Origin of the sequence: Nitrospina sp. 32_T5, assembly GCF_052156635.1 — a bacterium.
In the GTDB taxonomy this organism is placed as follows: Bacteria; Nitrospinota; Nitrospinia; order Nitrospinales; family Nitrospinaceae; genus Nitrospina.
The window spans coordinates 287,123-344,793 of the sequence record NZ_JBQKUO010000004.1 but is presented as its reverse complement, the minus strand read 5'-3'; the positions used below and the strand labels follow the sequence as shown (position 1 = coordinate 344,793).

Here is a 57,671-nt window from a genome sequence, read left to right as displayed (position 1 = left end):
TCCACCACTGCACTTCCTCGAGAACGTCATCGGACGCGCCGTCGGGCGGAAACAGTTTCACCGCACCTTCGATGCCGACTTTGGCTTCGACGCCTTCCGGCAGGTGGATTTCAAACTCGCCCATCACGCTGACGGGATTGGCCACAAGCCTTTGCTTGAATTCTTCCTGCGTCACCGCCTGCGTGGCGACCTGTTTCCACTTGTCGTCCAGTTCTGTTTTGCGTTTGTGTTTCATGTTCGATCCCTCACCGCGTCACCGCGGTTGGCTGGGCGGATTTGTGTTTGCATTCGGTTTCGCCCTAAAGGGTATCCGACAGCGGCGGACATGGCAATGGGAAACTGCCTGTGGTGCGGGCGCTTATTTTTCGAGGAGACCCGGCACGGCGTTGAGTGCGTCGTCGAGTTTTTCCGGCTGGCTGCCCCCCGCCTGCGCCATGTCCGGCCGACCGCCGCCACTGCCGCCGACGATGCCCGCGATTTCCTTCAAAATGTTGCCGGCATGAAAGCGGTCGGTGAGGTCTTTCGTCACCCCGGCGGCCAGCATCACCTTGCCGTTGTCGCTGGACCCGGCCACCACGACGCCGGACTGGATCTGGTTCTTGGCGTTGTCGATGAACGAGCGCAGGGTCTTGGCATCCATGCCCTCCAGCTTTTTGACCAGCAGCGACACGCCGCTCACCTTCTTCACTTCGTCCATCAGGCTCGTGCCGCCGCCCTTGCCGCTGATGAGCTTGTCCTTGAGTGTGCTGACTTCTTTTTCCAGCTCGCGCTGGCGCTCCAGCATTTTCTTGATCTTGTTGACCTCTTCATTCGGCTGGGCCTTGAGCAGTTTGCGGATGCCGGAGAGCTGGCCGAACTCGTTCTGCAGCCACTCGTAGGCGCGCGAGCCCGTCACCGCCTCGATGCGCCGCACGCCGGAGGCGATGCCGCCTTCATGCGTGATCTTGAAGAAACCGATGGTGCCGGTGGCGGGCACGTGCGTGCCTCCGCACAGTTCCTTGCTGAAGCCGGGGACATTGACCACGCGCACGTGGTCGTCGTACTTCTCGCCGAACAGCGCCACCGCGCCTTCTTCCAGCGCGTCTTCCATCGACACGACCTTGGTCTCGACTTCATGATTGGCGCGGATCTGTTCGTTGACCAGCGCCTCGATGCGCTCGCGCTCCTCTTCCGTCAGCGGTGAAAAATGCGTGTAGTCGAATCGGAGCCGGTCTGCTTCCACCAGCGACCCCGCCTGCTTGACGTGCGGGCCCAGCACTTCCTTGAGCGCCGCGTGGAGCAGGTGCGTGGCGGAATGGTTGTTGGCGGTGTCGATGCGTTTGCGTGTATCCACCTGCAGATTGAGCGCGTCGCCTTTCGAAACCGTGCCCTGCGTCACCTTCGCCTTGTGCACGATGAGGTTGTTGAGCGGCTTCTGCGTGTCGGTGATCTCCAGCCGCGCCCTGTCGTGGAACGCCCAGCCGATGTCGCCCACCTGCCCGCCGGACTCGCCGTAAAACGGGGTCTCGTCGAGAACCAGCTCGATTTCATCGCCTTCGCCCGCCGACTCGACGGGTTTCTGATCTTTCAGCAGGGCCAGCACACGGCCTTCGCCTTCCGTCCCGCCGTAGCCGTCGAACAGCGTGCCGCCGTGCTCCTGCACGATCTTGGTGTAGATGGGCGCGATCTGTTTTTCCCCCGATCCCTTCCACGACGCCATGGCTTTTTCCCGCTGTTCCTTCATGGCGCGGTCGAAGCCGGACATGTCCAGCTCGAATCCCGTGTCCTTGGCGGTTTCTTCCACCAGATCGACGGGGAAGCCGAAGGTGTCGTACAGCTTGAACACTTCCTCTCCGGGGATGGTGGTTTTGTTTTCTTTTTGCAGGCGGTCGAGGATTTCGTTCAGCCGCTCGGTGCCGAAGGTGAGGGTGTTGTTGAAGCTGACCTCCTCGTTGGTCACCACCTTCTGGATGAAGTCGCGGTTGGTCTTGAGGTCGGCGTACACGTCCTGGAATTTTTCGATGACGTCTTCCGTGATGTGATGGAAGAACGGTTTTTCCTGGTCGAGCAGTTTGCCGTGGCGTAGGGCGCGGCGCATGATGCGACGCAATACGTAGCCGCGTCCCTCGTTGGAGGGAAGCACGCCGTCGTTGATGAGAAACGTCGCGGCGCGGGCGTGATCCGCAATGACGCGCAAAGACACGTCGTTTTCGTGGCTGGCGTTGTAGGCCTTGCCGGTGATCTTGCTGGCGTGCTCGATCAACCCCATCATGATGTCGGAGTCGTAGTTGCTGGGCTTGCCCTGCAAAACGGCGGCGAGGCGTTCCAGTCCCATCCCGGTGTCGATGCACGGGCTGGGCAGCGGCGTCATGGTGCCCGCATCATCCCGGTCGTACTGCATGAACACGAGGTTCCAGATTTCGAGGTAGCGGTCGCAGTCGCAGCCGACTTCGCACGTCGGCTTGCCGCAACCGAGGGCCTCGCCCTGGTCGATGTAGATTTCGGAGCAGGGACCGCACGGCCCGGTGCTGCCCATCGCCCAGAAGTTGTCTTCCTCACCCAGGCGGTAGATGCGGTCGTCGGCGAGACCGATGTCGTTTTTCCAAATCTGGAACGCGTCTTCGTCGTCCTTGTAGATGGAGATGTAGAGTTTTTCTTTCGGCAGTTTGACGATCTCGGTGAGGAATTCCCACGCGTAGGCGATGGCTTCCTTCTTGAAATAGTCGCCGAACGAGAAGTTGCCCAGCATCTCGAAGAACGTGTGGTGACGCGCCGTGCGCCCGACCATCTCCAGGTCGTTGTGCTTGCCGCCGGCGCGCACGCATTTCTGCGACGAGGCGGCGCGGGTGTAGTCCCGCTTCTCCTGGCCCAGGAACACGTTTTTGAACTGCACCATGCCCGCGTTGGTGAACAGCAGGCTGGGGTCGTTTTTCGGCACCAGCGCGTCGCTCGGCACCACGGTGTGGCCGCGGTCCTCAAAATATTTCAAAAACAGATGTCGTATCTCGTTGCCTGTCATGTCGATCCGTTCGGAGATTCTATTAATCCGGGGATTGTAACACTAGAATATCGTTTTTGTAGGCGGGATTCAAAGGATTGGCAGGAAAGGTTTTTTTATATGATCCCGGCCTTCAGCAGGTCGTGCAGGTGGATGATGCCGTCGATCGCTTTGCCGTCGTCGGAGACCACCACGCAGGTGATACTGTGCTCGTCCATGAACTGCACGGCCTTCGTCGCCATGTGGTCCTTGCCGACGCATTTCGGCGTGCGCGACATCAGGTCGCGGGCGCAGATGGACTGGAAATCCTTGCCGGATTCCATCAGCCGTCGAAGGTCGCCATCGGTGATGATGCCGGAAAGCAGGCCGCTTTGGTCCACCACCAGCGTGGTGCCGAGGCGTTTGCGGCTCATCTCGGTGATGATGGCGGGCAGGTTGGCGTCTTCCGCCACCTTGGGCACCTCGTCACCGGAGTGCATGAGGTCCTCGACGGTGGTGAGGAGCCTGCGGCCCAGACTGCCGCCGGGGTGGTGCTGGGCGAAATCTTCCGGCCGGAAGCCGCGTTTCTCCAGGAGCACCAGCGCCAGCGCGTCGCCCATGGCGAGGGTGGCGGTGGTGCTGGAGGTCGGTACCAGGTTCAGCGGACAGGCTTCTTCTTTCACGCCGACGTTGAGCACGAAATCGGCGCGTTTGGCGAGGGTGGAGTCGGGGCGCCCCGTCATCGCCACCAGCGTGCATTTGCGGCGGTTGATGATGGGCAGCAGGCGCACCAGTTCTTCCGTCTCGCCGCTGTTGGAGATGGCGAGCAGAATGTCTTCCTTGCCGATGATGCCGAGGTCGCCGTGGCTGGCTTCCGCCGCGTGCAGAAACAGCGCGGGCAGGCCGATGCTGGAAAAGGTGGCGGCGATCTTCTGGCCGATGAGGCCGGACTTGCCGATGCCCAGCACGACGACGTGGCCCTTGCAGGCGTCGAGGCGGTGGACGACTCCGACGAAGGTGGCGTCGATGCGCTCCTTGAGCGCGGCGATGGAGTCGCTTTCGTTCTGCAAGACGCGCCGGGCTTCCTCCATCATGCGAAGCGCTTCGTCCTTGCCGCCGGGATCTTTTTTCAACGGTTGCATTCTCTATTAAGCCTTAAAATTCAGTAACTTCAGTAATTCCTTGAGTCCCAAAATAGTAGCACAAAACGGGCTTGGGGCAAAGGTATTTGGGTTTCTTTGATAGGAATCACTATAAGTGTTTAAACAGAGAATCCTTTTTTGAGGATATTTGGTATATTGAAAAACTGTTGCAGGAATTTAGAAAGCTAAAATTAATTTTCAAACTAGGTGAGTTGAGGGTATGGGGCAGGATAGTCTCTTTAATGACCTTTGTAAGCCGGATGTTATGCGGATTGGGTGGTACCTTGCGCAAGGTGATAGCCGGGATGATTTTGTTTCTGATCCAATTGGACACGCAGATTTTGCCTTAAACCTTGATGAAAGGCTTCAACATTTAGTTGAACAAGTACAAACCTTTAGGTATCGACCTCATCACCTACTGGAAGTGGATGTACCTAAAACGGGCCTCAGTGTTAGACCAGGAAATGTTCTCCCAATTGAAGAGGCGTCGCTTCTTCATGCAATTGTATATCTGCTAGCCCCTTATTTGGATAAACGACTGGATGATTCAGTTTTCTCATATAGGCTTCATCCAAATTTTAAGCAAAGGCTCAGGAAGCGTAAATCTCTATTTCGAGAGGCAGAGATTGAGTTCCCATTTCTTAAAAAAGAAACATTAAGATCAATCAGTCCTTTCGATGCATGGTATGAGCTTTGGCCTGAGTTTGAGGCGAAGTCTATAAAGGCGTGCACAGAGGAAGGCTTTACCCACCTAACTAAAACGGATATAACCGCATATTTTGAAAATATAGATTTAAGGCTTCTTGAAAATCAAATAAGGTCTCTCCTTAAAAAGGAGGAAGATAAAATACTTCAAGTTCTTTTTAGAGTTTTAGAAGGGTGGACAAGGGTCACAAGCTCTGGAACGCCAATTGAGAGAGGTATTCCTCAAGGTAACGAAGTAAGTTCGTTTTTAGGGAATTTATATTTGATTCCCTTGGATCGAGCCTTGAATAAGTTTTGCACAAGAAATGATGCCAGATGGTTCAGGTATGTAGATGATGTGAAAGTGTTTACCAAATCCGAGCAACACGCTAGGGAAGTAGTATTTATAATAAACGAGACTTTAAGAACATTACACCTAAACCTTCAAGGAAGTAAGACTGAGATACTGTCTGAGGAAGACTTGAGGAATGAGATCGATAACTCTGAATTGCAATCAGTCGATGTTGCGATAGAAGTTGTGCGAAAACTAAACCCTAAGTTATCTTCAGATAGAAAGCTGATCACAAGAGAGTTGGTGCAGCTTAACCATATTAAATCGCAGTTTACAGCAGGGTTACCAAAAAATATTGAGTCCTTAAATGGAAAGAAAAATAGACTCTTTAGAAGGTTGATGACTTTGTTTAGTATCTGTTCTCGTCCTCAAATGCGTAATGCAGCGCTAATGGCCATTAGCCATTTGCCTGATATTCGAGTGCTTAATAAGTCTCTTTCTTATATTAGCTCACTTGAAATGAAACATCATGATTGGGCAGTAGATGAGCTATTTCAGATATTGGAGAAGGATCAACTTCCTTTTCCATATCAAGCAGCCATTGTTTTGGAGACGATTTCGCGATTAAATCCATCAAACCCGAATCAAATTTCTTCTAGAATTAGAAGGTTTGCCCTTGTGCAAAGGCGAGATTGGATTGTGGTTCAAAAGGGTTTGGAATGCATTATGGCCTATCCATATCGTGACGACCATTCCCTTTCCTTAGCAAATAAATTTTTAAGGCATGAGCATCCGATGGTTCGACGTGCAGCTTGCGTCCTTCTTTCTCGAAGTCCTAGGGAAAAACTTAAGGTAAGATTGAATGACTTGATTTACCATGCAGATCCTGGAACTAATCGTTTAGCATTGTTTTTTCTTAGGTTCACTCAAGATGAAAGTTTTGTTATTAAGGAGCTGGTGAAAATGCAAAAAGGAAATAAAAATGAGTTTGCTTTTCAGCGGTCTTTGCCAACGTTATACGCAATGGTTGCAAATAATAAAAGAGAAGTAGCCCTAAAGGTTAGGGAATATATTGAATCTATTCCCAAAACTAGAAGTGCAAAGATTAATTGGCAAATAAATAATTTGATGGAGAAGATATCATAAGAGTTGAAAATAAATCTCCCGTCCCCTTCATATGGCCAAGGCTTATATTTTAGTTTTAAGGTTGGGTTTGGTTGGGAGTTCGATTTGTAGTACATTGAGGCGTTTGTGACCAACCTTTTATAAGCGCACTCCATGGCCTCGAAGAAAAAGCTCTACCTGATCGACGGTTCGTCGTACATCTTCCGCGCGTTTTTCGGCATCCGCCACAACCTGTCCAACTCCAAGGGCCAGCCCACCAACGCGCTCTACGGTTTCACCACCATGCTGATGAAGGTGGTGCGCGAGGAGCAACCGGACTACCTCGCCGTCGTCTTCGACAGCAAGGAAAAAACCTTCCGCCACGAGATGTACGCCGATTACAAAGCCAATCGCGACGTGCCGCCGGAAGACCTCGCGGTCCAGTTCCCGTATTTCGAGCCACTGGTCGATGCGTTCAACATCAAAAGCCTGCGCAAACCGGGTTTCGAGGCGGACGACATCATCGGCACGCTGGCGCGCGAGGGTGAGAAGGCGGGGATGGACGTCACCATCGTCAGCGGCGACAAGGACATGATGCAGTTGATCACAGACAAGATCCACATGCTCGACACCATGAAGGAAAAACGCTTCGGCATCGACGACGTGAAGGAAAAATTCGGCGTCGAGCCGGACCGGGTGATCGAGGTGATGGGGCTGATGGGCGACTCCAGCGACCACATCCCCGGCGTCAAGGGCGTCGGACCCAAAACGGCGACCGACCTCATCCAGAAATACGGATCGATCCAGGGGTTGTACGAACACCTCGACGAAATCGACAAGGCCAAGCTGAAAGAAAAACTGGAGACGGACAAGGACAACGCCCTGCTCAGCCGCGAACTGGTGACGATCAAACTCGACACGCCCATCGACTGCAAGATTGAAGACCTGGAAGCGCGCGACCCGGACAACCAAAAACTGCGCGAGTTGTTCACCGATCTTGAATTCAAAACGCTGCTGGCGGCGTTACCGGAAGGGGAGGGCGGGGACGGTGCGACGGCCGAAACCGGGTCCGCAATCAAGCGCGACTACGACACCATCCTCGACGACAAGGCGCTGGACGACCTGATCAAAAAGCTCAAAAAAGCGAAAGCGTTCGCGCTCGACCTGGAGACCACGTCGAAGCGGCCGGTCAAGGCGAAGATGGTGGGCATTTCGTTTTCGTGGGCGGAGGGCGAGGCGTGTTACATCCCGGTGGCGCACCGCTACCTGGGCGTGCCGGAACAACTGGGCAAGCAGCACGTGCTCGACAAACTGAAGCCCCTGCTCGAAGACCCGAAGCTGGAGAAGTACGGGCACAACATCAAGTACGACCTCATCGTCCTGCACAACGAGGGCGTTCAGTTGCGGGGCATCGTGTTCGACTCCATGCTGGCGTCGTACGTGCTCGATCCGTCGCGGCGCAGTCACAGTCTCGACGACCTCGCGCTCGAGATGTTCCAGCACACCACCATCAAGTACAGCGATGTGGCGGGGTCGGCTTCCAAGCAGGTGGGATTCGATGAGGTGGAGATCGAACGCGCCTCCGAGTACGCGGCGGAGGACTCCGACATCACCTACCGCCTGACGCGTCACTTCGAGAAGCAGTTGAAGGGCGAGGACCTGGAGTTGTACGAGACCATCGAACTGCCTCTGCTCGAAGTGCTGGCGGAGATGGAGTTGGCCGGCGTCCTGCTCGATACCGAACATCTGAAAAAGCTGTCGAAGAAGCTGGAGAAGGACCTCAAGAAAATCGAGGACGAGATTTATGCGCTGGCGGGCGAGCCGTTCAACATCAATTCGCCGAAACAGCTTTCGACGATCCTGTTTGAAAAACTGAAGCTGCGCACGGTGAAGAAAACCAAGAGCGGGTACTCGACCGATGTCAGCGTGCTGGAGGAACTGGCGGCGGAGCACGACCTGCCGGACAAGATCCTCAACTACCGCCAGTTCGCGAAGATGAAATCGACTTATGTCGATGCCCTGCAGGGCGAAGTGTTCAAAGAGACCGGGCGCATCCACACCTCGTACAACCAGACCGTCGCCGCCACCGGGCGGCTGAGCAGCAGCGATCCCAACCTGCAGAACATCCCCATCCGCTCGGAGGTGGGACGCGAGATCCGCAAGGCGTTCCTTGCCGACAAGGGATGCTGGTTGCTGTCCGCCGACTACTCGCAGATCGAGTTGCGTCTTTTGGCGCATCTTTCCGGCGACCCGGCGCTCATCCGCGCTTTCAAGAATAATGAAGACATCCACAGTCGCACGGCCGCGGAGATTTTCGGTCAGCCCATCGACCAGGTCGATCCCGAAGGGCGGCGCATGGCGAAGGCGGTGAACTTCGGCATTGTGTACGGGTTGAGCGCATACGGCCTTTCGCGCCAGCTCAAGATCACGCCGAAAGATGCGAAGACCTTCATCGACCAGTATTTCGATCTGTACAAGAACGTGAAGACGTTCATGGATGAGACCATTGAAATGGCACGCAAAAACGGCTACACGAAAACGATGATGAACCGCAGGCGGTACATGCCGGACATCAACAGCAAGAACCGGCAGGTGCGGGAAGCCGCCGAGCGCACCGCCATCAACTCGCCCGTGCAGGGAAGCGCCGCCGATTTCATCAAGATGGCGATGCTCAACATCCACGACAAAATGTTGAAAGAGAAACTGGCGTCACGCATGATCCTGCAGGTACACGACGAGTTGATTTTCGAATGCCCGGAATCGGAGAAGAAGGCGATGGAACCGCTTGTCCGGAAGGCAATGGAGGGTGTGGCAAAGCTCAAGGTGCCGCTGACCGTCAACATGGACTGGGGCGAAAACTGGAGCGACGCCCACTGAATACGCATGAAATTCGGCGTTGTGGAGTGGAGCGGCATTCGACCGTTTCTTTTTTGTGGATTTACCGGGTGCCTGCTCGCGATAATAGAAGGAACGTTTGGGAGGCGCGCCGGTCTTGAGATTTCATTTCGATTTTTTTAAAAAACCGATTCCCCGCCGGTCTTTTTTGAAAGGCATGCTGGGCGTGTTTGCCGTGAGTGGTGCGGGTGTCGGTCACGGCTACGCCGGTACGTGGAGTTCCAACATCCGCCTGGAGCGGGTGGAAATCACCATCCGCAACCTGCCTCCCGCGTTCCGCGGATTCACCATCGGCCTGCTCAGCGACCTCCATTCCTCACCCATCGTTTCCAAAGACCATCTGCAAAGCGCCGCCGAATTGCTGATGACGACGAAGCCGGACATGATCGCCCTGACCGGTGATTTCATCGGCCACACCTTCCACTTTCCCGGAGAGCCGCCTCACGGGTTCGAACCGGAATATATAATGAACATAGTCGAGGCGTTTTCCGGATTGAAAGCGCCGTCGGGTATTTACGCCGTGCTGGGCAACCATGATTACTGGAGTGGGCCGGAGGCGACGTCGATGCTGGAGCGCGAGTTCGAGCAGGGATTCGGTGCGCAGTGGTTGCGCAACCGCAATGTGCGGGTCGAACGCGGCGGCGATTCCATCATCCTCGCCGGAGTGGACGATTACTGGCAGACGACCTGCTCGCCCGGTGAGGCGTTGAAGGACATACCGGAGGACATGGTACGTGTCCTGCTCAGCCACAACCCGGAAGTGAACGAAATCCTCTATCCCTCCCACAAGGTCGATCTGATCCTGTCCGGTCACACCCATGGCGGTCAGATCAAGCTTCCCTTCATCGGCGCGCCGTTTCAGGCGGGAGTGCGCCAACGAAAATACATGGAAGGACTCGCCCGGGATGGCCACCGGCAGACGTATGTGACGCGCGGGGTGGGCCACCTCGTCGTTCCCATCCGTCTGCTTTGCCCCCCGGAAGTGACGTTGATCACCCTGGTTTGAATCCACTCCCGTTTGATTCCGCTGCGGCCGTTTTCAGGCAAAAAAAATCCGGCGGAGCCTGCGACCAGGCCCCGCCGGATTAAGAGAGCGCCGAAATTACTTGGGAACGACTTTTGAGGCCTGCGGACCTTTTTTGCCCATGCTCCCTTCGAATTCCACCAATTGACCCTCTTGAAGGGTTTTGAATCCCTCAACCTGGATTTCCGAGAAATGGACAAAATAGTCTTTGCCATCATCGGCTTCGATAAAACCATAACCCTTGCTTTGATTGAACCACTTGACTCTGCCTTCAGACATACCGAATAAACTCCTACAAATTGGTGGGAACCCCCCGTCCTTGTGCCGAAAGTGCGTTCCCTGTTTTTACTGGGTTGGGTAATCCCGGGGTTTTATCGAACCGAGACGGGCAATCCAACCCTTGTGACCGCACCCATATAAAAACGCTTTATATGGTTCTGCGGAGGAGGACAGATTCTCCCGTCTGAAGCACCCACCTCCCCCTGTGGCGGCCGCTTTCCAACGACACAACCATAGCAGAATTGGTATCAATTTCCTAGTATTATCGGAATAATATTTACACGCAAAATGGGCATATCCAACTTTCTCTTATTAAGTGAAAATCAAATGTTTGCGCAAGATTTTCAGGAGGTGGCGGTGATGGAAAATGATTTCAAAACGGAATTGACTGTGCGCGCGGACGCCCCATCTTTGTTTCGTGCAGTGGGAACCCGCGACGGCATTCGCGGATGGTGGACGGTATTCACCGAGTTCGACGGGGAAGAAGGGTCGGTTGCCACCATGCGTTTTCCAAAAACAGGTTTCTTTGCGCGCATGCGGGTGGAAAAACTGGAGCCCAATCGGCTCGTTCATTGGAAATGCGTCGAGGCCGAACACCCGTCGGGTGTCTCCAGCGATCCCCGTGACTGGGTCGGGACCGAAGTCCTTTTCGGAATTAAATCGTTGGATGAAGGTGCGCGCCTCATCTTCACGCATGTTGGCCTGAGCCGACTGGAATGCAATGAGGTGTGCAGTGACGTGTGGGAATTTTTTATTCACACCAGCCTGAAAGCCTACGTCGAAACCGGAAAAGGCGTACCCACCCTGGAATAAGCAAATCTTCCTTCGATTTCCCAATACTATCGCTATGCCTTTTGGTATGTGGCATTTCTTCGGATAACTTTGGCTAAATTATGCCGGTTTTGAGCCGGGTTGCCTTGCCCCGATATGTAATGGAAGAATGTTTAGGACTACCTATTGCGGGTTGGACCGGATGGATAAATATTAATTGAGCATAAGAACGGGAAAATCAGAATTTTACCAATCGACTTGAAAGCGGCCCGGGAACGCCGCTTTTGGAGGGGCGGTCATGGTTCAAAATTCGTGTCCTGTCTCCATTCCGGAAAAAGATTATCTGGCCATTCTCGATACCATCACCCAGTTTCATGGGTGCGAGACGCGGGAAGCGCTTCGCGGTGTGTTCAGCAGTCACGTGCTCCCTTTGTTCGAAGCGGACTCCGCATTGTACGGCTGGATCAACATGGATTTCACCAGCAAATCGCTGGGGCAGGTAGGCCTGGTGGATTGCGTGGGCGTTCCGCAGGAAGACTTCAACCAGCTTTCCGATTCCATTCCTTACATCAAATCCATCCCAACCATGCTGGAACGGGTGGCCCGCCCAGTCGTGGCGGTGGATGTGGACATTCCCCGCGAAGTGTTTGTCAGGGAAAAGGACCAGTTTTTCGCGGAGAACCCGGAGTATGTCCGCGACTCCTGGCTGTACCTCAACCCGATCGCTAATTTCCTGGCGACGTTCGACCAGCCGGAAATCACCCATGGCCTGGGAATCCACCGGCACGCTCCCATCGAAATGGTGGATCAATACGATAAAAACTTCACCCTTCGCGACATCCGGGTTCTGGAGTTATTGCGTCCCCACCTGTTGCAGACCATCAAAACCATCATCCTGAATGACGAGCTGAAACGCTACCGTTCCCTGGTGGACGCTTTGGTGGAGGTGCCTACGGGCATTGCGCTGTTTCATTCCAACATGCGGGTTCTGTTCTGCAACCGCGTGTTCACCGAGGTGGTGGGCGTGAGCACCGGGCAGATGATTCCGCCGGAGTTGATGCGGATCCTCAGCCGGGAAATTTCCCGCTTCGAACCGCCTTTCGAAATCCAGAGTTCTCCCGTGGAACTGGTCTTTTACCAGTTACCGGAAGGCGTCTTTCGATTGAACCTGTGCATGCTGGAAAGAAAAAACTGGGGGCAGGACCCGTGCTGGCTGCTTCAGATGAAACCGGTGGAAGATCCGTATTCCCTGCGCAACCTGGCCATGCAGGAGGCGGGGCTCGACAAGGTGCAGATGGAAGTTTCCTGCCTGTTGCTGGATGGCATGGAACCGGTGGCCATTGCCGCGCGTTTGTTTATCAGCCCGGAGCGGGTCCAGGAAAACATTCAGCAAATTTTTGAAAAGCTGAACGTTCAAACCCGGGAGCAGTTTTTTTCGAAAATGAGTCTTCCTGATGAAGGACCTTGATCATGCGGATTTGCTCTTCTCCAGATAATCTCAAAGGAACCGGGCCGATGGGCGAATAGAAAAAAATTGAATTTAGCAAGCGAGGGAAACCGCAGCGAACTGGAGGAAAAGGTGTATGCAGATGAAACGGTTCATTTGCATGCTCGGTCCCATTATTGCCTCTCTAATATTGACGAATCTTTTTCGCGCACCCGTTGTTCAGGCCGAAGCATTCAGAATTCTGGATCAGGGAGCGGCCGCCACCGGTCAAGGGACGGCTTTCTCCGCCCAGGCGGACGATCCATCGGCCATTCATTTCAACCCCGCAGGCATTGCCCGGCTTTCCGGAATCCAGGTTTCCGGCGGGGTGATTCTGGTGGGCGGCAAAACTACATTCACTCGCCCCAATGGCAGTAAGACGAAAGGCACCCTGGACGGAACCGTTGCCTATCCCCCGCCTTCGCATTTTTATCTGACCTCGGACTTGAAAAGCCTCGGCATCGAATCTGTGGAAGGAATGGCGGTCGGCCTGGGCATCACTTCGCCCTTCGGTTTGATCAACAAGTACCCGGACCAGGGACCCTTCAACACCGTATCCACGCGCAACCAGCTTTCGCTGGTCGATTTCAAACCGACTGTGGCCTACGCGTTTCATGACCGGGTTTCCATCGGAGTGGGGTTGGACATTTACACGTTTTTCGATTTCATCGGTGAGGGGCACCTGGAACAGAAGCTGAATGCCGGACCGGAGTTTGGTCCGTTGGGCATCCCGCTGGGTACGCCTCTGGAGTTGAACGGAAAGGATTCCGGTGTCGGGTTCAATGTGGGCATTCTGTATACGGCAATATGGGATGAAGACCGCCAGCCCATCCTCAACCTGGCGTTTGTTTATCGCAGTCAGGTGACGCTGGACCTGGAAGGGGCGTTTCTTGTTGGGGGAAACAAATCCGCGGATGCCTTCGCCCAGCTTGAGTTGCCGCAGATTTTTACCGGAGCGGTGGCGTACTGGCCTCTTCGTGACCGGCGCCGCGAATGGAAACTGGAAGTCGACGTGGAGTATGCGGACTGGAGTTCGCTCAAGGATATCGATGTGACCCTGTCCAACGGCGCGACCCTGCCGTTCCCGCTGAACTGGAAGGGGGCGTGGGTCTGGATGGTGGGCACCGAATACAAATGGCGCTACTGGCTGGACCAGCCGGGCTGGACGGCCTCGGTGCGGGCGGGCTATGTCCGGTCGGAATCGCCGGTTCCGGAGTTCACCTTTTCGCCCGCGGTGCCGGACTCCGAGTACAACGCCTACTCCGTCGGCTTTGGCTGGATGTGTGAAAAGCAGGGAAGTTTCTTCGGCTGGTTCCGGTGCGGCGGTAAAAACAAAAAAGAGTTCGCTCTGGAAGGGGTGGGAGTGGATCTGGCGTACCAGGTGGTGGCTTACGACTCGCGAACCATCAGCCGCAACCGCCGGCCCCCGGTCATTGGCCGCTGGGACACGATCTTTCATGTCGGCGTGGTGAATTTTCGGTTGCTGTTCTGAGGCCGGGCTGGCAGGGAAGGTCCCTCGAAAAAGAGAAGGTGATGCCATGAAAGAGCTGGATCTTTTTAAAAGGCAGAAGTTGTCGCGGATCTCCGATTCGTTTCCGGAGGCAATATACATCACCGACCCGGACGGTGTGATCAGCCACGTCAACCCCGCGTTCGAACTGCTCACCGGATTTCGTGGAGACGATGTGGTCGGCAAAAGCGGGCGCATTTTAAAGAGCGGACATCATCCGGAGAGTTTTTACAACAGCATGTGGGATATGCTTATGTCCGGAAACATCTGGAGCGGGCAGATGGTGAATAAAAAACGGGACGGGACGGTCTTCCCTGCGGACGTCACCATCTTTCCCATCTCGGACCCCGCCGACCGGATTTCTCACTTCGTTGCCATTCTGCACGGCACGACCGCCCAGCTTCAGGCCCACGAGGAAACCCTGCGTCGCAACATGGAGTACACCGCTCTACACAATGTGTCCAAAATTCTGCAGACACAGGATCCGCTTCCCCAAATGCTGAGCCGCGCCGTGGAGGAGATCATAAGGTTGAGCGAGCTGAGAATCGAGTACAAGGCGGGAGTGTTCATTGCAGACCATGAGAAAAAAGTTCTGCGCCTGTACACCACGGTTGGTGATTTTCCGGAAGAATTTCACCGGCAGGATGCGGAGGTGCCTTTTGGCGAATGCCTGTGCGGGCGGGTGGCCATGAGCGGGGAGATGCTGGTCAGCAACAACTGCTTTTCGGATCCACGGCACGAGCGGAAGTACGAGGGCATGACCGCGCACGGGCATTACATCATTCCCCTCAAAAGCCGGGACAAGATGGTGGGCGTTTTGTTCCTGTACACCAATTCAAATCCGTCGTGGTACGAACGAAGCCCGGAGATTTTGAAGTCGATGGGGGGATTGATCGCCGACGCCATCGAACACCGCCGGGCGGAGGCCATCATCCAGGAACAGAACGAAACGTTGACCAAGATGAACGAGCTGAAGAACAAGTTTCTGGGCATTGCGGCGCACGACCTGCGCAACCCGGTGTACGTCATCCGCACGTTCAGCGAAGCGTTGCGGGATGAATGCACGCAGGGCGTGAGTGACAAGCACCGCAGGTTCTTCGATAAGATTTACAACGCCAGCGGCCACATGATCCATCTTCTGGAAAACCTGCTGGACATCTCCAAGATCGAGCAGGGGAAAATTGAGATCAACCGGATGATCCAGGACATCAATCCCATTATCGAGGAACAGGTGAGCCTCAATCAGATCGTGGCCAACAAAAAGGAAATCTGCATCAAGCAGGACCTGGCCAAGGTGCCGCCGTTTCCGTTCGATAAAGACGCGCTCATCCAGTCCATCAACAATTTTTTGAGCAACGCCATCAAGTTCTCCCCACCAGCCTCAACCGTTCTGGTTACCACCGAATTGCAGGGAGACAAAATCCAGTTTTCGGTGAAAGACCAGGGAGTCGGCCTTTCGGAGGAAGAGCAGAAGCTGTTGTTCGGGGAATTTCAGACCTTGAGCAGTAAGCCGACCGGGCAGGAAAAAGCGACGGGGTTGGGCCTCGCCATCGTGAAGAAGATCATCACCCTGCACGGCGGCGAGGTGGGCGTCGTCAGCCAACCCGGCCATGGCTCCACTTTTTACTTTTTACTTCCCGTAAAATAATTTCTATCGTGCCATAAAAACAAAAAGGGTTGGCTTTGAAAAGCCAACCCTTTCAATAAAACTGGTCGGGATGAGAGGATTTGAACCTCCGGCCCCCTCGTCCCGAACGAGGTGCGCTACCAGGCTGCGCTACATCCCGACCGTTTTCGGTATCGTCTTTAAATGTAAAACTTCAATGTGTCTGCCCGCCGGTCACTTGTCCCAGCGGTAGCGGTCGACGCTCTCGGACCAGTACGAGGTGTTGGTCACGAGCCGTTCGACGTCCTTCGACTTCTTGCACTTGGGGCAGGTCACTTCCTTGTTGCCCACCTCGGAGATGCGCATCTCCACTACGAAATTGTGTTTGCATTTTTTGCAGGTATGGTCGTACTGCGGCATGGCTCCATTCCTCAAAGTTGCTAAGGGTACACCAGTTTTTTTCCGTTTTCAACGGGACTTGCGCGGCTTCGCGCGTTTTTTACCGGGTGCCTTGGTTGATCCCGGTGCGCCGCCCCGAAGGGCCACGAATCCGCAAAAGTTGAACCACTTGAAAAACACGTCCACATCCTGAAACCCGGCTGTTTCCAGCATTGTAACATTTTCGGCGGGCCGGAGGGGCACCAGAACCTGCTCCAGGGCCTCCCGCTTGCGCGAAATCTCCATCCGCGAATACCCCATCTCCCGCTTGTACGCGTAATAACGCTCGACGAAGACCGGGGCCAGCGCTTCGGCCTCCGCCTTCACCTTCTCGATCAGGATCAGCGCCCCGCCGGGAAGCAGGCTTTTGTGGATGCGCTTCAACAGGGCCAGCCGTTTTGCCGGGGGGAGGAATTGCAGGGTGTAATTCATCACCACCACGCTCGCGTCCACCAGCTCCAGCGGGCCGTTGAGGTCGCCCGTAACCACTTCGCACCGGTCGCCGAATTCCTTCAGCTTGCGCCGGGCTTTTTTGAGCATGGCGTCGGAGTTGTCGATGCCGACGAACCGGACCTCCGAGGAGGCGGGCAGGGCGCGCGCCATCTCGCGGATCAGCGTGCCGGTGGAGCAACCGAGGTCGTAAACCCGCGTGCCCGGTTGCGAGTAGTTTTCGGCCAGCGCCACCACCATCTGCTGACATTCCTTATAAAAAGGAACGCTGCGTTCCAGCATGTTGTCGAACACGCGGGCGACGGATTCGTTGAACTCGAATTTCTCCGGCGCGTCGTCGCGGGCGAACAGGTTGTCGCGTTGTCTGGGTGCCATTCTATTCCGGTATCAGAAGATGCAAAAAGGAATCCCCATACCCGGCGGGGTGCCGCCCGGCATGGGGATTCGGTTCTGCATCGGTTTCAATACAACAGCCTGCCTGTCACGGACCCTGGATTTCGTTACCGTCCACGGGACCGCTCTTGCTTTTCAGCAGGAGTTTGTTGATGGCGTTGACGTAGGCGACGCCGCTGGCCTCGACGGTGTTGACGCCGGTGCCCTTGCCCAGCACCTCGCGGTTTTCGCTGAGCACACGGACCGACACCTCGCCCTGTGCGTCCTTGCCCTTGGTCTTTGACATCACCTGGTAGTCGAGCAGTTTGCAGGTGAGCCCGGTGATCTTGTCCATCGCGTTGTAGATGGCATCGATCGGCCCGTCGCCCTGCGCGGTGGCGGTGTGCGTCTGGCCGTCACGGCTTTTGAGCTGAACGGTTGCCTCCGGCATGACGCCCGTCTCGAAACCGCACTGGATTTTCTCCAGCACGTACGTGTTCAGGCTGTCGTCGGTGGTCACCTGTTTCTGGATGACGGCGAGGATGTCTTCGTCATAAACATCCTTCTTCTCGTCAGCCAGCACCTTGAACTCGGCGAACACGCGGTCCATCTCCTCGACGGTCAGCTTGTAGCCCATGCTCTCGATTTTCTTGTTGAGCGCATTGCGTCCGGAGTGCTTGCCTAGAACCAACTCCGCACTGTCGAGCCCGATGTCGCGCGGGTCCATGATCTCGTAGGTGTCCTTCTTCTTCAGGTAGCCGTCCTGGTGCACGCCGGATTCGTGGGCGAAGGCGTTCTTGCCGACAATGGCCTTGTTGCGCTGCACAAAGAATCCGGTGAGACTGCTGACCAGCCGGCTGCACGCCATGATGTGTTTCGTATCGATGCGCGTGTCGTAGCTGAAGAAGTCCTTGCGCGTCTTGAGCGCCATGACGATCTCTTCCATCGCCGCGTTGCCGGCGCGCTCACCGATGCCGTTGACGGTGCATTCCACCTGCCGCGCTCCGGCTTTCACCGCCGCCAGCGAGTTGGCCACGGCCATGCCGAGGTCGTTGTGGCAGTGCACGCTGATGACGGCGTCGTCGATGTTGGGCACGTTCTCCTTGAGCGAGCGGATGAGTGCGCCGAACTGCTCCGGCACCGAATAGCCCACCGTATCGGGGATGTTCACCGTCTTCGCTCCGGCGGCGATCACCGCTTCCACCACCTCGGCGAGGAAGTCCGGTTCCGTGCGCGAGGCGTCTTCCGGCGAAAACTCGATGTCGTCGCAAAACTTCCTGCCGAACTCAATGGCGTCGGTGGCCATCTTGATGATCTGCCCCTTGTCCATGTTCAGCTTGTGGTCACGGTGCAACTTGGACGTGGACAGGAAGATGTGGATGCGCGGCGACTCCGCTTTTTCCAGCGCACGGGCGCAGGCTTCCACGTCCTTGTTCAGGGCGCGGGCGAGTCCCGCCACCGACGAACCACGGATTTCGTTGGCGATCTGCCTGACCGACTCGAAGTCCCCGGGAGAAGCAACCGGAAACCCCGCTTCGATCACATCGACTTTCAGTAGAGACAGCTGCCGGGCGATTTCCAGTTTTTCCTTATTGTTCATACTGGCGCCGGGACATTGTTCCCCGTCTCTTAACGTCGTGTCGAATATGATGATTCGTTCCGGTTGCATGATCTTTCTCTTTTGTTAAAGGATTGTTAAATAAATCACGTTCCATTGTAACGCAATTCCGGGCGGATGCGAGAGGGTGCGGGCGTTTTTTGGCCGGGATTGTGCGGAAAACGGGGCTGGCTAGAAGTTGAGGCCGAAGCGGAAGCCCACCGAGAGCGTGTTCACCGCTCCGGCCCGGGCCACGGGATTGAACACGTACTGGACGTCCGGTTGCAGGAACATGCCCGGCCGCACGCGGATTCTGTAGGTGGCCTCGACCAGCACCTCAGGATCGTCGATGGTGATGCCCGCCGCCCTCTGCTGTTGTTTGTATTTGTCGCCGAAAAACAGGTAGGAGACGGCGATGCCCGCCTTGTCCCTGTCCCGGCCGGGAATGAGTCCGGTGTATTCCAGCCCGGCGTCGAAGTAGGTGGAGAGCGCATTGACGTCCTGGTCGGAAAAACCCAGGCGGGCGAAGCCCCGCAGCCCCTGTCTGGAGCGTGGGTATTCGAGAAAAAAGGTGCCTTCGGCAAACAGGTAAATACCCTGCGTATCGGAATGTTGCCGGGGAGCCCCGGCGGAGTCCTGCTCCACCAGGTCCGGAAACCGCTTCGTGTACCACCAGCTGCCGATCCCGGCCTTGTTGAGGCCCAGGCGGGGCCGGTCCGACTCGTATCCCACTTCGTTCATGAACAGAACCCCCTCGTCATCCGCATCCAGGATCACCTGCGTGCCGCGGGGATTCTGCGGGTCTCCCGGCACCCCATCCAGCACAGCACCTTTATAGTACCAGTTGGGGGTGGGTTCGATCCTGAGACGCATGCCCAGAGTGGTGAGGGGGTAGGTCGGCACACCGGCAATGCCGGATTCGGTGAGGTCCACGCCGGTGCCGAAGGCGCCGTTCAGGAACAACTGGGCGGATTCTCGGTAGTCGAACTCGTTGGCGATGTCATAGATGCCGACCAGGATGGCCATCCGCCGGTCGAAAAAATGCTGGTCGTACCAGGCCTGCATGAGAAGCAGGTTGGGGCGGCCTTCAATATTACTCAGGTCGTGGACAGAACCGATAAACGATTGGAACCGGTTACCATGAAGAAGTGTGGTGTAAAAGAAAAAATGGCCGTCGGGTCCGTCGAGCAATTGTTGTAAATTGACATGCAACTCGAAGTCCGCGTAACCGAAATAACGGGTCTGGCTGCTCCGGTGGCGTCGGTCCATGTGGAACAGTTCGCCCATGTATCCGCCGCGGAAATAAATGCCGCGGTCGAGGAGTTCGGTGCGGAGTCCGCCCCAGTTGCCGGTGATGGTTTCCCTGCGGAGGGTGATGTTGCCGTGGCGGTCGAGTCCGTCGAGATCCTGTGCGGCCAGGAGGGATGGATAAAGAGTGCCGGACAGAACGAAAGCCAGTAGAGCCAGCAATCCGGCCTGGTACAACCCATTTCGGTCCACCACAAAGGAAACCAAGCGCACAGGTTTTTTTCCGATTTGAAAGTCAAAAAGAGTCAGGGAAGCATCCACTTCGGCCAGGTTCCCGATTTCATTTCCCCCTTCCGGAAACCCGGCAAAAGCCTACAGGGATATTTTACTCCGAATTGGTAAATTGGATTCGGCTTTTTAAGAAAAATATGGTGGGAATCCGGTCGATGTGGGGCCGGATCCGGTGACCTGGTTTTCTCTTGTGAGAGAGGGGCACGACGGCAAAGGCAGGAGTTGGACGTCTCGCGCCGTTCAATCCATTGAACTGATCACGTGGAAACCTGCTTTTTCGATTTTACCGACGACGTTTTTCGTTTCACACAGGTCGAGGCGGAAAAAATAGACCTGCTGGGTCGGGTCCTTCAGGTAGGGCGCCATGCCGACGCTGATGATGTTCAACCCCTCCTTGTTGATGATGCTGGACACCTTTTCAAAATTGTCCGGGTTTTTGCCCATCACCACGTCAATGCGCGAACTGGAATGAAGGATGCCCATGAGGTCGACGAAAATGCCAAGCATGTCCATGATGGTGATGATGCCGACCAGCTTGTTGCGCTTGATGACAGGGAGGGCGCCGATCTTGTTTTTATAGATCATGAGGGCGGCATCCTCGATGTGGGTTTCGGGCACCACCACCAGGGGGTGACGGGTCATGTAGTCGTTGACCTTCATTTTGCCGGGATTGTTGATCTCGAGCTTGCCCGAATTGCCTTTGCGGGCATTTCTCCCCTGGCCGATGAAGGCGCCGCGGATGTCGCTTTCGGTGATGATGCCGAGAAGCTCTCCCTTGTCCACGACCGGCAAATGGCGAATGGCATGGGTCACCATCAGATCCTGCGCTTTCTTAAGGGAATCGGACTTTTTTACCGTGTGGAGTTTCTTGGACATCACTTCGCCGACAATCATATGCGTCCTCCAGGTAATCGGTTTATGAGGGGGAAATTACCGTCCGGAATTCATCCGGCACGGTCAGAACTAAATGGAATGATTTGCGGGCCGGGAGTACAATATGCCGGAAGGCCACCTGCCGGACAGCACCTCTCTCCTTCATTATTACCAGAAGCGGTTCACAAAATACACGTCAAATGCAGGGTTTCCGGCGGGCTTCGAATGGCAGTTGGAGACCTTTAAAGAATCCGGAGAGGGGTCATTTTTCAGTTGATTTTAGGAATTCACTTGTACTTAAATGAAAGGTTCCACAGACAAGAAAGGGCTGGCACCCCCACAGTTCTTCTTACACGAGTGTTGTATTTTTACACCATTCTATGTCTAAAATGGAATCATAATTGGGCGCCAAGTTGAAAGTAATTGATTTTACAGCTACTATGTGAAATGGCACAGGCTTTGCTCCCATTGCTCTGAGTTGCTGAACAGCCAGCCTTGCAAACTCAGATAAAAAACCCAATCAAAGTTATTTATGAAAATTCAACGATTACCCAAACGGCAGGGTTTGTACGACCCGCGATTTGAAAGAGAAAACTGTGGGGTGGGCTTCATTGCCAACCTGAAGGGGGAGAAGTCTCACGAACTCATCCAGCAGTCGCTGGAACTTCTGAACCGTTTGGAGCACCGCGGGGCGGTGGGTGCTGATCCGCTCACCGGCGATGGTGCGGGGATCCTGATCCAGATACCTCACGATTATTATAAGGAAGAGTGTGCAAAGGTTGGCATCACCCTGCCCTCCGAAGGGAAATACGGTACGGGGCTGGTATTCCTTCCGCGGGACGACCGGGCGGAAAGCCTGATGCAGATTTTCGACCAGGTCACGAAAGAAGAAGGTCTTGAGATGCTGGGCTGGCGCAAGGTGCCGGTGGACAACACTCAGATTGGAACCGTGGCGGCGGAAGTGGAGCCGGACATCCGCCAGATTTTCATCGGGGCGGGCAGCATCGAAGACCGGGACGCTTTTGAGCGCAAACTTTATATCGTGCGCAAGCAGGCCGGACGTGCCATCCGCGCCTCCGGTCTCGCGGAGCTGTACGAGTCTTATTACATTTGCAGTCTTTCCAGCAAAACCATCGTTTACAAAGGCCAGTTGATGGCCCCGCAGGTGGGCCGTTACTACCTCGATGTCAGCGATCCGCGCATGACGTCCGCGCTGTCCCTCGTTCATTCGCGCTACAGCACCAACACCTTTCCGTCCTGGGGGCGCGCCCAGCCTATGCGCATGGTCGCGCACAACGGCGAGATCAACACCGTGCAGGGCAACAAGAACTGGATGTCAGCGCGCGAAGCCATGTTCGAAAGCAACCTGTTCGACGACTCGGAAAAACTGATTCCGGTCATTCCGCCGGGCGGTAGCGATACCGCCGACTTCGACCAGGCGCTGGAACTTCTGGTGATGACCGGACGGTCGCTTCCCCACGCGGTCATGATGATGATCCCCGAACCGTGGAGCGGCCACGAAACGATGGATGACGAGAAGCGCGCTTTCTTTGAATATCATGCGTCGATGATGGAGCCGTGGGACGGTCCGGCGTCGATCACCTTCACCGACGGCGATGTGGTCGGCGCGGTGCTCGACCGCAACGGCCTTCGCCCGTCGCGCTACGTGGTCACCACCGACGACCGCGTCATCATGGCCTCGGAGGTGGGAGCGCTGCCGCTGGACGAATCGACCATCAAGTTAAAAGGGCGCCTCCAGCCGGGCCGCATGTTTTTTGTCGATCTCAAGGCCGGAAGGATTTGTTCCGACGAGGAGATCAAACGGCCTTTGGCCCAGGCGCATCCTTATCAGCAGTGGGTGCAGGAGAACCAGGTCAACATCGAAAACCTGCCGGTGCCCAACGGTTATGTCGAACCGAAGATCGAGGACCCGCTGGTCCAGCAGATCGCATTCGGTTACACCGCCGAAGACATGAAAGTCGTGCTGGCCCCGATGGTCGGCACCGGCCTGGAAGCCGTGGGCTCCATGGGCAATGACACGCCGCTTGCCGTGCGTTCGGAACGGCCGCAACTTCTGTTCAATTACTTCAAGCAACTGTTTGCACAGGTCACCAATCCGGCAATCGATTCCATCCGCGAGGAACTGGTGATGTCCATGGAAGTCACGCTCGGCCGCGAGTACAACCTGCTGGAACCCGGTCCGGAAAACTGCCGCAAACTGCGCCTGAAACACCCGATCCTCAAGCCGGAGGAGTTTCACAAGATTCAAAACCTCAATCAGCAGGATTTGAAAACCGCCACACTGTCCTTATTGTTCCCGGTGTCCGAAGGTGAAGACGGACTGGAAAAGGCGGTGGAGAATCTGTGCGCAAAGGCTTCCGAAGCCATGGAGAACGGCGCGACCATCCTGATCCTGTCCGACCGGGGCGTCGATGATAATCACGCGGCCATCCCGAGCTTGTTGGCGACCGGTGCGGTGCACCATCATTTGCTTCGCGAGAAAACGCGCACCCGGGTGGGCCTTGTGGTGGAAACCGCCGAGGCCCGGGAGATGCACCACTTTGCCCTGCTCATCGGTTACGGCGCAGGCGGCATCTATCCTTACCTCGCATACGAAACCGCAAAACAGGTGGTGCGGGAACAGGTGTATGTGAAAGACGTGGCCCCGGACAAGGCGATCGAAAATTTCATCCTGTCCTGCAAAAAGGGCCTGTACAAGATCACCGCGAAGATGGGTATCTCCACCATCCAGAGCTATCGCGGCGCACAGATTTTCGAAGCGGTGGGTCTGCACGAGGACCTTGTCCACCGTTATTTCACCGGAACGCCGTCGCGTGTTGCCGGCATCAAGCTGAAGGACATTGCGCGCGAAGTACTGGCGCGCCACCGCAACGCGTACGAGCGGTCGAAGATCATCCGTCCGGCGCTGGACCTGGGTGGCTACTACCACTGGCGGCGCGGCGAAGAAGAACACATGATCAGCCCCGCGATGGTGGCGTTGATTCAGGAGGCGACGCGGTCCAACAATTATGAAAAATTCAAGCAATTTTCCAAAGTGAGTGACGAACAGAACACGCGCAACTGCACCATCCGCGGCATGTTCAAGTTCAAGCCGACGCAGTCGATCCCGATCGACGAGGTGGAGCCGGTGGAGGCAATCACCCGCCGGTTCTGTACGGGCGCGATGTCGATCGGCTCGATTTCCCGAGAGGCGCATGAGACCCTGGCCATCGCCATGAACCGCCTTGGCGGAAAGAGCAACACGGGGGAGGGTGGTGAGGACCTGGTGCGCTACACGCCTGATGCGAACGGCGATTCCCGGCGCAGCAAGATCAAGCAGGTGGCATCGGGACGTTTCGGTGTGAACAGCAATTACCTGGCGAATGCCGATGAGTTGCAGATCAAGATCGCGCAGGGCGCCAAGCCGGGTGAGGGAGGTCAGTTGCCCGGCCACAAGGTCAGCGAGTACATTGCCAAGATCCGGCATTCGACGCCGGGCGTGGGACTCATTTCGCCGCCGCCGCACCATGACATTTACTCCATCGAAGACCTGCAGCAGTTGATCTTCGATCTGCACAACTCCAACCCCAAGGCCGGCGTCAGTGTGAAGCTGGTGGCGGAGGCGGGTGTGGGCACGGTCGCCGCGGGCGTTTCCAAAGCACGCGCTGAAGGGGTGTTGATCGCCGGGCATGACGGCGGAACCGGAGCTTCTCCCCAGACGTCGATCAAACACGCCGGCTTGCCGTGGGAACTGGGCCTGGCGGAAACCCAGCAGGTGCTGGTGCTCAACGACCTGCGCGGGCGCATCCGGGTGCAGGTCGATGGCCAGTTGAAGACCGGGCGCGATGTGGTCATCGGTGCGCTGCTGGGCGCGGATGAATTCGGTTTCTCCACCGTACCCCTGGTGACCCTCGGATGCATCATGATGCGAAAATGTCACCTGAACACTTGTTCGGTGGGTGTGGCGACACAGGATCCGGAGTTGCGCAAAAAGTTTTCCGGCCAGGCCGATTACGTGGTCAACTTCTTCCGCTTCATTGCGCAGGAGGTGCGCGAACTGATGGCGCAGCTGGGATTCCGCAAACTGGACGATTTGATCGGCCGAACGGATCTGCTGGAAGTGGACACCTCCATTGACCATTGGAAGAGCCGCGAACTGGACTTTTCCCGCATCCTTTACCGCGCGGAAGGAGGCGAGGGCGTGGCCACGCGCAACGTCACCACCCAGGATCTGAGTGGCGACATCGGGGACAACTGCCTTGACCGAAAACTGATCGCCGAATGTGCCGGAGCCATCGAACACAAGAAACCGATTCGCCTCAAACACACCATCGGTAATGTGGACCGTGCCACCGGTGCCATGCTGAGTTACGAAATTTCCAAACGCTACAGTGAGGCGGGCCTGCCTGACGAAACCATTCATATCGATTTCAAGGGGTCGGCCGGGCAGAGTTTCGGCGCATTCCTGGCCAACGGCGTCACCTTCAACCTGAAGGGCGACACCAACGACTACGTTGGTAAAGGGTTGTCCGGCGGCAGGATCATCGTCGCACCGGCGAAGGAGTCGCCGATTGTCGCAGAAAAGAACATCCTCATCGGCAACGTGGTGCTGTACGGCGCCATATCCGGCAAGGCGTATTTCCGTGGCATAGCGGGCGAGCGCTTCGCCGTGCGCAACAGCGGCGCGGATGCAGTGGTGGAAGGCGTTGGAGACCATGGTTGTGAATACATGACCGGCGGAAACGTGGTGGTGCTTGGCAAGGCCGGACGCAACTTCGCCGCAGGCATGAGCGGTGGCATCGCGTACGTGCTGGACGAGGACGGATCGTTTCCCATCCACTGCAACCAGGAACTGGTGGATCTGGTCGCTTTTGAAGAGGACGAGGACCTTGACCTGGTGCAGACCCTGATCCGCGAACACCTGGAGTACACGGGAAGCGCGGTGGCGAAACGCGTCCTCGACAACTGGGAAAAGATGATCCCGAAATTCATCAAGGTCTACCCGCGCGATTACCGCCGCGTGGTGGAAGAACGAAAACGGAAACAGGCAATGTTGGAAGAGGTGGCATAAATGGGTGCGCTCAAAGGCTTCATGGAAATCAATCGCGAAACGCCGAAGGCGCGTCCGGTTCCCGAACGGCTCAAGGACCAGAAGGAAATCTACGAACCGTTTCCGCTGGAAAAGTACCGCGAGCAGGGAGCGCGGTGCATGGACTGTGGAGTGCCGTTCTGCCAGAGCAACACGGGTTGTCCCCTGGGTAACGCCATCCCGGACTGGAACGACATGGTGTACCGCGACCGCTGGGAAGAGGCGGTGGCGCTCCTCACCAAGACCAACAACTTTCCCGAATTCACCGGCCGCATCTGCCCCGCGCCGTGCGAAGGGGCGTGTGTCCTGGGCATCAACGAACCTGCGGTGACCATCCGCAATATCGAGGAGATCATCGCCGAAAAGGGTTTTGAGCAAGGGTATATCGCCCCGAACCCGCCGAAGCAGCGTACCGGCAAGAAGGTGGCGATCGTCGGGTCCGGCCCCGCGGGTCTCGCCGCCGCCGATCAATTGAACCACGCCGGGCACGAGGTGACGGTGTTTGAGAAAGCCGACCGCATCGGCGGCCTCCTCATGTACGGCATTCCGCATTTCAAGATGGAGAAAACGGTTCTGCACCGGCGGCTGGAGTTGATGGAAAAGGAAGGCGTGATCTTCAAAACCAACGCGCACATCGGCAGGGACATTCCCGCCAAAAAACTGGTTGAGGATTTTGATTCGGTCATCCTGTGTTGTGGCTCTGAAAAACCGCGGGACCTGCCGGTGGAGGGGCGCGACCTGGACGGCGTCCACTTTGCGATGGACTTCCTGCCTCAGCAGAACAAGCGCAATGAAGGGGACACGGTTCCGGATGACATTACCATCACCGCGAAGGACAAGAATGTGCTGATCATCGGTGGCGGCGATACCGGTTCCGACTGCCTCGGTACGTCGCTTCGCCAGGGCGCGAAGAAGGTTCATCAATTCGAACTGTTGAGCGAACCTCCTCTCGAGCGCTCGCCCAACAACCCGTGGCCGCAATGGCCGATGACCCTGCGCCTCAGTTCTTCACATGAGGAAGCGGGCGGCAAAATTACCGACTACAGCATCCTGACCAAAAAGTTCACCGGCGAGAACGGCAAACTCAAAAAGGTGCATGCCGTGAAAATCCGCTTCGGTGACCCCGTCCCCGAAACCGGACGGCGCCCGATGGAAGAGATTCCCGGATCCGAGTTCACGCTGGATGTCGATCTCGTTCTGCTGGCGATGGGTTTCGTGCACCCGGTGCACGAAGGGCTGGTAAAGGAACTGGGGTTGGAGCTGGATGCCCGCGGCAACGTGGCCTGCGACAAAAACAAGATGACCAACGTTCCCGGTGTGTTCGTGGCCGGAGACATGGCCCGCGGACAGTCGCTGGTGGTATGGGCGATTGCCGAAGGGCGCGAAGCGGCACGTGGTGTGGACCAGCATTTGATGGGCTTTACTTTCCTGCCCCACAGCGAACACATGTGATTCTTTGCGGCCGCCCGGCCGTATCGATTTTCCTGAACGATTACCCTTTTTTAATCTCCAAAAAGATATCAAGCCCAATGTTTATATGGGCTTGCGCCTGCGCGTCGGTTTGTTATCATGGAATAACACAACGTAAACAAGGGAACGCCCCGGGCGTGGGAAGGAGGAAGACAGATGGAGACCGTTTTGATTCAGCGGCAGGCACGCGAACCGTTCAAATTCCCAAAGCAGAGTGTGGTGCGTGCGGTGAAAAGCGGCGAGTTGTACGGTGACGACAAAATTTCAGCGGACGGCAAATCATGGGTCCGTCTCGATGAACACAAGCAGTTGAAGAACTTTTTTTACAGACAATCGGAACAGGTACAACTTTCCTGAAGGAAGAGCAGGACACCCACCCTTTACCGCCTGGCCCGGAACGCCTTCGGTTCATTCAGTTGGACGACAGGATCAGTTCCACCCGTTTATGGATGTTCAGTTTCTTGAACGCCTTCTTAAGGTGAAATTTAACGGTGAACACGCTGATTTTGAGAACCTGTGCGATTTCCTCGTCGTTATAACCCTGGCTGGCCAAACTGGCCACTTCCCGTTGACGCTTGGTGAGCCCGACTTTCTCCAGCTGCAGATTTTGACTGTATGCGGGTTTGCGATTTTTGAGAGTCCGCCTGGGAAGCAACTTATCAAGGCAATTGTTGATTTTGGAAAGAAGCTCGTCACGCTTCACGGGTTTGAGGATGTAATCCTGCACCTTCAATTTCAACGCATCGATGGCCGACTCCAGGGTGCCGTGCCCTGTTAAAATCATGACCGGTGCATTCGGTTGCAATTTTTTAATTTCCTGGGAAACCTGAATGCCGTTCATGCCCTCCATGATCAAGTCTACAATCACTAAATCCGGGTGCTGGGACTTGAACTGCTCCAGTCCTTCCTCGCCATTGACCGCTGTGGTGACGTGAAAGCCTTCTTCTTCAAGGTCGTCACTCAGGGTTTTGCGCAGTATTTCTTCATCGTCGATGAGAAGGATAGAGTGGTCCATGATGAGTCTCCTCCATCGAGATTAATAAGGGCTCCTCTAAAAGCCTGAAATGCGGCGGGACGCCTCGAACGTCCCGCTTCTTATAAAAATATACATAGATGGACTGGACCACAAGAAAAATCGGGGGGAACCCATAATTATGGGGTGAAATCCGGCGAAAAAGGGGAAAAGGAAACCATTTTCCACTATTTTAGGGTAATTAATCTGGAACTCGGAATTTAGGAACCGCTCAAAGCCCCAGCTTTTCGAAGAACCCTTTTATTTTTTCCTTCACCGGTTTGCCGTCGATTTCCGCCAGTTCCTGAAACAGTTCTTTCTGCCGCTTGTTGAGCTTTTTCGGCACTTCGACGAAGAACTGTATGATCTGGTCGCCGTGCCCCGGTCCGCGGAGGTTGGGAATGCCTCCACCATGGATGCGATAGGTTTCTCCGGACTGGGTGCCGGCAGGAACATTGATCACCTTGGTTCCCCCATCGAGCGTCGGAACTTCGATGTCGGCGCCCAACGCGGCCTGCGAAACGGAGAGGTTGAGCCGGCAAAGGATGTTTTGGCCGTCGCGGTGGAAGAATTCGTGTGGCTTGACATGTACGAATACGTAGAGGTCGCCGGGAGGCAGGCCGGGTCCCGCTTCGCCTTCACCCCGAAGGCGTAACCGGGAACCGTGGTCCACACCACCGGGAATGTTGACGGAGATGGATTTCTTGTCCACCACCACGCCTTCGCCGCGGCAGTTGGAGCAGGGGTCGCGGACGATTTCGCCGGCCCCGTGACACTGCGGGCAGGGCGTGGACAGGCTGAAGAATCCCTGTGACCGCACCACCTGCCCGGTGCCGTGACAGGTATTGCATCGCTCGGGGGTGGTACCCGGTTTGCAACGGGATCCCTTGCAGGTCTGGCAGATCACGTGCTTGCGCACGTCGATTTCCTTTTGCACGCCGAAGGCCGCTTCCTCGAAAGTGATGGTGGCGTCGGCACGCAGGTCGTTGCCGGTGCGTTGCCGGCCCCCGCCGAAGAAGTCTCCAAATATGTCACCGAACGTCGAAAAGATGTCTTCGAACCCGTTGAACCCTCCGAAGCCCTGGCCCTTCAGGCCCTCGTGGCCGAATTGATCGTAAACACGACGCTTCTCCGCATCGCGGAGCACCTCGTAGGCCTCTGAGGCCTCCTTGAATTTCTCTTCAGCTTCCTTGTCTCCGGGATTCTTATCCGGATGGTACTTGAGCGCCATCTGGCGGTAAGCTTTTTTCAGTTCGGCTTCGGACGCTTCGCGTGAAACCTCGAGGACCTCGTAATAATCGCGTTTAACCATGAGCACCTTCAGTTTTTGAGTTTGGCCACTTTCACTTTAACGGGTTTCAGCAACTTTTCCTGGAACCGGTAACCGAGTTCCAATTCTTCCACCACCATTCCATCCTGCTCCGGATCGTCGGTGTCCACGGTCATGCACACCTCGTCGGTGTTGGGATCGAGCTTGCGTCCGACTGCGGGGATGGGTTCGATTCCCTGCTGGGTGAGTTCATTTTCAAACTGGGAGAGTATGAGGTGGATGCCCTGCTTGAAGCTTTCGAAGTCGCCGGTGGACTGCGCCGCGCTGGACGCGCGTTTCAGGTTGTCCAAAATCGGGATAAGTTGTTTGAACAGTCCGGCCTTGAGTTGAGCGAGCCGGCTTTCATTTTCTTTTTGCAGGCGCTGACGGAACTCATCGTTCTCCGCACTTTTGTTTTTGTAGGCGGCAATGTATTCCTTCAGCTTCTGGTCTTTTTCCTCGGCTTCCTTGCGGAGCTGTTCCACGTAAGTGGGAAGGCGTTCTTTTCGGGATTCTTCCTCCTCGATGGCTTCTTCTTCCAGCGCCCAATGGCGTCGGTCGCTGACTTGGAATTTGGGAGGAGGCTGGTCGCTGTAATCAGGCAGTTTGCTGTTTGAGTCGTTCATGGGCTTTCAAATCAAAAAACGGAAGGCGGGCACACTCCCAAAGGAGCCGCCCGCCGGTCCGGAAATTGATATTCGAGGATTTCCCTCCGACATCCCTGAAATGTAATGCACAGGGATTCCCCGCACCCCGGTCAAACCCGGGAGCGTGGGGGGAGGGAGTGTCCTTTATTTTTTGTTGCTGATGTCTTCGTACTCGGCGTCCACGACGTCATCCGCGGATTTGTCGGAACCGCCTCCGGATTGATCCTCACCGGACGGGCCGGAGTCATCGCCACCGCCTTCACCGCCTTCCGCAGACTGTTGCTGGTAAATCTGCTGGGCCAGTTTGTGCGAAGCCTGGGTCAGCGCTTCGGTTTGCTGTTTGATCTGCTCCAGGTCGTCGCTTTCGATGGCGGTCTTGGCCTCGGCAATCGCGGACTCGGCTTCCTTGACGTCGTCTTCGGAGAGTTTTTCCTTGTTGTCGCGGATGGTTTTCTCCGTGTTGTACACCAGGGAATCCAGCTGGTTGCGGGCGTCGATCTTTTCGCGTCGCTCCTTGTCCGCCGTGGCGTTGGTTTCGGCGTCTTTCACCATGTTCTCGATATCCTGATCCGAGAGGCCGGTGTTGTCCGTGATGGTGATCTTCTGTTCCTTGCCGGTGCCTTTGTCCTTGGCTGAGACGTGCAGGATGCCGTTGGCGTCGATGTCGAAGGTGACCTCGATCTGCGGCACGCCGCGCGGCGCGGCGGGGATGCCATCCAGATGGAACTTGCCGAGCGAGCGGTTGTCCTTCGCCATTTCCCGTTCGCCCTGCAGAACGTTGATCTCCACACTCGGCTGGTTGTCCGACGCAGTGGAAAACGTCTCGCTCTTGCGGGTCGGGATCGTGGTGTTGCGGTCGATCAGGCGCGTGGTCACGCCGCCGAGAGTTTCGATTCCGAGAGACAGCGGAGTGACGTCGAGCAGAAGAATGTCTTTCACATCGCCGGAAAGAACGCCCGCCTGCACGGCCGCACCCAGGGCGACCACTTCGTCCGGGTTCACGCCGCGATGCGGATCTTTCTTGAACAAATCCTTGACGATCTGCTGGGCGCGTGGAACGCGGGTGGAGCCGCCGACCAACACCGCTTCGTCGATCTTGCTGGCGTCGAGGCCCGCATCCTTGAGTGCGCTGACGCACGGCTTCTTGGTGCGCTCGAGCAGGTCATCGACCATGGACTCGAACTTGGCGCGGGACAGTTTGATGTTCAGGTGTTTCGGTCCCGTGGCGTCCGCGGTGATGAAAGGCAGATTGATTTCGGTTTCGGATACCGAGGACAATTCCATCTTGGCTTTTTCCGCCGCTTCTTTGAGCCGCTGGAGAGCCATGTTGTCGTTGCTCAGATCAATGCCCTGGTCTTTTTTGAATTCCGCCACCAGCCAGTCAATGATGCGCTGGTCCAGGTTGTCGCCGCCCAGGTGCGTGTCGCCGTTGGTCGCTTTCACTTCCACGACGTTGTCGCCGACTTCGAGAATGGAGATATCGAACGTGCCGCCACCAAAGTCGTAAACGGCAATCATATGGTCTTTCTTTTTATCGAGACCGTAAGCCAGCGCGGAGGCGGTGGGCTCGTTGATGATGCGTTTGACTTCGAGCCCCGCAATTTTACCTGCGTCCTTGGTGGCCTGCCGCTGAGCGTCGTTGAAGTAGGCGGGGACGGTGATGACCGCCTCCGTAACCGTTTCACCGAGATAGGCTTCCGCAGACTTCTTGAGTTTTTGCAGGATCATGGCGGAGATTTCCGGCGGGCTGTACTGTTTGCCTTGGACTTCGATGCGAACATCATTCTTCGGGCCCTTGACGACCTTGTAGGGCACCATTTTCATTTCCTCGGAAACTTCCGCGTAGGAACGGCCCATGAATCGCTTGACCGAGAAGATGGTGTTTTCCGGGTTGGCGATGGCCTGGCGTTTTGCAACCTGTCCCACCAGGATTTCGCCATCCTTGGTGAAAGCAACGACCGAAGGAGTGGTCTGGCTTCCTTCCTCGTTGACAATGACCTTGGGGTCATTGCCTTCCATCACGGCCACCACGGAGTTGGTGGTGCCCAAGTCGATTCCTATGATCTTACCCATGGGTGCAGTTCCTTTCCAATTGGCGTTATTTATTTCAACTTATTTTATATAAGGTTAAAGCGATTTTGAGAATTCCTCCCCGATGCTAGGTGTCTAATAAGATGGGGGTGGGGGGGAGTCAAGCCGGATGGCGATTTTTAAAGCATTTTTCCGGTTTGTGAAAGGTAATGAGTTGTTTTTAACCCTATAAAGAATAAACACTTAAGCTTTTTCTTCAAGCGGGTTGAGGGGGGCGGGGAGGAAGTAAAGGGCAATAAAAAAGGGCCCCGGAATCCGGGGCCCTTGATGTACGGTGGAAAAACAGCCTGGAACTTATTCCGTTTCCTGAATCCCGTCGTAAAGCTCGCCTTTGAACAGAACCGCGCTTTCCTTTTCTTCGGCTTTGTTCTTGGCTTTCATGGCGGCGATTTCTTCGAGCTCTTCCTTGCCTTCCGGGGTTTCCGCCCACGGGGTCAGCGACTGCCGCACGCGCTTGACGGTCTCGGTCATTTTGAGGATCACGTCCGAATCGGTATCCCGGATGGACAGCAACGCATCTTCGTGGCCGTCGTACGCGCACCAGGCCTGCGTATAGCAGGGGGTGTTGGCCCGGATCATCTTCAGGGTGATGTTTGCAAAATGGCAATGCACCCCGATGAGGACACAAACGTGAATCTTGTTGTGCAGAACGGTCAGGTTGGGGTGACAGGGATTGATCACCGCTTCCGGATCGATTTTGGGATAGATGGGACGGTAGTCCGGCATGGGAATGATGTTCATTCCGGGAACTTCCTTGACGAAATTCAAAATCAGCTCCGCCTTGTGCCGGGCTTCTTCGTTCCAGCCCCAGATAATCTGCGGTCCGGGAAACAGGGTCGGGTTTCGCCGGGTCAGCAGCTTGACGGCTGCGGTCTCATAGACCTTATCCTCATCAACCGGTTCACCTTCCAGCAGTTGCTTGCGGGAACCTTTTTCCGGCTGGAAAATACCCATGGCGGCCGCAGAGGGCGGAAGCAGGCCTACAGGGCCCAACTCTAATTTTGGCATTCTGAATAACCTCCAAAAAACAAATATCTTATAGGGAATCCGTCTTTGGAACCTTACCAAAGAATTTTAGTTGTCTATTCAAATATTCTGCTACCGGGAAGTGGCAATTTTGGAGCAGAGGATGGTAAGACAAAAATAAATGAGCTTTAAATACTATTATCAAACACCTATCCTGTCAATCCTAAATTCCGGCCCGGATTTCATTTATTGTGGGAACCTTGCAAGTATATGTTTCTAAAAAGGTTTTTTCGATTTGAGGGTTTCAGCGTTTGTTTTGGGCGGCCCATTCAAAAGGGTTCTCATACCAGGCCTCCAGAAGCGCTTTCTGGCCGGCGTCGATTCGCCCGTTTTCTTCCGCAAAAGCCACCAGGTCGGGAAAGGTGAGAAGGGTGTGGAGCTGGCAGTCGGCGGCCTCAAAGGCGGCCCGGGCCGACTCGAATCCGTAACTGAAGATGCACAGGCAGTGGGCCACCCGTGCGCCGGCGGCACGCAGCGCTTCCACCGCTTTCAATGCGCTGCCTCCCGTGGATACCAGATCCTCGATCACCACCACTTCCTGGCCCGGCTCCAGGATGCCCTCGATCTGGTTTTGCAGTCCATGCCCTTTGCTGGAGGGGCGAACGTATACCAGAGGAAGTTCCATCATGTTGGCCAGGGTGGTTGCATGCGGAATGCCCGCGGTGGCGGTTCCCGCAATGCAATCGACCGGGACCTGATCTCTCTCGATAATTTCCTGCATCGATTCCGCAATGAGAAACCGGTGCTTGGGTTCACCCAGGAGCAGGCGGTTGTCATTGTAAACCGGCATGCGGTAGCCGGATGCCCAGGTGAAAGGCTCATCCGGATTGATGCGGATGGCACCGATGTCGAGCGCCACACGGGCGATGTTTTTCCAGTACTTCAAGGAACGGATCCTCCATTGAGATTGAATCAAAACCCGCGGTGGATAAAAGTCTCGCCGCGTGATCCATCAAAGTCGGCAAGCCCCCGCAGTTCGATGCTGAGCAGCATTTTCGTTTCCGCCTGGTTGACGTTGAGGTTGATGTTGCGGCGGCGGATGAAGTCGAACGACAGACCCCAGCATTTGCAGGGATCGCTGTATGTGGCCCGGCCGTTGTGTTCCAGGACGCGGTCATTGAACTCGTCAAAACGGGCACTGTACTTGAAATTCAACCCTTTGGGAAGAGTCACGTCGAGAGTGCCCAAAATCATGGCTGACTCATTGTGGACCTGGCGTTTTTCCAGAACCACCATCAACCATTCGCTCAACCGGATGCCGACGTCAAAATTGAACCGCTGGACGAAACCATCGTACACATTATACTCACTGTCGAAATTGAACATGAAATAATCCGTGAAGCGGGTGTCGAGGTCGAATCGCAGGTTGTTAAAGGGGCGCCGTGGAGTGAGGGGTGTCTGGAACCGCCGTGCTTCCTTGATATTGTAACTCTGGCTGATCTCAAAGCGTGCCACCTGTCGTACTTCGCTGTTTCCATTGCTGTCCGTGTCCTTGCGAAGCAGGCGCTGGGTCAGGAAATAGGTGACGGCTTCGGTCGGGCGGATGTCGTCCACTCCGTCAATGATGCGGATTTTTTCGCGGTCTTTCCGGTCGAAACCGGAAATGTAATCGTACTGCACCCGCGGTTCAATGACGTGCTTGTACGCGGGGCCGCCGGGCTCCGTCGGTTTGAAGACCCGGTTGAACTTGGGTCCTTCCAGAAAGGCGCTGAACTCGAATACTTCTCTTGTGAACTCCGGCCGAATGAACGGCTGGTTGGTGGACGGGTTGATGTCGTCCGAGATTTCTTTATTGTAATAGGTTTCGCGGAACCCGACCTGGGGTGTCAGGCGCAACCACGGGGCAAATGTGATCGGGTACGAAAGCTGAGGATGAAAGTCGAACCGTTGAAGGGTCTCTTCGTTGTCCACACCTATTGTTGGATCCAGGTCGAGTAGAAACTGCGTGGCGCTCGATTCCTGGTTGAAGTAAAAGCCGCTGTTGCCCAGTTGAAAAGACTGCGTGACCCAGGTGATGGACGGCAGGATGCCGAAGGTATCGTCGCGCTCGGCCTGTTCGCTTTCGCGGTAGCGGCCCAGGATGTCGAGGGAGTTGGTTTCCCATCCTTTGAATATGGACAGAAATGAATCGCTGCTTCGCCGGGTGCGGATTTCGGTTTGCGACTTGAAGGTTTTGTTGAAGTTCGCCCCGGAAGTCTGGTCAAGCCGTGCCAGCAGGCGGGCTTCACCGGGAAGGACCTGCTGGTGCCGGGCGTCCAGTTTCCAGAACGTTTTTCCCGAGATGTCGTCTTTCAAATGCTCGCCGCGCCACCAGCCTTCGGTCGTTTCGCTCGGGCGGTAGCGGAATTCGAGGGATGAGCGCAAGCCGCGGTTTTCCATGTAGTCGGCACCGAGGGTGGCGTCGTAGGACCGGTTGATTGCCCAGAAATACCGGTTCTGGATGGTGAGGCCGTCCAGGTTGCTGGTACCGATGCTGGGCATCAGGAACCCGCTTTTGCGCTCCGTGATGATAGGCACGTAACCCACCGGAATGTATATGAAAGGAATTCCTTTCACACGAAACACCCCGCCCGTGAACAGGGCGCGGTCCTGCATCAGGATGTCTGCCTTGCCCACCTCGATCATCCAGTCGGGCAGCACCCCGGTGCAGGTAGTCAGCGTGGCGTCCTCCGTCTGGTAGTGTTCCTCCGAAAAGCGGCGTAATACTTTTCCGGTAACGTAATATTCCTGCCCCTGCTGTCCCTTCAGCGTTCCCCGGCTTCGAAGCAGGATGCCCCGGTGAGTTTTTATGTTGAAATCACCACGCACTGCTTCCACGGTGGAACCGTCTTCCGCTTTCATCACCACGTTGCCTTGTGCGTGTCCCTGGCCGGATTCGGTATTGATGGCCATTTTATCGGCGCGTATGGTGCGGTTTTGATAACGCACCACCACATTGCCGCGGGCTTTGATGAGGTTTTCTTTGACGAGGTGCTCCATGTAATCGGCGGTGATTTCCACCGGGTCTTCTTTTTGCTCCGGACTGGTGACGGGTGAAACGGATTGGCTGAGTGCGGGGGAGGGAACGAAGCCGAGCAGACCTGCCAGCAACGCCATCGTCACAAAAAGGACCGCCTTATTTGAGACAGGTTCGTTCAATATATTCTCTGGCTTCCGCGACGGTAAAGATGGAGCCCGTCACACAAATCAACTCGTCGGGTTCACATTGCTTCTGGTTGGCGATCAGGGCCTGAGGGACGTCCTCGATAATTTCCAGCGGCCCGATGGAAAAGGTCTCGCCGGCCAGGTCCGCCGGGTTCAGGCTGCGATCCTGCCGGGGCCGGGCCAGCGTGATATGATGGGCGAATCGGGCGACAATTTCAATACATTCCCGGTAGGGCTTGTCCTGCATGATACCCAGCACGATGCGCAGTTTCCGCGAAGGATACAATTCCTTCAAGGCCTCCATCAGTTTTTGCAGGCTGTCCAGGTTGTGCGCGCAGTCGAGGAGGGTGAGCGGCGATTCGTTGACCACTTCCAGCCGTCCGGCCCATTGCGCGGTGGAGATGCCGCGTCGAATGATTTCAGGTGTGAGTTTCACTCCTTTGGATTCGAGAGCCTGGCAGGCGGCGATGGCCATGGCCGCGTTTTGAGCCTGGTAGCGTCCGAGCAGGGGGCTGGTCAAACCTTGAATGCTTTCGATCGGACTTTCATAGTCGAACATCATTTCGCCTGGCCGATGTGTGTGCAGGTTCACGTCAAAATCCCGTCCCAGCTTCAGAAGACGGCAGTCGAACTCGCGCGCACGGTCTTCGATCACGCGGAACACGTCGGGCTGGTCTACACCCGTCACCACGGTGCAGGTGTCCTTGATGATGGAGGCTTTTTCAAAGGCGATACCGGGAAGCTCCGTGCCCAGGCTGCTTTCGTGATCGCGGGAAATGGAGGTGACGATGCACACTTCGCCCTGACAGGTGTTGGTGGAATCAAGCCGACCGCCCATACCGACCTCGATCACGTTCCAGTCCACTTTCTGTTCGACGAAATACCGAAAGGCGAGGACGGTGCCGAACTCGAAAAACGTAACCGGAACACCGATCCGTTCCGAGGTTTCCTTGATGTGCAGAATGCCGTCGACCATCGCGTCTTCCGGAATCGGCTCGCGGTCCACCTGGATGCGTTCTGAAAAATGCCGGATGTGGGGCGAGGTGTACAGTCCGGTTCGGTAACCGGCTGCGCGCAGGATGGATTCGACAAACGCGGCGGTCGAGCCCTTGCCTTTGGTTCCGGCGATGTGGATGGCCGGAATCTTGTTCTGAGGATCGCCCAGCGCTTCCAGCAGGCGGGTGGTGTTTTCCAGGCCCAGTTTGATTCCGCTGTTTTGCAGGCCGAAAAGGTAATCCAGGCATTGAGATGGATTCATGATCTTTTAATATGGGTGAGTGGGAGCAGGACTCCAGAAACAGGGTTTATATTTTCGCATTTTTGAAATCCGGGCGTAAGATATTATTGCTTAATTTATTTTAATTAAAGGAATGAATGTGAATCCGCATTCCCAAAGATTGCGCATTCCCCTCATGCGGCTGGTGCGGGGCCCGGTCCTCCTGGATAACATGAAGGAACCGATGGAGGGGTTGGAACTGGTGACTTCCATCGATATCTTTCCCGACGAACCGCTTCCCGGGGAATGTTACGCGCTCAAGATGGAAGACGATGCCGCAGAACCGCACGTCCTCGCGGGCAGCATTGGCGTGTTTTCCCGCCAGTCGGATGGGGTTGCCGCGCTGCACCAGATTTACCTGGTGCAGATCAAGAACGAACGGCCGCTGGTCTGCAAGCTGGTGAAAAGCGATATGGCGATCCATCGCCGGGCGAGCGATCCGGGGGCGACCTCTTCCACTCCCGACCGCCTTCGTCAGCGTCGCAAAAGTTTCATGACGCCGACGCCGCTTCACATCCCTGATTCCCGCATCTCTCCCATTCCTGATTCCGCGCACGAGATGGTGTATCTGAAAAATCCCGAGGAAGGCGAGCCCATGCTGGTTGTTCCGGGCCGCGATTTATTGTGGATGCACCCTTTGGTGTTCATCCCTTGAGCAAAATGGGTTTCTTTACTTTTGTGTCAACCGGATGAGATCGCGGTACGTGCGCACGCCTTCCGCCGACCAGTCCACTTTCGTAAAACCGGGGTCGCTGACGGGGATCATGCGGATGACCTTGATGTACGAAATAGTGTTTACCAGCTGACGCACATCGTCCCCGGACGGTTCCTGCACTGGCGAGAAGTTGTTGTCCGCGTTTTCCCATTCCCAGGGACTGTCATGGCGGGCCAGCCAGACGTCGGCAAACCCGGCATCCCCCCTCCGCTCAAGCAGGCAATCGAGGTATTGCGGCAGGGCAGGTCCCTTGAGCACCAGCGAGTACCCCAGATAGTGCCCCCACCAGAACAGCACGCGGTAGGTGAAGTATTCTTCTTTGGTGAAAAACTGCGGGATGTCGAGAGACACGAAGGGAAACCCCTTGTTGTTTTCTCCCTTGGTTATTTTGCCCCGTTTGAGGTCGGTGCCCAGGGGAACCGGGCCGGGGTCTTTCGCCAGCTCGGCGATCATGACGTCCTTCAGGTCTTCCAGTCTGGATTCGGCCTTTTGGATGATGGAATGCTTGTGCAGAAACAGTTCGCGCTCCCGGATCAGTCGCATTTCCGTGTCGGACCAGAAAGGGGAGTCATGGGGCTGAGAGGGCATGGTCACTCGGTTTCGGATCGTTTGCGGTTTCTGAGGATTTCCTTTTGGCGGGCCAGCACGTAGCGGTGGATATCGTCTTCCGCACGATCGGTCAACCCCACGAAGCGGCACTGGCAGATTCCCTCCCGGTTGACGCGCAGGATACGGAGTTTGGTCTTGACGAAACCGCCGGTGATGGGCAGGGTGAAGGTGACAGGATACACCGCCTTGGGCTTGAAGTCACTGTTCCGGAATGAAATCCCCCCGGAACTGATTTCCAATACCTTTACGGTCTTGTCTTCTATGGAAACCAGGACCGGTTCCGCCGGGTCCGGAGAAATGCGGAACGCCTGCCGTTTGTCCTCCTTTGGCAGGTGAAACAGCTTTCCCTTCTCATCCTTGTCGTCTTCAGCTTTCTTTTTCCAGAACAAACTCCACTCTCCTGTTCAAGGCGCGGCCGCGCTCTGTCTTGTTGGTGGCGATGGGAAATGTGTCAGCAAATCCCGTAGCCGTCATCCGTTTGGGGTCGATGTTCTGATTGATGAAGTATCTCAGCACGGAGGTGGCCCGTGCCGAGGACAACTCCCAGTTGCTTGCAAAGCGTTTGTTTGGAATTTCTGAATTGTCGGTATGGCCGTTGATGTTGATTTTGTAACCGGGATACTTTTCCGTTATACGGATGAGTTCGTCGAGGACTTTTTTACCACGGCCAAGGTTCAATTCAGCGCTTCCCGTATTGAACAGCGACTGGGAAGGGACCTTGACGATGATTTTCGACTGGTCGGTGGAAATGGTCATCACGTCCGAAAGGCTTTCCACCTTGGCCACATTTTTCACCTCAGTCAGAATATTATCAGATTTGAGTCCCGTCAACACGTCCAGCGATTCTTTTATTTCCGCGGCATCCATCAACTCCAGCAGGCCTATGGAAGCCTGCTCATGCCCGATTATGGCTTCCTTGAAACGGTTCATGTTGATGGAAGAAAGCGAATACAAAATGATGAAGTAAGTGAGCAGCAGGGTGAACATGTCCGCGAATGTCATGAGCCAGGCCTGGCCGGACCGCTCATCCTGCACTTCCTCGGCAAAGTCGGCCAGGGACTCCCTCTGTCGGCGGCGGATTTGCAGGGTTTTCCGTATGCGTTCCTTTGCCCTCTGGACTTCGTAGTTCATCTGGACTTCGAACTGCCGGTCGCGTATTTTGATTTCCTCCTCCAGCTCTTCTTTTTCGGATCGCGTCTTGTCCAGTTCGTCCTGGATTTTGTTGATCATGTCGGAAGTGAGGGTGAGCGCGTCACCTCCTTTTTTGTTGGCCTGGATCATCTTTTCATACATCTGGATCAGGCCGTCTTTTTCCATCAGCAGTTTTTCAAACCGTTCTTTGGATTTTTCCGTCAGCATCTCAAGAGACACGGCCTTCGATTGGACATCCTCTACCGGGCCCACGTCATGACGGAGCCGTTTGACTTCCCGTGCCAACGCGCTTTTCTCTCTCGCCAGCCGCTCTCGTTCTCCTCTTTCCAGTTTTACCCGTTCGGTAAGCTGAAGATTTTTCTTTTGCAGAGCCTTCAGCGTTCGGGACAATTCCTCATACCGCGGAAGGGTGGGATCCTCCTTCGGGTCTTTCTCTTTGTCGGCCGATTCTTTGGAAGGGATGGGTTTGATCACACGATTCTGACTGAGGCTCCGTTGGAATTTGATCTGTTCCTTCTGGTCTTCAACGGTTTGCTGGAGTTTGGTGATTTTCTTGCCCGTGACCGTCAGCATGTGCTTGAAGCGGGTTTCCTGGCGTGCCTTTTCGGCGTCCAGTTTTTTCAACTGGGCCTTTTGCGCACGTAGCAGCTCCTGGATTTGTTGAAGGTTTTCTTTTTTGTCGTCTTTCTTTGCCATGGGTCACCCCGTCTGGTAAGCCGCTCCAGTGGGCCGTGGTGGACGTCGCCGTTTAGCCGGGACGTATGAAGACAGTTTTTCATAAACGAAAACCGGATTGTTGTCTTCGAGTATGGAAATGGCGCCTTCAAACATGATTTCCAGGTTGATCAACTCCACCAGGGTCCGATCCTTCAATTTTCCCGCGATGGGAAGAAAAAACAAAGTCGATAACAGCATCCCGTAAAACGTGGTCAGCAAGGCCACGGCCATGGCGGGACCGATGGTGTCCGGGTTGCTCAGCTGACGGAGCATCTGCACCAGACCAATCAGTGTCCCCATCATGCCGAAGGAGGGGGCATAGGACGCCATTTTGCGGAAAATGTCCTGGATGATGAAATGGCGCTGTTTCATCGATTCGATTTCGATGTTCAGGGTGTCGCGGATCATTTCTTCCTTCGATCCGTCGGCGATCAGGTTGCAGGCTTTTCGCAGAAGGTCGTTTTCGTATTCGATGCGGCTGAGTGCGATCAATCCCTGGCGGCGGCTGATGCTGCACAGTTCGATCATGGTCTCGACCATGTCGTTGGGATCGGACTTTTTTTCGGAGAAAACGAAAATGGCCGCACGGAAAGCGGCGATGACGTCTTTCAATTGGAAGGTGATCAGGGTGGCGGCGATGGTTCCGCCGACCACGATCATGATTCCGGGCAGGTTGAAAAAATGACTCAAATCCCCGCCCAGGAAGATGGCCCCGATGATCAACCCCAGTCCTAAAAGGACCCCTACAAGGGATGCGGCATCCACAGGTCAAATCCTTGGGAAAGTGCTCGTGACAGAATTTCGGATTCCAATAAAATTACCATGAAAATCGAATTTCTGCAATGTTTTCATTAGGTTATGGGATTTCCGCCGGTTTGCGCCGAACTTTTCGGGCCTGACTTCGGCCCCGTTTTTAATTATCGGCACAAACGGCCTGAACTGGAGGGTTGGGTGGCGATAAATTCAAATATTATCTGATTTTACAGGCACTTCCGGGGTTGTGGGTAGGGTCAGCCCAGGGCCAGCAGGGTGATGGGAATGATGGCAAGCGAAAGAAGGGTGGAAACGAGGATGGAAGAGGCCACGAGATCCGGATTGGCGTTGTACTTGCCGGAGAGCAGGATGTTGATCACGGCGCAGGGCATGATGCTCTCCAGAAGGACTATTTTGTGAGCGAGGTCATCCAGCGGAAGAATGGCGGTACATAAAAGGCCTGCCAGCAGTCCGAAGGTAAAACGGAAACCGACCACCATCCAGGTCAGTTTGAGCTGAGTCACCTTCACCTGCGCCAGGTGCATTCCCAGAATAAGAAGCACCATGGGGATGTTGGCCCCGGCCAGAATACGCACGGGTTCCCGGACGAAATGGGGAAGGGGAACCTGAAACGCATTGACGGCAAGCCCCAACGCCACGAGATAGACCACCGGTTCCTTCAAAAACTGCAATGCGCCTCCCTCGGCGGAGACGAGAAACAATCCGACCGTGAACACGGCGATGAACGAGGCGAGAAAAAACATGAGCCCCAGAGGAATCGCCGCGTCCCCGTAGGCCGCCTGCATGATCGGGAAGGGAAGGTTGACCGAGTTCATGAACATGATGGGCAGGTACACCCCCCGTCCGATTTCTTTTCGCCTGCGCAAAAGGATCCACGCAAGAAGCCCGGGCAACAGCAGGATGACCCAGGCGGAGAGAAAGACATTGCCCAGCAGGCCTCCTTCCAGGTTCATGCCGCTGATATGGTGAAAGGCGAAGCAGGGAAGCAGGATCCCCATTGTCAGCCGCACCAGCGGTTTGGGGTCCATGGAAACCCGGCGGCAAAAGAGGAATCCCAGTCCGATAATGAGAAAAGATGGGGAGACCAGTTGCAGGACGTGAAGGAGGTCGTCGATCATGAACGGCCCGTCATGTATACAGGTGGCAGTAAACGACGTGGCCGGGACCAAGCTCGACTTTTTTCGGGTCCTCGTGTTTGCAGTGGTCCATCACTTCCGGACAGCGGGTGTGGAATCGGCACCCGGAAGGAGGGTTGAGGGGCGAGGGCACATCCCCGCCAAGGGATACCTTCCCACCCCGGTCACGGGGATTGAGCGACGGCTTGGCGGCGAGGAGCGCTTTGGTGTAAGGATGCGCGGGTTCGCGGTTGAGCACATCGGTCGGGGCGACCTCCACCACCTTCCCCAGGTACATGACGGCCGTACGCTGGGACAAATGCTTGACCACATTGAGATCGTGCGAAATGAACAGCATCGTCAGGTTTTTTTCCTGCTGGAGCTTGCGCAGCAAGTTGATGATCTGCGCCTGAATGGATACGTCGAGTGCGGAAACGGGCTCGTCACAGACAATGTATTCGGGATCGAGCGCCAGGGCACGGGCGATACCGATGCGTTGCCGCTGGCCTCCGGAAAACTCGTGCGGATAGCGGCGCATGTAGCGCGGTGACAGGCCGACCTGTTCCATCACTTCACCGATTTTCTTTCTCAGGTCCTGTCTGGTGGCTTTGCCGTGCACCAGCATGGCTTCGCCAATAATGCGTTCCACGTTGAATCGGGGATTGAGCGAGCTGAACGGGTCCTGAAAAATGATCTGCATTTTCGGCCGCAGGCGTTCCATCTCCCGGTTGGGAAGTTGGGTGATATCGCGACCATGGAAAACAATCTGGCCCGCGGTGGGTTCGAGGAGGCGCAGGGTCATTCTGCCAACCGTGGTTTTGCCGCAACCCGACTCTCCGACGAGCCCCAGGATTTCCTGTTCTCCGATGTCGAGGGACACATCGTCCACCGCCTTCACCTGGTTCACCACATGGGAAAACACACCACCGTAAACGGGAAAATACTTTTTCAGGTTTTTCAACTCGAGCAGGGATTTCATGATTCCTGTGCCACGGCGTTGGTTTTGTAAAGAAAGCAGGCGGCGGTCTGGTTGGGACCCGTGCGGTACATGGGTGGAATATCCCGGCTGCACTCATCCATGACATCGGGGCAACGCGGATGAAACGCGCATCCTGAAGGCATGTTGACAGGATTGGGCACGGTGCCGGAAATGGGCTCCAGCAGCTTGTCCGGTTCCTCCCTGGGGAGCGAGCGCAGCAGGCCACGGGTGTAGGGATGCCTGGGATTTTCAAACAACTCCACCACGGGCGCTTCTTCCACGATCTTACCCGCATACATGACCGCCACCCGGTCGGCGAACTTCGCTACGATTCCGAGATTGTGGGTGATGAGCAGGATGGACATTTGCGTTTCGTCACGCAGATTTGCGAGGACGTCGAGGATCTGTGCCTCGATGGTGACGTCGAGCGCTGTGGTTGGCTCGTCGGCGATCAACAGGGCGGGGCGGCATGAAATGGCCATGGCGATCATGACCCGTTGCTTCATGCCCCCGGACAGTTCATGCGGATACTGGTCGACCCGTTGTTCGGCCGAAGGGATGCGCACGCGATCGAGGAGTTCGATAGCGAGTTTGCGTGCTTCGGCCTCGGTTTTGTTCTGGTGGAGGACGATCGCCTCGATGATCTGGTCGCCTACGGTGAAGATGGGATTGAGGGAGGTCATCGGTTCCTGAAAAATCATGCCGATGTCGTTTCCGCGGATGTCCCTCATTTCTTCTTCGGACAGTTTGAGTATTTCCCGGTTGTCGAACAGGATTCGACCGCTCTCGTAACGGCCGGGAGGGGTGGGCACGAGGCGCATGGCGCTTAGGGCGGTGACGGATTTGCCGCAACCGGATTCGCCGACCAGCGCCACCGTCTCACCGCGCGCGATCTCCAGGTTGACCGACCGCACGGATTCGACCTTGCCTTCTTCGATGTAGAAAGAGGTGACCAGGTTCTCGATCTTGAGCAGGGGTGCCATGAATGAGTCCCGACGTGAGTGTGTCCCGGTGTTTGCAGGACAAAAAAAGAAAACCTCCCGGCGGGAAGCTTTCCTGCCAGAAAACCGTTACCGGTTATTGAGCATCATCGAAGATATCCTCGTAGCGGTAGTCGTCGTCTTCCTCGTCGATGTCGTAACGGGCCATGCGGGTGTCCACTTTTTGTGCCCAGGCGTCGATACCGCCTTCGATCCCCTGCACGTTGGCGAAACCGCGTTGACCGAGGAATTTCTGGAAGCTTTCGGTGCGGTCGCCTTTCCAGTCTACTACTACGACTTCTGATTCGGGCGCGAGGTCGGCCAGCACCGACTCGCAGTTTTCGCGGGTGATGAAGGTGGCTTCCTCAATGCAGGCGATGTCACGTTCCCACTGTTCGCGGATGTCGAGCAGGACGATGGGCTCGCCGTTTTTCATTTTTTCCTTGAGTTGTTCCGGGGTGATGAAGCGGGCCTGACCGCTTCCGGCTTCCCGGTTCAAAAGGGACAGCACCTCGCCTACGGTTTTGCCGTGCTGTTCGCACACCGTGAAGATGGTTTCTTCCGGTTTGTAACCGGTGACCGGCATGCCGATGTGGAAATGTTTGAAGAGCAGGGTGTGGACCTCCGGCAGGACCCGGTTGACCTCGGTCATGGGCGTGTCCGGGTTGAAAACGACGGTTCCTTCCTCTTTTTCGATCTCGGTGATCTGGAGAATGTGGTAGCCGTAAGGCGAATGGATGGGTCCCAGGATTTTACCCTGGTCCTGTTCACCAATTTCGCCCATGAGGGCCATGGCGTTGTCTTCCGGCATCCAGCCCAGGTCGCCACCGTTTTCCTTCGAGGGGCAGGTACTGTACTGCGACACCACTTCGGTGAAGGGCTTGCCTTCATCCAGCATTTTTTTGGCCGCCACCGCGTCTTCCACGGCATGGGTGAATATCTGGCTGGCTCGGACTCGGATCATGAAACGCTCCTTTAAACCTTGCCTTCAGGTCGGTTATCGGGGTATTGGGAGAGTCGGTGACTCCTGAAAATGATATACCGAATGAAACGGTCGAATCAAGCCGGGTGAGGGTTTTTGGGGACGTCAAACAAAGGGGAAGGGTGAATAGGAAGCCAGGATTCGAAAAAAGCATGGATTCCCGGCAATTCCGGAACAAATTGATAGCGAATCACCCTTTTTCTCACCTTTTGCCAAAAATGGCTAATGGAAATTTTCGAATCTCCCGATCTATTAAGGATATAACCAGGGAGATTCGCATCATGACGAAATCCGTGGCCCAGGCCACCTACGAGGAGTATCGGCCCAGCGGGGTCGATCAGGGTTGTTTCGAGCACATTCACCACGGCCGCGTGCTGGAAATAGGGTTTGGCTCCGGGTCCCTGCTTCAGAGCCTGCAAGAAGCAGGCAACGAAGTGCATGGGGTGGATGCCGGGCGGGATATCGTGGACCGCGCCCGGTCCCGGGGATTCAATGTCTCCCTGATTGATGTGAGCGAGCAGGATCTACCGTACGAGACGGATTTTTTTGATGCGGTTTACAGTTATGAGACCTTCGAGCATTTGACCAACCCGCATCGAATGGTCTCCGAGGTCAGGCGGGTTTTGAAGCCGGGCGGAGCTTTTTATTTTTCGGTCCCGACCCAGGAGGGCACCATGGGCTATGGAGCCTGCCGCCATGCCTTTGTGTATCCGGGCCTGCTTGAAAAAAAGAACCTGGAACGCTTCCTGATGCAGATGTATTTCCGTGTGGACAAACAGTATGAAATGAACACAGGACTCATTGTCCACCGGTTTTACGGGTTGACCAACGGCAAGCGGGAAGACCTGCCGGACATCATGGATGTGATTGTCGGCGATTACCGGGTCTCGGAATTGTACAAACACGTGTTGACGCCTGAAAGCCTTCAGGAGGAAGTGCAGATTGAAATCGATGGATACATGAAGGGAATTGTCTGGTGTCTGGATCGGCCGGACGGACTGGAGTATGCCATTGGAATCGGCGATCACCTTTGCGAGTCCTACAAAGGATTTCCTTCTTTGTACATGCAGTTGTTTGAATGCTTTTTTGAAAGAGGCAAACCCGAGGCAGGAATTTCATTTCTTGAAAAAATGCTTGCGGACTGCCAGCTTCCCCAAAGTTCGCGCGAACGCACGCGCGGGTTGATCGCTTCCCTGGGCTCGGCCCCGGCTCTGGCGTGAATTGAATTCAATCGAGAAAACGGGTGCGTTCTTCCGGAGACGGAATGCGGCAGGTTGCCTTTTTCCCGAACAGACGGTAACGGTTCCTGGCGATCCATTCGTAGATCCCGTCGCGAACAGGTAGGGGCACCCACCGTAATGCCCACAATAGGGACCAGATTCCCCCCAGGCGGCGGAAGATGCGCAAAGCCGCTGTGGATTTGCTGGAGACGCGATCCCCCTCCACCAGAACCACGCTGTCCAATGAGTACTTCCCGGTTGTGCCCAGCACCCGGCCCGCGGCTTCCCCCTGTAATGGAGAGAAGCGGAATACCTGCACCTTGTCTGCACGGATGAGAAAATCCACAAACCCGTTGCACAGTCCGCACATCCCGTCGAAAAAGATGATGGGTGGTTGTTCATTCCCTTTGGCAGGTCTGGTTGGCATGGCCGTCCGGTCCTTTCAGAGTCTCATTATAAGACTTTTGGTTTGACGGGGGAATGAGGCTTGCGCCGTCGCGGGGGGCCAAAAATCGATTTATGGGGCATGAGTTGCGTGGTATGATTCGGCAAGTGGCCGCTTGATTAATAGCGAGCAGGATGGCCCGGCCTCATGTCGCCATCGTTTTAATTCAAAATACACGCCCCCGTAGCTCAGCAGGATAGAGCAACGGATTCCTAATCCGTAGGTCGCTGGTTCGAATCCAGTCGGGGGTACCAAAATGCAGTATGAAATGGCTTGCGGGTTTTCCGGCAGGCCATTTTAATTTTATCGATGAAATGCGCTTTGAAGGGTGTCTTTCCGATCGTTTGGCCAGAAAATAAATTCCGGGGATTCGATACCAGGAGAAGTGATTAAGCAGAAAGAAGGCAATCGAGGGATAATCGCTATTCGTCTTCAGAATCGAAATTCAATTTCAGTAGCTGTTCCAGGATGGTCACGATTTCTTTCTGCAGGAACGGTTTGGAAAGGAAGCCATTGTGCACGTTTTCTTTCAGAATGTCTTCTTTTTCGTGGGAAAGTACGGAGGCGGAAAGCAGGATGATTTTAATGGAATCGTCACCGTAAAGAGCCCGGATTTCCTTTGCCGCGTCAAACCCGTTCATGACAGGCATCTGGTAATCCATGAAAACGATATCCGGCTTCCATGCCGTTACCGATTCGACGGCCTCTTTTCCATCCACCGCGGACTTGACCTCCAGACCCATTTCAGCCAATAGCTGGGTGAGGATATCGACGTTGTCTGGCATATCATCGACGATGAGGGCCCGCACGCTTTTTTCAGGCGGTAGTCTGTACCGGTGGGATTCAAAGATGCCGTTGACTTTAGGTTTGGATTCCGCCGGAAAAAGCGGAATATTGAAATAGAAACAGCTTCCCTTGCCTTCTTCCGAGATCAGCTTCATCTCGCCGCCCATCAGTTCGACAAACTTTTTCGATATGGCCAGCCCCAGTCCGGTGCCCCCCTTGGCCTGCCCAAGCTCGGTTTGGCGAAACGGCTCGAAGATCAGGCTCTGCTTATCCTGTGGAATGCCCTTGCCCGTGTCCTTGACGTCAAATTGAAACCGGGCTTCTCCAAGGTGCTTGACCTTCAATGTGATCCCCCCATCTTCGGTGAACTTGGTGGCATTGCCGATGAGGTTGATCAATACCTGGCGAAGTTTTTGATCGTCTCCAAAAACCCAGCAGGGTTCCTCCATGGAGAGTCCTTCAATTGAAAAATCAATTTCCTTTCCCCTGCAGACCTGTTCGAACATGACGGTGAGGTCGAAAAGGATTTCAACAAGATCGAAATCCTGAACATCGACGCTCATCCTGCCAGCTTCAATTTTGGCCAGATCGAGAACGTTGTCGATCAACCGCATCAAATGCTGCCCGGCGCGGTAAATGCCCTCGACCCCGTTGCGCTGCCTCGGGGTGAGACTGGCTTCATCCAGTTTCATGATCTGGGCGTAGCCGAAGATGGCGTTCAGCGGGGTACGGATTTCATGATTCATGGCGGATAAAAATTCCGACTTGGCTTTATTGGCCCGGTCAGCCGCGTTTTTCAAATGCGCTGTTTCTTCAAGCTGAAGCTTCAGGTTTTTGGCCTGTTCCTGAATGAGCCTTTTTTGTTTGTAAAGATCGAGAAAAATCCGAACCTTGCTGTTCAGGATCAGGGGGTTGAGCGGCTTGTACAGGTAATCCACCGCCCCTTTCTGGTAGCCCTTGAAAACATAAGGTTCTTCCTTGCTGGAAGCAGTGATGAAGATAATGGGAATATAACGGGTTTTTTCTATTCCACGAATGAGGGACGCGGTCTCGTAGCCATCCATATTGGGCATCTGGACATCCAGCAGGATGAGTGCGAAGTCATATTCCAGGACTTTTTCCAGAGCCTGCTTCCCGGAATCCGCACGGACGACCCTGCAGCTTTCCTCTTCCAGAAGGCTTTCCAGAGCGATCAAATTGGCCTCAACGTCGTCTACAATGAGCACGTAGGGGCGGTCATCGGCTTGCTTATTTTTCATAATCGATTCGGTTTTGGAGGTTGAAATTTTTGCGACTTTTGTTGGTTTGTTCATGTCCCCCCCCCCAAAAAAACAGTAACAAGCTACTTTCAAGCCGCCTTCCTTTTTCTGTAAATTTTGTTTTTGTCGTCAAATACTTCAAACATTGTTTGATTCTCATCACCCAGCAAGCGCTCATTGGCCCCGGCGCAGAAAAATCCCTTGTGACACAGGGATTCCCAGAATACCCGGATGGCTCTCTGTTTTAAACTGTTGTTAAAATAAATCAGAACATTCCGGCAAAAAATCAGGTTCATTTCCCCGATTGAGCTGTCTGTTACCAGGTTGTGATCAAAAAACGAAATGTGCTTTCTAAGCTCCGCGTTCATGATGACGTTTCCATAATTCACGGTGCAGTATTTCGTCAGGGTTTCCAGGCCGCCTGCTTCCAGGTAGTTGTGCGAGTCTTCTTTGATGAGCTCAACGGGATAAATTCCCTCCTTCGCTTTTTTCAGAGCTTCCATGTTGACGTCCGTAGCATAAATCTGCGCCTTTTCAAAAAGGCCTTCTTCCATCAGCATGATGGCCATGGAATACACTTCCTGCCCGGTTCCACATCCCGCATGCCAGACTTTCAGGGAGGGGTAGGACTTGAGAAGGGGGATAACCTGCTCCCTCAAAGCCTTGAAGAAAGCCGGATCGCGGAACAATTCCGTGACGTTGATATAAAAATCCGAAACGACTTTATGGAACAAATCTTTGTTGTTCAGAACATGGTGCTGAATTTGTGAAATGGAGTCGATTCCCTCCGCCTTCATGCGCCGTTTCAACTGGCGGCGGATGGAACTGTAATTGTAATTGCGAAAATCATAACCGTATTTCTGATACATCACTTCGAGAAGCGCCCACAACTCCAGGTTTTCATTGTGCTCCTCTTCGGAAACAGCCGCAGGTTCGTCAGTGTTGGCTTTCATGGAGCACCCATATTCTGATCTGGTTCAGCAAGACGTTGATGTCAACGGGCTTGGTCAAGTAATCGTTGGCCCCCGCTTTCAGGCACTTCTCCTTGTCGCCCTTCATCGCTTTGGCAGTCAATGCGATGATGGGAAGATTTTTGAACTCCGGGATTTTGCGAATCTCCTGCATGCATTCGTAACCATCCATCTCGGGCATCATGATGTCCATGAGGACGAGATCGATGTCCTTGTGTTCTCCCAATTGTTCCAAAGCTTCCCTGCCGTGCTTTGCGATGATCACATTCATTTCGTATTCCTCCAGCACGTGCGCCAGGGCGAATACGTTTCGCAGGTCATCGTCCACCAGGAGGATATTCTTGCCGGCGTAGGCCTTGGCATTCATTGCGGGAGAGTCCTTTTTGTCCTCCCCCTTTCCCTCTGTCTGGACCACTTTGTGGAGGAACAGCGTGGCTTCGTCGATGAGCCGGTCCAGGGAATGAGCTCCCTTGATGATGATGCTTTCAGAATACCGTTTGAGTTTCACCTCTTCATTGGGAATCAGGTCCCGCCCGGTGTAAACAATTACGGGAATATTTTTTAATTCCTTTTTCTTTTTTATCTGTTCCAGGAAATCAAAGCCTGAAATGCCCTCCAGGTGAAGGTCGAGGACAATGCAATCCACTTCGTTTTCATCCAGTACCTTGAGCCCGTCCTCTGCCGTGATCGCCCGGAAGACGTTGGTTTTGCTGTTGCCGAACATTTTCTGGATTTCGTCCTGGACGATGGTTTCGTCTTCGATCACCAGAAGGTTTTTGATGCTTTTGGAGATCACCTTTTCAATACGGGAAAACACGTCATCCATTTTTTCTTTGGTGACGGGTTTTCTGAGGAAACCGATGGCACCCAGTTCCATTGCTTCCTTGTTCTTGTCGTACGCGGAAATGAAATGGACGGGAATCGGTTTGGTGTCCGGATGGTTTTTCAATTTCTCAAGCACCATCAGGCCGTCGATGCCGGGCAGGCCGATGTCCAGAATGATGGCCGAAGGCTGGAATTGCTGGGCCAGCACAATACCGTTCTCCCCGTCAACGGCAATGAGGCATTTGAACCCTTTTTCACGGGCCATGTCTTTCAGCACGTCGGCGAATTTCAAATCGTCCTCAATGATGAGAAGAGTACGGTCTGAGGCATGGATCCCCTGCCTGTCGTCATCGATGCCTTTTGATGTCGCGTCCCCCTCGAAATTGGGTGATTTTTTCATTGCGGGTCGATGGCCCCCGTTTCCGCGTTCGCTGTTGGTCTGCAGGATTCCTGCCGGCGACTCCACTTTTTCGGGAATGAACACGGTGAAGGTGGAGCCCTCTCCCAGCCTGCTCTCGAGTTGGATTTCCCCTCCCATGAGGCGCACGAATTCGCGCGTGATGGACAACCCCAGCCCGGTACCGCCGTACTTGCGGCTGGTGGTGCCGTCTTCCTGCTGGAAAGCTTCAAAAATCTGCACCCGCTTGGATTCATGAATGCCTTTGCCCGTATCGATGACGCTGAAACCAATTGTGGAGTCCACACTCAGGTCTTTGTTGGCCAGAACGGTGCCTGGGGAGGGGCGGCTAATGCGAACGGTGATGCCTCCTTTTTCCGTGAATTTGAAGGCATTGGAAAGCAAATTGCGAAGCACCTGTTCCAGATGCTTGGCGTCGCAAACCATGCTGTCCGGAAGGGCAGGGTCCAGTTCGACCGCGAAATCCAGTTTTTTATCGTCGGCCAGCGGCTGAAAGTTGCGTTTCACGGTATCGACAAACCGCTCGAGGCTGACTTCCTCCAGGATCATTTCCATGTTGCCGGATTCGATCTTTGACAGGTCGAGGATGTCGTTGATCAGGTTCAGCAGGTCGTTTCCGGAACTGTGGATGGTCCTGGCAAATTCCTCCTGCTTGGTGGTGAGGTTGCCGTCCTTGTTGTCGGAGAGCAGCCGGGACAAAATGAGCATGCTGTTGAGGGGCGTTCGCAGTTCGTGCGACATGTTGGCGAGGAACTCGGACTTGTACTTGCTCGCGATTTCCAGCTCCCTGACCTTCTGGTTGACCAGCTCGTTCTTGGCCTCGATCTCCTGCTTCTGGATTTCCAGAATGGAGGCCTGCTCCTCCAGCTGGCGGTTGGTTTCCTGGAGCTCCTCCTGCTGTTGCACCAGTTTGTACTCGGATTCCTTGAGCGCGTTTGTCTGGACTTCCAGCTCCTGGTTGGCTTCCTGCAATTCCGTCTGCTGCTGTGCCAGCTCCTCGGCCTGGGCACGCGACTCTTCCAAAGCGTCTTTGATCCGCTCCTGGGCGATTTCGAGGGAAATTTTGGAGGCAATGGCGTCGGCGGCCTGGTTCACGAATTCTAGATGGTTGCCGGTGATTTCCTGCAGTGAGCACAACTCGAGGACGCCCACCACGTCCCTTTCGGAAATCAGGGGCACAAAAAGGAGCGTTTTGGGAGGCGCTTCGCCCAGGCTGGATTTGATCCTGAAATACTCGTCCGGAACCTCCCGGACAAGGAGGCTTTTCCTGTCCACGGCGGCCTGGCCGACGTACCCTTCGCCAAACTGGAAATTCTCGGTCAGTTTATGAGGGTTGGCGTAGGCATACCCGGCGGAAAAATAGAGAGTGTTTTCCTGCGCCAGGTACAGGGCCCCCATCTGGATTTCCAGCCGCTGAACCATGAAACCGATGATTTGCTGGGAAGCGCTTTTGAGAGTGTCCGACTTCTGCATGATTTCGAACAGGTCGGAGATGCCCGATTTCACCCATCCCTGATGGGTGGCCAGCGCCTCCGCTTTCTTCAACTGAACGAGTGTGGTTTCGTTTTTCTGGATGGTATCCACAAACGTGCCCAGCGTGTTTTTGTACTCCAAAACCAGCCCGACGAAAGGAATAACGTACGCCACGATTTTCAGGTAGTGGGCGACGTTGAAGGCGTTGTCAAACAGGGCCTCGGAGCCGAACGCCATGTACGCCTGGGTGAGGACATTGGCGACCATGCTGACCATCACCGAGTGCACGAATACCGTTTTCTCCCGCTTGTAGAAGCGGGGAAACAGAAAGATTCCGGCGAACAGGAAGAGAGCCAGCGGCACCACATCCCAGGGGCGGGTGAACAGGGCGTCCGGAAACATGGTCTGCGGGAGTTCGGTGCTGGAGGCGCAATACTGGATGACCGCATACGCTACCAGTGCAAAAATGAACCCAATGCCAGCCAGAAACTTCAACTGATCCGTGCTTTTGTCGTGGCCGGACCGCATCAACAACACCACCGCGGCAATCAGGATGATGGCATTGAAGACACGCGAGATGGCCCAGGTGAACGGCGCCAGGTTGGTGGCCATGGCTCTGCCTTCAATCAAACGGTCGGACGCCAGGGTGTGGAACGCATCCACCATGCCTGCGCACAAAAAAGCCATGGCAATGACGGGCAGGGTCATGTCCCGGTTGAAATAGAAGTTGAACAGGGCCAGGATAAAAACCACGATGGCGGCGGCAAAGGCGCTCCATTCCAGAATCGTATGAACAAACGCCCCGGACTGGGAATGAATGGCTCTTTCCTTGAGTTCCCCAGGGGACAGCTGGCTGATCACCGCCGGGTCCAGGTGGGCGGATTTGGAACCGAAGTCGTAACCTATCAGGTTCAGGAACAGAGGCAGGAAACACACTGCCAGAATGCCCCAGGTGATGCCCGCAGGCATGCGTGTGGGCCGGGCCTTGTCTGTATCTTTGCTTTCTTCCGAATCAGGCAATCGGGTTGTCGTTTCCATAAATCAGATCATCCATTCGATGAAGTGTTTTGTATGGGTATTCCTGCTCCGGCCTGAAAACGGGTCGGAAAGCAAATTCGGTAAATAGAAGGAGCACAAACCAAATCCGGCGGTGAGTCCTGTAAAAGGACCGAACCAGATTTGGGGCGAAAATGAATAGTTTGTGAAAAAAAGAAGGGTTGGTGTTGGTGGGAAGGGTTTGAAAGGGTGTGATTTGAAGCCCAAGTGGGATGAAGTTTCCTGTATCGGGCCCTTGTGCGGCAAAGCTCCTGCTTTGGCTTCAGGTTGTTTAAGGGAAACAGACCTGAATTCAGTCCAAGTGGGAAAATTCCAGAAAGCCCCTGCAAGAGCATTTTTGTCCGCAAGAAAATTTTCATAGCATGTGCATCGTTAATTTGCCTGGCAGGTGAACTGCCGATAAACACTCAAGAACCGATGACGGAGGATTCTTGCCCCTTGTTTTTATTTCCCCGGAATCTTTCAGTAATGACTTGCTTTACCAGCTCCTGCTTCGATTAAGTAAAAAGATGCTGTTTTGAGCGCATGCCACACCCGTGTATTCAATTTTTTAATATTTTCCGCCTCTCCACCCCCTTTCTGACAGTAGAGATTGGAACGCATAAACGCATATTCGAATTGCGCTTGTTCCAAGTTAAGACCTAATGAGGATAAAGCCAATCAATTTTAAGGAGTTCATGTAAAAGGCAGACCTAATTGGGGAATATTTACAAGACCGAAATTTTTCTGTAAATTTATGGTCGGAGTTTCAACTCTTTAGTTTATTGTCTTTTATTAATATATTTAGACCAAAAATGTTGACCCAATACGGAATGTTAACAAAACAAAATAAGCATTAGAAATCCTTCTAAAGGTTGAAAAATATTTTGCGAATATTTAACGAGTACCCAGTTACAGGGTTGTGACCCGGGGCGGCAGTACTTATAAGCCCATGCATTTCAATGATTAATTTAGATAAAAACCTTGGAACAAACAGGAATGGAATTGTCAACCTTGATAGAAGGGAATGCACTGCAAGGTTGGACAAGAAGCGGGTTCGGTAAGAGGGCAATTCTCAGCTATTATCCTCATGGCGAACTTTCTTGAGAATGTCCAGGATCTTTTTCGACTCGAACAGCCGGCTCAGCTTGTAAAGCCGGTCGGCCAGCTCGGCTTCCTTGTCTCCAAGCACTTTCAATTCGTTGAGATTTTTTTCAAATTCAAGAAACAGGCCCATGCGGGCATTTTTAGCGAGGGCATCCCAGAGAGACTGGGGAATGTGGATGGACTCGTAATCCAGCTTCTGCTCGGAACCTCCATTGGTCCCTTTCTGGGAAGAGGAGGGGGCTACAGAAGCATCGGCCGTTTGCCGGAATTTGTCTTTCAGCAGTTTCCGGGTGATGGTCAGAAGATCTTCGTATACCACCGGTTTTCTCAGCACGGCATCGGCGCCTTCCTTTAAGAACTCCTTGGTCTGGTGAGTGAGGGTGGACGCCGTGGTCATGACGATTTTGAACCGTTCCTTGCCGTACTTCTCATGAATTCGTTTCATCACTTCGGAGCCGGACATGCCCGGCATCTGCTGGTCGAGGAAAATGATGTCCGGTTGCCAGTTTTCAATCAGTTTCAATCCCTTTTCCCCGTCCTCCGCCATTTGCACCTCGGCGCCAATGGTGGATATCAGTTCCTTAAGGATATCCAGGTTGGCCGCGTTGTCGTCTACAAGAAGGGCCTGGATATTGGCATCCTGCGCGGCCGCCTCGATGTTTTGAAGCATCAGGTCTGCGTCGACCTTTCTTTCCACTTTCAGGAGGATCAGTGAAAAATAAAAACGGGTTCCTTTTCCGGGCTTGGTATCGAATTTCAATTGACCGTCCATGATGTCCACCAGCCTTTGGGCGATGGTGAGCCCCATGCCGGTGCCGCCTTTCTGCTGACCGATGTTTCCCTGCCGGAACGGTACGAAGATAACCTTGTGTTCTTCATTGGGGATGCCGGGGCCGGTGTCGATGACTTCAAATAAGAACTCATCGTTTTTCTTTGGCGTGACACGGAACAGCACTCCGCCCTGGTCGGTGAACTTGGCGGCATTGCTCAACAGTTTCACCAGCACCCGGCGGATTTTGCCTTCATCGCCCCACACCCAGCGCTCCTCATCCAGCGGAAACGATTCCATTTTGAACTGGAGGTCTTTTTGCTGGCAGTCGATGCGCGTGATTTCCGCCAGCTGGTGGATCAGGGCTGTCAGGTTGAATTCAATCCGGTCGAGGTTTTCCTTGCGGGCCTCGATTTTGGAAACGTCCAGGATGTCATTGATGAGTGAAAGAAGGTGATCCCCGGACCGGTACACCATGTTGATTTTTTCTTTTTGCTCATCGGTGAGGTTGGCGCCCCTTCTCAGTATCTGGCTGTACCCGAGAATGGCATTGAGCGGAGTGCGGATTTCGTGACTCATGTTCACCAGGAACAGGCTTTTGGCGTTGTCCATTTCTTGGGCTTCTTTGGCGGCTTTCTCCGCCTGGAAGGCCTTTCGCGTGCGTTCGATGACCTGCTCTTCCAGCTCATCCTGGTGCTTCTTGATGACGCTGGTCATGCGATTGAAGGACCGGGCGAGGAGTCCTACTTCGTCTTTGGAGTCTGCAGCCAGTTCCATATCCCAGTTGCCGTGGCTGATGGCCTCCGCCTGCCGGGTCAGCCGTTCCATCGGTCTGAGTGTATGGCGGATAAACCATCCCGTAATCAGGGCCAGGAAGGTAGCCAGAATCAGAAAACCCACCATCAAATGGGTCTTGAGTTCCGAGACCGGCGCCAGCACTTCCTGGCGGTCCACCATAACGACCAGGTTCCAGCCGATGCCCTTGAAGTTCTGCCAGCCATCGGAAGTGGTGTAAGCCGTCAGGGACGGACCGTAATCCGTCGGGCCATAATGAAATCCGCGTCCTTCATTCAGCGCGGCCTGGACTTCAGCCCAATGGGAAAAGTCCTTGCCAAAATGTCTTGCCAGGCTGGCGGGTCTCGGAGCCAGGGGATTGGAACCGAAAACCAGGATTTGCCCTTTTCCATTGAGCAGGAAGAACTTCAGGGTTCTCAATTCTGATTTTATCCGCACGTCAATCAGGATTTCTTCAAACAAC

Annotated in this window: 42 protein-coding genes and 2 tRNA genes (2 of these 44 running past the window's edge); 13 read left to right on the top strand and 31 right to left on the bottom strand. The window is 54.9% G+C overall.

Annotation, left to right across the window (positions count from 1 at the left end):
- The 3 genes from ACTRW9_RS12850 to ACTRW9_RS12840 form a co-directional block, all read right to left on the bottom strand.
- Positions 1 to 235, bottom strand: the 5' portion of a protein-coding gene (locus tag ACTRW9_RS12850; protein ID WP_442429656.1) for a hypothetical protein. It extends 98 nt beyond the left edge of the window; the window shows 235 of its 333 coding nt (coding positions 1–235); it begins with the start codon at positions 233 to 235; its stop codon lies beyond the left edge, outside the window.
- 123 nt (positions 236 to 358) lie between these two features.
- On the bottom strand, positions 359 to 2,998 hold the full coding sequence (alaS, locus tag ACTRW9_RS12845; RefSeq protein ID WP_442429655.1) for an alanine--tRNA ligase: 2,640 nt from the start codon (positions 2,996 to 2,998) through the stop codon (positions 359 to 361).
- A 95-nt stretch (positions 2,999 to 3,093) separates the two neighbouring features.
- A complete protein-coding gene (locus tag ACTRW9_RS12840; protein WP_442429654.1) occupies positions 3,094 to 4,098 on the bottom strand; it encodes a KpsF/GutQ family sugar-phosphate isomerase in 1,005 nt (334 codons plus the stop codon).
- 220 nt (positions 4,099 to 4,318) lie between these two features.
- On the opposite strand from ACTRW9_RS12840, the gene ACTRW9_RS12835 reads away from it, so the two are divergent.
- From ACTRW9_RS12835 to ACTRW9_RS12825, 3 genes are all read left to right on the top strand, one after another.
- The gene (locus ACTRW9_RS12835; protein WP_442429653.1) at positions 4,319 to 6,220 is read left to right on the top strand and encodes a reverse transcriptase domain-containing protein; all 1,902 of its coding nucleotides are present in this window, start codon (positions 4,319 to 4,321) and stop codon (positions 6,218 to 6,220) included.
- 132 nt (positions 6,221 to 6,352) lie between these two features.
- On the top strand, positions 6,353 to 9,055 hold the full coding sequence (polA, locus tag ACTRW9_RS12830; protein WP_442429652.1) for a DNA polymerase I: 2,703 nt from the start codon (positions 6,353 to 6,355) through the stop codon (positions 9,053 to 9,055).
- A 115-nt stretch (positions 9,056 to 9,170) separates the two neighbouring features.
- Positions 9,171 to 10,079 (top strand): metallophosphoesterase, encoded by a 909-nt coding sequence (locus ACTRW9_RS12825; protein ID WP_442429651.1) that lies wholly within the window; start codon positions 9,171 to 9,173, stop codon positions 10,077 to 10,079.
- A gap of 96 nt (positions 10,080 to 10,175) precedes the next feature.
- On the opposite strand, the gene ACTRW9_RS12820 is transcribed toward ACTRW9_RS12825, so the two are convergent.
- Complete coding sequence (locus tag ACTRW9_RS12820) at positions 10,176 to 10,376, bottom strand: cold-shock protein (protein WP_005009571.1); 201 nt, start codon at positions 10,374 to 10,376, stop codon at positions 10,176 to 10,178.
- 327 nt (positions 10,377 to 10,703) lie between these two features.
- Here ACTRW9_RS12820 and ACTRW9_RS12815 point away from each other — a divergent pair, with 327 nt between their 5' ends.
- The 4 genes from ACTRW9_RS12815 (at position 10,704) to ACTRW9_RS12800 (ending at position 15,791) form a co-directional block, all read left to right on the top strand.
- Positions 10,704 to 11,189: an SRPBCC family protein gene (locus ACTRW9_RS12815; protein ID WP_442429650.1), complete on the top strand. Its 486-nt coding sequence runs from the start codon at positions 10,704 to 10,706 to the stop codon at positions 11,187 to 11,189.
- Between the two features lie 256 nt (positions 11,190 to 11,445).
- Entirely contained in the window at positions 11,446 to 12,615 is a 1,170-nt protein-coding gene (locus ACTRW9_RS12810; protein WP_442425195.1) for a helix-turn-helix transcriptional regulator, read from the top strand.
- A 121-nt stretch (positions 12,616 to 12,736) separates the two neighbouring features.
- A complete protein-coding gene (locus ACTRW9_RS12805; protein ID WP_442429649.1) occupies positions 12,737 to 14,125 on the top strand; it encodes an OmpP1/FadL family transporter in 1,389 nt (462 codons plus the stop codon).
- Between the two features lie 46 nt (positions 14,126 to 14,171).
- Positions 14,172 to 15,791, top strand: coding sequence for a sensor histidine kinase (locus tag ACTRW9_RS12800; RefSeq protein WP_442429648.1), 1,620 nt, complete (start codon positions 14,172 to 14,174; stop codon positions 15,789 to 15,791).
- Between the two features lie 62 nt (positions 15,792 to 15,853).
- Here ACTRW9_RS12800 and ACTRW9_RS12795 read toward each other — a convergent pair.
- From ACTRW9_RS12795 to ACTRW9_RS12770, 6 genes are all read right to left on the bottom strand, one after another.
- Positions 15,854 to 15,930: transfer RNA gene (locus ACTRW9_RS12795), tRNA-Pro, on the bottom strand.
- A gap of 53 nt (positions 15,931 to 15,983) precedes the next feature.
- Positions 15,984 to 16,169, bottom strand: coding sequence for an FmdB family zinc ribbon protein (locus ACTRW9_RS12790; RefSeq protein ID WP_442425200.1), 186 nt, complete (start codon positions 16,167 to 16,169; stop codon positions 15,984 to 15,986).
- 48 nt (positions 16,170 to 16,217) lie between these two features.
- The gene (gene cmoA, locus ACTRW9_RS12785) at positions 16,218 to 17,012 is read right to left on the bottom strand and encodes a carboxy-S-adenosyl-L-methionine synthase CmoA (protein ID WP_442429647.1); all 795 of its coding nucleotides are present in this window, start codon (positions 17,010 to 17,012) and stop codon (positions 16,218 to 16,220) included.
- Between the two features lie 106 nt (positions 17,013 to 17,118).
- Positions 17,119 to 18,678 carry a 2-isopropylmalate synthase gene (locus ACTRW9_RS12780; protein ID WP_442429646.1) on the bottom strand — a complete coding sequence of 520 codons (1,560 nt, stop codon included), beginning with the start codon at positions 18,676 to 18,678 and terminating at the stop codon, positions 17,119 to 17,121.
- Between the two features lie 120 nt (positions 18,679 to 18,798).
- Complete coding sequence (locus ACTRW9_RS12775) at positions 18,799 to 20,127, bottom strand: carbohydrate porin (RefSeq protein WP_442429645.1); 1,329 nt, start codon at positions 20,125 to 20,127, stop codon at positions 18,799 to 18,801.
- Positions 20,128 to 20,385: 258 nt separating this feature from the next.
- Positions 20,386 to 21,039, bottom strand: coding sequence for a CBS and ACT domain-containing protein (locus ACTRW9_RS12770; RefSeq protein WP_442425204.1), 654 nt, complete (start codon positions 21,037 to 21,039; stop codon positions 20,386 to 20,388).
- Positions 21,040 to 21,550: 511 nt separating this feature from the next.
- Here ACTRW9_RS12770 and gltB point away from each other — a divergent pair.
- From gltB to ACTRW9_RS12755, 3 genes are all read left to right on the top strand, one after another.
- Positions 21,551 to 26,089 carry a glutamate synthase large subunit gene (gene gltB / locus ACTRW9_RS12765; protein ID WP_442429644.1) on the top strand — a complete coding sequence of 1,513 codons (4,539 nt, stop codon included), beginning with the start codon at positions 21,551 to 21,553 and terminating at the stop codon, positions 26,087 to 26,089.
- Positions 26,090 to 27,559 carry a glutamate synthase subunit beta gene (locus tag ACTRW9_RS12760; protein WP_442429643.1) on the top strand — a complete coding sequence of 490 codons (1,470 nt, stop codon included), beginning with the start codon at positions 26,090 to 26,092 and terminating at the stop codon, positions 27,557 to 27,559.
- A gap of 174 nt (positions 27,560 to 27,733) precedes the next feature.
- Positions 27,734 to 27,934, top strand: a complete 201-nt coding sequence (locus ACTRW9_RS12755) for a hypothetical protein (RefSeq protein WP_442429642.1) — start codon at positions 27,734 to 27,736, stop codon at positions 27,932 to 27,934.
- Positions 27,935 to 27,989: 55 nt separating this feature from the next.
- Here the strand turns inward: ACTRW9_RS12755 and ACTRW9_RS12750 are convergent, their stop codons facing one another.
- From ACTRW9_RS12750 to ACTRW9_RS12715, 8 genes are all read right to left on the bottom strand, one after another.
- Positions 27,990 to 28,592 carry a response regulator gene (locus ACTRW9_RS12750; RefSeq protein ID WP_442425208.1) on the bottom strand — a complete coding sequence of 201 codons (603 nt, stop codon included), beginning with the start codon at positions 28,590 to 28,592 and terminating at the stop codon, positions 27,990 to 27,992.
- 229 nt (positions 28,593 to 28,821) lie between these two features.
- On the bottom strand, positions 28,822 to 29,901 hold the full coding sequence (gene dnaJ, locus ACTRW9_RS12745) for a molecular chaperone DnaJ (RefSeq protein WP_442429641.1): 1,080 nt from the start codon (positions 29,899 to 29,901) through the stop codon (positions 28,822 to 28,824).
- A gap of 8 nt (positions 29,902 to 29,909) precedes the next feature.
- Positions 29,910 to 30,524, bottom strand: coding sequence for a nucleotide exchange factor GrpE (locus ACTRW9_RS12740; RefSeq protein ID WP_442429640.1), 615 nt, complete (start codon positions 30,522 to 30,524; stop codon positions 29,910 to 29,912).
- A 165-nt stretch (positions 30,525 to 30,689) separates the two neighbouring features.
- A complete protein-coding gene (dnaK, locus tag ACTRW9_RS12735; RefSeq protein WP_442425211.1) occupies positions 30,690 to 32,618 on the bottom strand; it encodes a molecular chaperone DnaK in 1,929 nt (642 codons plus the stop codon).
- A gap of 312 nt (positions 32,619 to 32,930) precedes the next feature.
- A complete protein-coding gene (locus ACTRW9_RS12730) occupies positions 32,931 to 33,644 on the bottom strand; it encodes a carbon monoxide dehydrogenase beta subunit family protein (RefSeq protein WP_442429639.1) in 714 nt (237 codons plus the stop codon).
- Positions 33,645 to 33,906: 262 nt separating this feature from the next.
- On the bottom strand, positions 33,907 to 34,548 hold the full coding sequence (pyrE, locus tag ACTRW9_RS12725; protein WP_442429638.1) for an orotate phosphoribosyltransferase: 642 nt from the start codon (positions 34,546 to 34,548) through the stop codon (positions 33,907 to 33,909).
- A gap of 26 nt (positions 34,549 to 34,574) precedes the next feature.
- Positions 34,575 to 36,758: an LPS-assembly protein LptD gene (locus tag ACTRW9_RS12720; protein WP_442429674.1), complete on the bottom strand. Its 2,184-nt coding sequence runs from the start codon at positions 36,756 to 36,758 to the stop codon at positions 34,575 to 34,577.
- Positions 36,759 to 36,777: 19 nt separating this feature from the next.
- Positions 36,778 to 38,064 carry a bifunctional folylpolyglutamate synthase/dihydrofolate synthase gene (locus tag ACTRW9_RS12715; protein WP_442429637.1) on the bottom strand — a complete coding sequence of 429 codons (1,287 nt, stop codon included), beginning with the start codon at positions 38,062 to 38,064 and terminating at the stop codon, positions 36,778 to 36,780.
- Positions 38,065 to 38,182: 118 nt separating this feature from the next.
- On the opposite strand from ACTRW9_RS12715, the gene ACTRW9_RS12710 reads away from it, so the two are divergent.
- Positions 38,183 to 38,737, top strand: a complete 555-nt coding sequence (locus ACTRW9_RS12710; RefSeq protein WP_442429636.1) for a hypothetical protein — start codon at positions 38,183 to 38,185, stop codon at positions 38,735 to 38,737.
- 15 nt (positions 38,738 to 38,752) lie between these two features.
- Here the strand turns inward: ACTRW9_RS12710 and ACTRW9_RS12705 are convergent, their stop codons facing one another.
- The 8 genes from ACTRW9_RS12705 to ACTRW9_RS12670 form a co-directional block, all read right to left on the bottom strand.
- Positions 38,753 to 39,340, bottom strand: a complete 588-nt coding sequence (locus tag ACTRW9_RS12705; protein WP_442429635.1) for a hypothetical protein — start codon at positions 39,338 to 39,340, stop codon at positions 38,753 to 38,755.
- A 47-nt stretch (positions 39,341 to 39,387) separates the two neighbouring features.
- The gene (locus ACTRW9_RS12700) at positions 39,388 to 39,795 is read right to left on the bottom strand and encodes a PilZ domain-containing protein (RefSeq protein WP_442429634.1); all 408 of its coding nucleotides are present in this window, start codon (positions 39,793 to 39,795) and stop codon (positions 39,388 to 39,390) included.
- Entirely contained in the window at positions 39,773 to 41,254 is a 1,482-nt protein-coding gene (locus ACTRW9_RS12695) for an OmpA family protein (RefSeq protein ID WP_442429633.1), read from the bottom strand. The genes ACTRW9_RS12700 and ACTRW9_RS12695 overlap by 23 nt, the downstream gene beginning before the upstream one ends.
- A 3-nt stretch (positions 41,255 to 41,257) precedes the next feature.
- On the bottom strand, positions 41,258 to 42,040 hold the full coding sequence (locus tag ACTRW9_RS12690) for a motility protein A (RefSeq protein ID WP_442429632.1): 783 nt from the start codon (positions 42,038 to 42,040) through the stop codon (positions 41,258 to 41,260).
- Positions 42,041 to 42,285: 245 nt separating this feature from the next.
- Complete coding sequence (locus tag ACTRW9_RS12685; RefSeq protein WP_442429631.1) at positions 42,286 to 43,167, bottom strand: AEC family transporter; 882 nt, start codon at positions 43,165 to 43,167, stop codon at positions 42,286 to 42,288.
- 10 nt (positions 43,168 to 43,177) lie between these two features.
- The gene (locus tag ACTRW9_RS12680) at positions 43,178 to 44,143 is read right to left on the bottom strand and encodes an ABC transporter ATP-binding protein (protein WP_442429630.1); all 966 of its coding nucleotides are present in this window, start codon (positions 44,141 to 44,143) and stop codon (positions 43,178 to 43,180) included.
- Positions 44,140 to 45,126, bottom strand: coding sequence for an ABC transporter ATP-binding protein (locus ACTRW9_RS12675; RefSeq protein ID WP_442429629.1), 987 nt, complete (start codon positions 45,124 to 45,126; stop codon positions 44,140 to 44,142). The genes ACTRW9_RS12680 and ACTRW9_RS12675 overlap by 4 nt, the downstream gene beginning before the upstream one ends.
- 94 nt (positions 45,127 to 45,220) lie before the next feature.
- Positions 45,221 to 46,087 (bottom strand): rhodanese-like domain-containing protein, encoded by an 867-nt coding sequence (locus tag ACTRW9_RS12670; RefSeq protein WP_442429628.1) that lies wholly within the window; start codon positions 46,085 to 46,087, stop codon positions 45,221 to 45,223.
- Between the two features lie 299 nt (positions 46,088 to 46,386).
- On the opposite strand from ACTRW9_RS12670, the gene ACTRW9_RS12665 reads away from it, so the two are divergent.
- On the top strand, positions 46,387 to 47,325 hold the full coding sequence (locus ACTRW9_RS12665; RefSeq protein WP_442429627.1) for a class I SAM-dependent methyltransferase: 939 nt from the start codon (positions 46,387 to 46,389) through the stop codon (positions 47,323 to 47,325).
- 7 nt (positions 47,326 to 47,332) lie between these two features.
- On the opposite strand, the gene ACTRW9_RS12660 is transcribed toward ACTRW9_RS12665, so the two are convergent.
- On the bottom strand, positions 47,333 to 47,752 hold the full coding sequence (locus tag ACTRW9_RS12660) for a thiol-disulfide oxidoreductase DCC family protein (RefSeq protein WP_442429626.1): 420 nt from the start codon (positions 47,750 to 47,752) through the stop codon (positions 47,333 to 47,335).
- A 195-nt stretch (positions 47,753 to 47,947) separates the two neighbouring features.
- Here ACTRW9_RS12660 and ACTRW9_RS12655 point away from each other — a divergent pair.
- A tRNA-Arg gene (locus tag ACTRW9_RS12655) sits at positions 47,948 to 48,024 on the top strand.
- A gap of 168 nt (positions 48,025 to 48,192) precedes the next feature.
- Here the strand turns inward: ACTRW9_RS12655 and ACTRW9_RS12650 are convergent.
- The 4 genes from ACTRW9_RS12650 to ACTRW9_RS12635 all read right to left on the bottom strand — a co-directional run.
- Positions 48,193 to 49,815, bottom strand: a complete 1,623-nt coding sequence (locus ACTRW9_RS12650; protein ID WP_442429625.1) for a response regulator — start codon at positions 49,813 to 49,815, stop codon at positions 48,193 to 48,195.
- Between the two features lie 89 nt (positions 49,816 to 49,904).
- Entirely contained in the window at positions 49,905 to 50,768 is an 864-nt protein-coding gene (locus tag ACTRW9_RS12645) for a CheR family methyltransferase (RefSeq protein WP_442429624.1), read from the bottom strand.
- Positions 50,752 to 54,540 carry a response regulator gene (locus tag ACTRW9_RS12640; protein ID WP_442429623.1) on the bottom strand — a complete coding sequence of 1,263 codons (3,789 nt, stop codon included), beginning with the start codon at positions 54,538 to 54,540 and terminating at the stop codon, positions 50,752 to 50,754. The genes ACTRW9_RS12645 and ACTRW9_RS12640 overlap by 17 nt, the downstream gene beginning before the upstream one ends.
- Positions 54,541 to 55,612: 1,072 nt before the next feature.
- A protein-coding gene (locus ACTRW9_RS12635; RefSeq protein ID WP_442429622.1) for an ATP-binding protein crosses the window boundary here: on the bottom strand, positions 55,613 to 57,671 show its 3' portion. 650 nt of this gene lie beyond the right edge of the window; only the last 2,059 of its 2,709 coding nucleotides appear in the window; its start codon lies off the right edge, out of view; it ends in the stop codon at positions 55,613 to 55,615.

Coding starts and splice junctions, on each gene's coding strand:
- alaS (WP_442429655.1), bottom strand. CDS start 2,998: ATGACAGGCAACGAGATACGACATCTGTTTTTGAAATATTTTGAGGAC.
- ACTRW9_RS12840 (WP_442429654.1), bottom strand. CDS start 4,098: ATGCAACCGTTGAAAAAAGATCCCGGCGGCAAGGACGAAGCGCTTCGC.
- ACTRW9_RS12835 (WP_442429653.1), top strand. CDS start 4,319: ATGGGGCAGGATAGTCTCTTTAATGACCTTTGTAAGCCGGATGTTATG.
- polA (WP_442429652.1), top strand. CDS start 6,353: ATGGCCTCGAAGAAAAAGCTCTACCTGATCGACGGTTCGTCGTACATC.
- ACTRW9_RS12820 (WP_005009571.1), bottom strand. CDS start 10,376: ATGTCTGAAGGCAGAGTCAAGTGGTTCAATCAAAGCAAGGGTTATGGT.
- ACTRW9_RS12815 (WP_442429650.1), top strand. CDS start 10,704: ATGTTTGCGCAAGATTTTCAGGAGGTGGCGGTGATGGAAAATGATTTC.
- ACTRW9_RS12810 (WP_442425195.1), top strand. CDS start 11,446: ATGGTTCAAAATTCGTGTCCTGTCTCCATTCCGGAAAAAGATTATCTG.
- ACTRW9_RS12805 (WP_442429649.1), top strand. CDS start 12,737: ATGAAACGGTTCATTTGCATGCTCGGTCCCATTATTGCCTCTCTAATA.
- ACTRW9_RS12800 (WP_442429648.1), top strand. CDS start 14,172: ATGAAAGAGCTGGATCTTTTTAAAAGGCAGAAGTTGTCGCGGATCTCC.
- ACTRW9_RS12790 (WP_442425200.1), bottom strand. CDS start 16,169: ATGCCGCAGTACGACCATACCTGCAAAAAATGCAAACACAATTTCGTA.
- cmoA (WP_442429647.1), bottom strand. CDS start 17,012: ATGGCACCCAGACAACGCGACAACCTGTTCGCCCGCGACGACGCGCCG.
- ACTRW9_RS12780 (WP_442429646.1), bottom strand. CDS start 18,678: ATGCAACCGGAACGAATCATCATATTCGACACGACGTTAAGAGACGGG.
- ACTRW9_RS12770 (WP_442425204.1), bottom strand. CDS start 21,039: ATGATTGTCGGCGAAGTGATGTCCAAGAAACTCCACACGGTAAAAAAG.
- gltB (WP_442429644.1), top strand. CDS start 21,551: ATGAAAATTCAACGATTACCCAAACGGCAGGGTTTGTACGACCCGCGA.
- ACTRW9_RS12760 (WP_442429643.1), top strand. CDS start 26,090: ATGGGTGCGCTCAAAGGCTTCATGGAAATCAATCGCGAAACGCCGAAG.
- ACTRW9_RS12755 (WP_442429642.1), top strand. CDS start 27,734: ATGGAGACCGTTTTGATTCAGCGGCAGGCACGCGAACCGTTCAAATTC.
- ACTRW9_RS12750 (WP_442425208.1), bottom strand. CDS start 28,592: ATGGACCACTCTATCCTTCTCATCGACGATGAAGAAATACTGCGCAAA.
- dnaJ (WP_442429641.1), bottom strand. CDS start 29,901: ATGGTTAAACGCGATTATTACGAGGTCCTCGAGGTTTCACGCGAAGCG.
- ACTRW9_RS12740 (WP_442429640.1), bottom strand. CDS start 30,524: ATGAACGACTCAAACAGCAAACTGCCTGATTACAGCGACCAGCCTCCT.
- dnaK (WP_442425211.1), bottom strand. CDS start 32,618: ATGGGTAAGATCATAGGAATCGACTTGGGCACCACCAACTCCGTGGTG.
- ACTRW9_RS12730 (WP_442429639.1), bottom strand. CDS start 33,644: ATGCCAAAATTAGAGTTGGGCCCTGTAGGCCTGCTTCCGCCCTCTGCG.
- ACTRW9_RS12720 (WP_442429674.1), bottom strand. CDS start 36,758: ATGGCGTTGCTGGCAGGTCTGCTCGGCTTCGTTCCCTCCCCCGCACTC.
- ACTRW9_RS12715 (WP_442429637.1), bottom strand. CDS start 38,064: ATGAATCCATCTCAATGCCTGGATTACCTTTTCGGCCTGCAAAACAGC.
- ACTRW9_RS12705 (WP_442429635.1), bottom strand. CDS start 39,340: ATGCGACTGATCCGGGAGCGCGAACTGTTTCTGCACAAGCATTCCATC.
- ACTRW9_RS12695 (WP_442429633.1), bottom strand. CDS start 41,254: ATGGCAAAGAAAGACGACAAAAAAGAAAACCTTCAACAAATCCAGGAG.
- ACTRW9_RS12685 (WP_442429631.1), bottom strand. CDS start 43,167: ATGATCGACGACCTCCTTCACGTCCTGCAACTGGTCTCCCCATCTTTT.
- ACTRW9_RS12680 (WP_442429630.1), bottom strand. CDS start 44,143: ATGAAATCCCTGCTCGAGTTGAAAAACCTGAAAAAGTATTTTCCCGTT.
- ACTRW9_RS12675 (WP_442429629.1), bottom strand. CDS start 45,126: ATGGCACCCCTGCTCAAGATCGAGAACCTGGTCACCTCTTTCTACATC.
- ACTRW9_RS12670 (WP_442429628.1), bottom strand. CDS start 46,087: ATGATCCGAGTCCGAGCCAGCCAGATATTCACCCATGCCGTGGAAGAC.
- ACTRW9_RS12665 (WP_442429627.1), top strand. CDS start 46,387: ATGACGAAATCCGTGGCCCAGGCCACCTACGAGGAGTATCGGCCCAGC.
- ACTRW9_RS12660 (WP_442429626.1), bottom strand. CDS start 47,752: ATGCCAACCAGACCTGCCAAAGGGAATGAACAACCACCCATCATCTTT.
- ACTRW9_RS12650 (WP_442429625.1), bottom strand. CDS start 49,815: ATGAAAAATAAGCAAGCCGATGACCGCCCCTACGTGCTCATTGTAGAC.
- ACTRW9_RS12645 (WP_442429624.1), bottom strand. CDS start 50,768: ATGAAAGCCAACACTGACGAACCTGCGGCTGTTTCCGAAGAGGAGCAC.
- ACTRW9_RS12640 (WP_442429623.1), bottom strand. CDS start 54,540: ATGGAAACGACAACCCGATTGCCTGATTCGGAAGAAAGCAAAGATACA.